The following is a 57,671-nucleotide window of genomic DNA, read 5'->3' on the forward strand; positions in this document are numbered from 1 at the left end:
TAAAAGGCCTGACTCCGGTTGAATATCGAAATCAGGCCTTACAAGCCGCTTAATAAAAGTGTCCAACTTTATGGGGTCACTTCATATAGCGGCTTTTCAATAATAATCATTTACAAAATTTAATTGCCTAATTCACTTATTTATTTGTTTTTATAGATTACCATGTAAAAATAAGTCTAAATTTATTAAATTAACAAAAGGAATTCAATCATGATAACAGGCAATTGTTTATGTGGAGAAGTTGTTTACCAGTTAAGTAGTGATATTAAAACTATTGTGTTTTGTCATTGCTCAAGATGTCGTAAGCAAACTGGAACAGCATTTAATGCATCTGCAATAATAAAAAAAACAGATTTAACATTCATTAGAGGTGAATCAAATATAAAAATTTATGCCAGTAATGGCGTTAATCGCCATTTTTGTTCAAATTGTGGATCGCATATTTTTTCAGTTCGAGATAATGATAGTAATACTTACCGTTTACGTATCGGACTTATTAATGAACCAATTATGACTGAAGATCGTATACACGTTTATACCGATTCAAAAGCAAACTGGGATAATATATGTGATGGATATACTCAATACCCTGACGCCATAAACTCGTCTGATTTTATCCCTAATAACAGTTAGGATGGTTCAATTTTAACTTAGCATTTTGGTGAAATTAAAAAGTTAATTGGTTAAATTGATGATATTTTGTCTATCCAGTCGAAAAACAGTTAAAAATCATTGACGGATCAAAATAGATTTATATAATACACTGCGTTTATTCAAAAAAACGCATCAAAGTCTCCTTAGCTCAGCTGGATAGAGCAACGGCCTTCTAAGCCGTAGGTCACAGGTTCGAATCCTGTAGGGGACGCCATTAACAAGCTCAAGAAAATTCAAAAACGTTCAAAAAACTTAGTGAATACAAGTCTAATCCTTAATTTACAGTTCATCTAAATTCAATAAGATTTAGCTAAATTCAAACTTTTATGTTATACATTATGTTATACGCTCACATATAACTTAAAAACGTATAACATGGGAAAGACAGTAAAACCACTTAATGATACTCTAATAAAATCTTCCAAGCCTAAAGAAGATGATTACACGCTATCCGACGGTAATGGACTATATTTGTTGATTAAAAAAAATGGCTCAAAGATATGGCGATTTAATTATATCAATCCAATATCCAATAAAAGAACTTTGGTTAGTTTTGGAAGTTATCCAGAAGTAACTTTACAGCTAGCAAGACAAAAGCGAGATGAATATCGTTCACTGGTCAGCCAAGGAGTAGATCCACAAGAGCAAAAGAAAATCAAAATAAAGCAAGCTATCAACGAGAATCAAAACACATTTCAAAAAGTTGCAGATAAATGGATTGAATTACAAACAACCAAGGGCTTTACTACTAAAACAATTAATACAATAAGAAATTCATTAAATAATTATATTTATCCAACATTGGGCGATGTACCTATAACACAACTCAAAGCTCAAGATTTCATTCCTATTCTCAGACCTTTAGAATGTGCAGGAAAATTAGAAACATTAAATCGAATCATACAACGCATTAATAAAGTAATGGATTATGCTTTTACTCAAGGCATTATTGATATTAATCCAGTAGCAAGAATGAATGCCATTTTTATGAATCCAGTGACACAGCACCGACCAGCATTACCACCCACAGAATTGCCAAGAGTAATGAAAGCTATTTCAATGGCAAATATTGAAATACAAACAAGATGTTTAATAGAATGGCAATTATTGACAATGACAAGACCATCAGAGGCTGTTAGTGCTTTATGGGAGGAAATAGACCTTGATAATAAACTATGGACGATACCAGCCGAAAAAATGAAGATGAGACGAGATCATATTATTCCGATAAGTAACCAAGCAATAAAAATACTTGAAATAATGAAACCTATTAGTGGACATTCTCTTTTTGTCTTTCCGACCTTAAACTTCCCTTATAATAAGCCGATGAATAAAGAAACGGTAAACAACGCGCTCAAACGCATGGGCTTTAAAGGTGAGCTTGTTGCTCATGGATTTAGATCAATAGCCTCTACAGCTTTAAATGAACAAGGTTTTGATTATGATTTGATTGAAGTCTCGCTTGCTCATGTGGATAAGAACACAGTTAGAGCTATTTATAACCGAGCAACCTATTTAGATAAACGTCGTGACATGATGCAATGGTGGGGTGACTTTGTAGAACAGGCAAGCCAAGGAAATGTATCACTGTCAGCAAAATAACCAGCGCAATTTTGCGCCCTTTGATTTTATTTAATTCTGCCATAGAACCAGATTTAAGCCAGTCAATTAGACTGGTTTTTTATTACCTATTATTTAATAAATACTTTATATATATTTTAATAACACTAACAACACTAATAACATAATATAATTGATTTATATATATTTTTTTAAGTGTTATTAAAAGAAAGCAATAACATATATAACATTAAAACATGTCATTAGGTCGGATTTCAAATCCGTGCTGATTATCAAGGTAATCATTTCAAAAGCAATCCCTTCCTTTGACTAGCTAAATTCCACTAAATAGTGGTATTTAATAAGCATGATTTATAACAGTAGTGATATAATGTTCAAAGATGTTCAAATCAGATGATAGAGTTTATTTATGGCATTACCAGAAAGAGAATATTATCCTTTGTTTAAAGTCGCTGAAATCATGAAGTGCGATATTGAGGATTTACTTCATTATGCTTCGATAGGCTTATTACAAATTTGCTTTCCAATTCCTTTAACAGAGATGTTCAGTAATAAAGTATGTGATAATGAAAGTGAATATGTTTTTCCTTCCGTTGTACGTGATGAAATTAGTAATATACCAGAGGGAGGGCAGGTTTATAGATTCAGAAATAACTATTTTTCTATGTATGAATTTGTATTAACTTCCGATAAAAGAAATGATTTAAAAATGTATGGATTGTTGGCCATCAATTATTTCGATATAGCTCATTTTTATGATTTCTATCTACGTACAGAATATGAAGCCGATTGTCTTTTTGTTTGTTCTGCAGATTTTCCTCGCGACAATGTTGAGCCTTTTGTATCGGAAGGATATAAACCGATAAATATTGAATTCAGTGACGAATATTGTATCGATTTACACAGATTAGTGATAACTAAATATGAATTAACATTATTGCAATTAGGAGGCAAAAAGTATATAGAATCAGAAGCTGAATATATTGATGATGAAAAAGAGCTTGAATATTTTTTAAAAAATAAAACTAACGATCTAAAAAATCCAAATCATTATATTAAATCTAATTTACAAATTGAATTTATTAGAAATTTGTTATTTTTGAAATATGGTGAAGATGCAATTAAAAATCCAAGAAATTTTATTGAAAAAAATAAAAGTCCATTGGTTAGAGATTTTGAGCTTAATGGATTGAAATATCCATCAGGAAAATCATTAGAAAAGTGGTTAAAAAAATAATTTCGGAATTTCCGAACTAATTTTGGAAACTTCCGAAAACTAAAAAATACCTATTTTACAATCCTCATAAGTTAAACACAAATGAACTTAATGAGGTAAGAAATGCAGTTTAATACTCCTAAATACTATTCCCTTGACGAACTGGCGTTAATCTTAGGCTGTGCTAAGAACACATTACGCTATGATCCCAACTTTCCAAAAGGTTTAAAAGTGGGTAAACGTCGTGTCGTTTACGATATGGCTGAGGTTAAAACCTACTTAGAAAGCAACCGAGTACAGTAGGAGGCTTTCATGACATATTCAATCACACCTGAACAACACAAAGCTATTAGAGATAAATACGGTATCCAATATGATCGTCTTGTTCGTGAAAATGAGAGATACAAAATTACTAGTATCGCCCGTTCAACAGCATGGCAACTTGAGAAAGACGGTAAATATCCATTAAGAAAATCTTTAGGTGCTAACTCATGCGGTTGGTCATTAGTGGAATTACTTCACTGGATCGATAATCCGCCAGTAGTTGAAAAAATTAATCAACCTACTAAACGCCGAGGATTTGCCAATGGGAGCTACTAAGATGATAACAAAAAGTAATGATATTGAATTAGTCCAAACTAAAGAGCCTCGTATTGATAGCCGTTTAGTGGCTAAAAAAATGGGAATTAAACATTTGAGTTTAATGTCTTTAGTTAATAAAAATAAAAGTGAGCTTCGGGAATTAGGCACGCTTCCATTTCAAATCGAAACGTGCAAACACCGAACGGGTGCAAATAAAAGTAAATATGTATTACTAAATGAAATCCAATTTGATTTTATATCTCGATTAATCAGAGGTAAGAATCATAAAGATATTGTTAGATTTAAATTAGATGTAACCAAAACCTTTGCAGCTAGTCGCAAACGTGAAGCCGTAAAACGTGAATCATTAGCCTATTACAATGAAAGCCGAAATTCATTATCAACCATGCAAGGAGTAGAGAAACATCACTATATAAACCTTGCTAGAGCTGAAAATAAAATGATTGGTTTATCTACTGGCGAGCGTCAAAAAGCTAATGAAATTCAATTAGGTATGTTGATTTGCTTACAGCAGATTGAAACCTCTGTTTTTAAAGAAATTGATTCGCCTACTGAGGCAATCAGAGAAGTAAACCGACGATTTAATGCGCTAGCTAATTTAATCAGTCCTAACAAAGGCGTTACTCATGTCCGATGATAAAAAAGGCAACTTGCCACAGCTGCCCATATTCAATCACTAAAATCAATTAATTAAGGTAATATCAATGTCAATAGAACTAATCAAAAGCATTGAACTTGTGCCAAAGCGTCACGCATTTAAAGCACGTTCTTATAATAACGCAGAGCTAAAAAATTGGGTAGATTTCGGAAGCGTTCGAAAGGATTTTAATTATTTATTCAATCTCATTTTACAAGCAGTTTTGACCCAACCAGAAAAAGATTCACCGTCTTTCTTGGCTTGTTGGTTAATTTGTTCAAGTAGATCATCTTCGAACCTTATAATTTTTCTTGTACTGTTAGAACGATCTGTTTTTTTCTTATCTTTTTTTTCTTGCATTGGTGCATACCTTTATGATAAATTAAATACTATTGGTATGCACCATTATAAAGGTGAGTACCATAAAAAGCAATCCCCCGAAGTGTTACCAGCACTATCGAGGGATCTAACCACAAACATTAAACGGAGTAATGCTATGGCTAATAGTAATGATACCCTACGCCCTAAAAATGGGCAACCTGACCTATCTAATTTAATTTCTGTTTTAAATCTCTATCAAGCAGATATTCCAACACACCATTTACTACAAGCTGAGAACCATTTTGAAGAACTACAGCAATCTATTCTATATGGAATAGGCGCGATTGGTAACCTGATGTTTTGGGCTAGTGAAAATGAGAGTTATTCCGAGCAGAACCTTAAAAGTGATATGCGCGATATTGGCTATTTACTAGCACAATTAAGGGATGTCGCTTGTTTCGCTTCAAATCAAATTAACCTACTTGATGCTACGCAAAACCATAAGGGAGGTAAATAGTATGTTGAAAACGAATCATCAAGAAAAGGGTAATCGTGAAACCAAACTATTTAAATTCTATGACCTATCAATGGCTCAAGTAGTCCAAATAACGGCAACAACCGAACGCCAAGCACGCAAGAGCCTAGGCAAATCATCCCTTATCTTTATTGCCAGAATTCGCTTATATCCAGTTATTGAAGACACTAGAAGCTTTGGAGGTTATCACTATGGGCAATAATAACTTTCAGATATTAAATAACATCGAAACAAAACTTATTCAAGTTCGGAGCATGGCTAAAATCGCTTTGGATAACACTAATTATAAGTGCGCAGGATATGACGAGCCTTTTATTAGTCAAGCAGATATGGGTAATTTGCTATGGGCTATAGTCGATTTAGCAGAGATGGCTTTTGATGACCTACAGGAATACCGCTTATCAGGAGGTAAAAACAATGAATAATGCTCATAACCACCGATTAATAAATAATATTGAAACCAAACTAGCACAAGCCCAAAGCATGATTAAGGTGATTTTGGATAATCACAATTATAAAGATGAGGGATTAGATGAGCCTTTTATTGATCATTGCGATACAAGTAATTTACTTTGGACCGCTGGTGACTTAATCGAAGATGCTTACAAGGAACTATTAAATATCGATTTCGAAGGAGGTAAAAACAATGGCTAATATCTCTTTAGATGCAGTATTAATGTGTGAATGTAATGAAGATACCAAATTAAGTAATGAGTTACGCTCATATGTGCTTTGGGCTATATCAGACTTAATAACTGATTCTAAGAAGCTATTTAGTAGTGAAACAGAATCTAAGAGGCAAAAAAATGAAAATAAATGAAATTACAACCGAAGCGGTGGGTAAATGGCAATCAATCTTTAATTCATTAGGCATTGAGGTGGGCAATGGCAAACATTGCCCCTGCCCTGTCTGTGGTGGTAAAGATAGATTCAGGTTTGATAATAAAAATGGGCGCGGTACTTATATCTGCAATCAATGCGGTAGCGGTGACGGCTTAGAACTTATAAAAAACTATTATCATTGTGATGCTAAAGAAGCTAGTAGTAAAGTAGCTGAATGCTTAAATTTAACCAATCATAACGCCACAAGCTCGGATTTCAAGTCCGACCTACAAGACAACATACCAGATAATCTGGTATGTAAAAAGGTTAAATATTTGCTATCTAAAGCAATATTAGGTCAATCGGATTACCTCACTGAAAAAGGGTTAACGTTCGACTTACCTTTGCTAGATGATGGGCGTATTTTTGCGCCTGTTATCAATATCAACGGTGAATATACAGGCGGACAATTTATCGAGCCAAACGGAAGCAAGCACTTAATGAAAGGCTCTAATAAGAAAGGCGCTTTTATATGGGTCAGCCCAAATTTGGGCAGACCTGACGAGGTAAAAAAAGAATTGCTCACAGCAACCGAGATTATTATTTGTGAGGGATTAGCCACAGGTATATCGATAGCGGTATTCCGCCATCGGTCAATGGTGATATCTGCTATTGATGCAGGTAATCTTATTCATGTGGCTAAAGCTATCCGTGAGGTTAATTCTACCGTAAATATTATTATTGCGGGTGATAATGATATAGGTAGTCATAGAAACACAGGTAAAGAAAAAGCGATAGAAGCGGCTACAGCGGTAAATGGTTATTACACAATCCCTGACACTGATTATAAATGTGATTGGGATGATTATAGGCAACAATTTGGACTTGAAAAAGTTAAGCAATATTTTGATAGCAATATCAAAAATTCACTTAAGGGAAGTTTTTTCGAAATTAAACTAAAATCTATACCCGACTTATCACAGATGCAAGCCAGTCAGAAAGCTGATGTACTCATAGAGCATTATGAGAATAATCTATCCTTAGATATGGTGACAAATGAGGTATATATCTATAAAGATAATGTTTGGCAAATGATTTCTGAAATGGATCTTAAACGTGAACTAGTCCAGTTGTTTCGACTATCAAATGCTCATTATTCAGAAAAAGGTATTAAATCGACCATTGATACAATGAAGCTTCAAATACCGTTAAAAAACGAACCAACGAGAAATTTAATAGGTTTTAAAAACGGTGTATTTGATCTTGATACTCGTACTTTTAAATCTCATTCAAAAAATCACTGGTTACAATCAATTAACAATGTCGATTTTATTGATAGTGTATCGAATGAAAATTTAGAGCATCATGCGCCTAATTTTTACCAATGGCTGTCACGTTCTGCTAAAAAAGACACTATCAAGATGGATGCTATAAAAGCAGCATTATATATGATATTGGCTAATCGTTATGACTGGCAATTATTTTTAGAAGTAACAGGCGCAGGTGGTAGTGGTAAAAGTGTCTTTGCTGATATTGCCACAATGTTAGCAGGTAAAAACAATACGGTATCTGCCAATATGGAATCACTTGAAAAGCCAAGAGAAAGATCTCTTATTGTTGGGCAGTCGTTAATTATTTTACCCGATCAAGCGAAATATATCGGTGAGGGTAACGGTATTAAGGCAATTACGGGTGGTGATGATGTGGCTATAGATGAAAAATATAAGAAACCTTATTCGACTAAAATACAAGGAGTGATACTTGCGATAAATAATAACCCAATGACATTTAGCAATGATGACGGGGGAATATCTAGGCGGAGGGTAATCTTTCACTTTGGCGAGCCAGTTCCTGCTAATGAACGCGACCCAATACTAAAAGATAAAATACGTGGTGAATTGTCTGTGATAATCCGTCATTTATTCAATTATTTTGAAGATGATAACAAAGCTAAATTACTGTTAATTGAGCAACAAAAATCATCTGAGGCAATTGAAGTTAAGCGATTAACCAATCCACTTATTGATTTTTGTAGTTATCTCTTTGCAACCGATAAACCTGACGGCATGATGATAGGAAAATACTCAACGCCAGTACAATTTAAGCGATTTCTATATCATGCCTATATTACATTTATCGAAAATAATAATCTAAAAAATCCGTTATCACTTAGAAACTTTGTTAATGCTCTACCTGCTGCAATGAAAGAGTATGGCTTGGAAGTAATTATAAGAGCAAGGCATGGAGAGGGACGTAGGACTAACTTACATCTTGATTATGACAAGTGTAATGACTGGTTCCCTGATGCTGCGTTGGGTGTTGATAACGAGCTACACAACCGATTTAACCAGAAATACAACAAACAATAAATAGGAGCCAATTATGCCAATTACATTACAAGATATTAGAGATCATAGAGATTATTATGAAATTACAAAATTTATTGAGGATATGAAAAATTCAGAATATCAAAAGTTTTTGGATAAAGGTGCTTTATTTTATGCTGATTCCCATGAATTTGTTCGGTATGTTCTATCTGATGAACCTATAGCAACAAATAAAGATCAACTTGATCTATTAATTAAGCATTTAAAAAATTATCGTGATTGTCTTGATAACGCGCACCCAACATTAAAAAGAGATTAAATAATTCTGTTTCTACGCTTTCGCGTTAATTTTACTTTACTTCGTAATATTTACTTTAATTATCAATTAATTAGACTGCTTATTGGGTTAATACAAACCTATCATTAGCGCAGATATGGCAGTCTAAAACCAAAGCGCAGCATCTTTCATAGTCTAATCGCTATTCCCACTTAAAGCCTTTCATATCTCGCTGTAAATAAATAATAAATAAAGGTAAATAATAAAGATATGAAAAAACTTATTGAATTACGTCAGTTAAAAGCAAGTAAAGTAAGTGAAATGCGATCAATTCTTGATAAAGTAGAGCAAGAAAAACGTAGTATGACACCAGAAGAAAAGACACAATTTGATACTATAAAAGCAAAAGTTGAAGAGTTGAATACTGAAATTTCTAACTATGAGACTTTAGCCAATGAAGAGCGAAGTTTAGCAGATAAAAGCAAACCAGTAGATAAAAAGCTTACTAATGAAGAATTACGCAACTATATCCGTACTGGTGAGGCTCGTTCATTGTCTACTGCTGTACCTGCTGATGGTGGTTATACAGTAATACCTGAATTAGACAAAGAAATTATGCGTCAGTTATCTGATGAATCAGAAATGCGTGCAATTTGTACCGTGAAAAAAATCGGCTCAAATGAATATAAAAAGTTGGTATCAGTTGGTGGTGCGATAGTTAATCACGGCGAAGAGGGAACTGCACGAACAGAAACCGCTACACCTAAACTTGAAGAAGTATCAATCAAGTTATATCCAATTTACGCTTATCCTAAGACTACTCAAGAAATTCTAGACTTTAGTGATTTAGATGTCCTAAGTTGGTTAACTGATGAAATTAAGGACACGTTTGTCGAAACTGAAGAATTAGACCTTATCAGTGGTAACGGTACTAAAAAAGCAAAAGGTTTCCTTGCTTATCCTCAAGCAGCTCAAGCTGACAAGGCTCGTCCATTTGGTACACTTGAGAAAATGACAACTAACGCAATTACGGCAGATAGTCTTATTGATTTATTATTTAAACTTAAAAAGAAATACCGTAAAAATGCTGTATGGGTTATGAACTCAAATACGGCAGCGACACTTCAAAAGCTTAAAAATGGTAATGGTGATTATATTTGGCGTGATGGTTTACAAGCTGGCGATCCTGATATGTTACTCGGTAAACCTGTTCATTATCTTGAAAATATGAACGATACCGGTGCAGTCGTAGCCGTTGGTGATTTTAAACGCGGTTACTACATTATAGACCATGAGACTGGTGTAAGAACTCGCCCAGATAACATCACAGAACCAGGATTCTATAAAGTCCATACTGATAAATATCTCGGTGGTGGTTTAGTCGATTCTAACGCTATCAAAATCTTAGAAGTATCTGCTGGTAAATAATAACAGGGCTATATGCCCTTTTGAGGTTGATATGGATAAGAAAAAATATGAAATCAGAAGTACCGAAGTCGTTAGGGACGATACTAAGCTGGTCGGTTATGTGGTGAAGTGGAATAGTCGTTCACAATTGATATGGGGTGAATTTTATGAGCAGTTCGCACCGAAAGCCTTTAGCCAATCATTGAGTAACAATCCTGATATTCGCGCTTTATTTGAACATGACCACAAAGCCCTATTAGGTCGAACTATCTCTAACACCTTAATTCTAGCAGAGGATGATATCGGCTTGAGATTTGAATTAACACCGCCAGACACTCAACTAGGGCGTGATTTGCTCGTTAGCGTGGATCGTGGTGATATTCGTGGTATGTCATTTGGTTTTATAGCCACATCTGAATCATGGGATTTTAATCAAGAGCCATGCCTTAGAACTGTTAATAGTGCCGAGATTTACGAGGTGACGGTCACGAGTATGCCGGCATATCAAGAAAGTGATATACAAATAGCCAAACGTTCAATGCTTGAAGCTAAAGCTAAATTTCAGCCTGATTTAAGCAAGGCATGGCTTGATCTGATGGAGTTATAAAAATGTGGCTATTTAATCGAAAAAAACCAGAACAGCGCAGTATGACTGTAGACGAGCTAATCTCTTATCTTGGCTTGCCTAATACCAATTCAGGTGAGTATGTTTCTCCTAATTCAGCAGAAGCATTACCTGCGGTTATGAATGCTGTGACAGTTATTAGTGAAGCAGTTGCCTCAATGCCTTGCTATCTTTACAAACTTAATAAAAAAGGTGAACGTGAACGAATCTCAGACCATCCCGTCGAATACTTACTCAACGAAATGCCAAACAGAAAGCAAACACCTTACCAGTTCAAAAGAACCATGATGCGCCACTGTTTATTGGGTGGTAATGCCTATGCGGTTATTCATTGGGGAAAAGATGGGCGACCGCAAGGGCTGGAAAGTTTTCCACCGTATGCCGTAACACCTAAACGGCTTGGCAATGGCAAATATGCTTACTCAATTGTTGATGAGGACGGCAATGTTACCAATTACTTACAAGATGAAATATTGCATTTGCGTTATGCGAGTGATGACGGTTTTCTCGGACGTTCTCCCGTTACTATTTGTCGAGAAGCGATAGGATTAGGACTTGCCCAGCAACGCCATGGCTCATCTATCATGAAAAACGGACTAATGGCAAGTGGTTATGTCTCTATGGCTGAATGGATGGATGATGCAAAAGGGAAAAAAGCCTTAAATGCATTAGAACGTTACAAAGGTGCAAAAAATGCAGGTAAAACACCAATACTTGAAGGAGGAATGAAATACGAGCAGTTAGGCATGAGCAATCAAGATGCCGAGTGGCTGCAAAGTAGACGGTTTACTATTGAGGACATAGCTCGAATATTTAACATTAGCCCGATGTTTCTACAAGAATATTCCCATAGTTCATATAGTAACTTTTCAGAAGCTACACGTTCATTTTTAACTTTAACGCTTAGACCATGGCTTACCAATTTTGAACAACAATTAAAAGACGCATTAATGATTGATATTAACAATGATAAAAGCCGTTATCTAATTGAGTTTGATACATCGGACTTGATGCGTACCAGTCCAATAGATCGCTTTAACAGCTATAACATAGCGATTAAATCAGGAGTAATGAATCCTAATGAAGCAAGATTAAGAGAGGGTTTATTACCTTATGAGGGCGGTGAAGAATTTAGCCAAGCGTGGAAGCAAACAGTAGAAGTTAAAAAGGATAATGCTGAATGATTATAGGGCGATTAAGACAGCGCATTATCTTACAGAAATTCGAGAGCTACCGAGATCCATTTGGTCAAATTATTAAAGGATGGAAAGATGTAGCAACTGTATGGGCAGAGGTTAAGGCGGTGACAGGTAAAGAGTTGATGCTATCACAGCAAGAAATGAGTAGTACTACTATGAGAGTTTATATTCGTTATCTTAATAATATTGATACTACTTGTCGAATTAAGTTACATAACACTTACACACAATATCTAAATATAAAAGCTGTATTGCCTGATGCTAAACAAACTTATTTAGAATTGTTATGTGAGGGAGGATTAAATGATGGCTAATATTACTCTACAAGAAGTAAAGTTACACTGCCGTATTGATGTCACTGATACTTTGGAAGATAGCCTACTTCAAATCTATATAGATGCTGCTCTTGAAGCCTGTCAAAAACATATCGGTAAATCATTTGAGGTACAGGAATTTACTCCAGCAATCAAAGCTGGATGTTTAATGTATATTGCTCACCTCTATGAAAATAGGGAAATGGTCACAAGTAGCATAGTAAATCAAGTACCATTAGCAATATCATCATTATGGAGCATCTACCGTGACCCAGCTATCTATTAGGTGAGCCATGCCAACACAGCCATTAAGAAGATGCACTTATCCCAATTGTCGCAATCGGGTTAAATCAGGGCTTTGTGATATTCATAGGTCAGAGAAAGGCAAACAGTACGATAAGTTAAGAGGCAATGCAGCACAACGAGGATATAACCATAGATGGCGAATATATCGATCTGAATATCTTAAACATAACCCATTATGCACGATGTGTAAGGATAAAGGATTATTAGTACCAGCCACAGTGATAGACCATATCAAGCCAGTTAAGAATGGACAAAGCGATCCTTTATTTTGGCGAGCAGATAATCATCAACCATTATGTCGATACTGTCACAGCTACAAGACAAGAGAGATTGATAAGCGAGGTTATGGAACATGATTAACATATTGATTAATAAGCAAAGCTTAAAATTGCGTTTTGTCACGTTTGCCAACTCAATTTTGAGGTAGCAAGAGGTAGGGGGATTAGTTCAAAGAAATTCAAAGAGGCAAAAGACCACCACCCTCCTCAAATTTTTATGCACAGTGATTTTTTAGAAAGTAGAGAGAAAACAATAATATGAAAGCACCTAAATATTTGGATAAATTGGCAAAGGAACAATGGAAACTTAGAGCGGACCAGTTAGCTAGTCGTGATGATATTCAGCCTGCCGATTGGACTAATTTAGAATTGTTTTGTGTTAATTATTCTATGTACCGTAAAGCAATGGAAGATATTGCAAAGCGTGGATTTTCAATTGTTAACTCACAAGGTACTGAAAGTCGCAATCCTGCACTTAGTGCAAAGTCAGAAGCTGAAAAAATCATGATTAAAATGGCTTCATTGCTTGGCTTTGATCCTGTAAGTCGTCGTAAGAATCCAGTTGAAGCGAATGAGGAAGATGAGCTTGACCGATTGGCATAATTACGCATTATCGGTTAAAAATGGTGATATTCCTGCTTGTAAACGCTTAAAACAGGCAGTAAACCGCTATTTTATTGATTTGGATAATCCTAATTATTATTTTGATAGTGAAATTGTCACTAAATTTGTTTCATTTTCAAAAGTCTGTCCACACGTTAAAGGTCATTTAAGAGCTAAACCTATTGTGCTTGAGCCGTGGCAGCAATTCTTATTTGCTAATCTGCTGGGATTTAAGCACATTAAAACAGGATTACGCAAATACCGTAGTGCTTATGTGCAAGTACCGAGAAAGAACGCAAAATCGACTACAGCAGCAATTCTTGCTAACTGGTTTTTAGTCATGGAAAAAGGTCAACAAGATATCTATACTGCAGCTGTTAGCCGTGATCAAGCTCGAATTGTGTTTGATGATGCTAGACAAATGGCGATACTTAGCAAGCCAATAAAGAAAAGAGTCACCATTCAACAACATAAAATCATTAATCCTAAAAGTAATAGTATATTAAGACCACTTGCCTCAAAAGCTTCAACGATAGAGGGAACTAATCCTAGTTTATCAATTGTAGATGAATATCACTTACACCCTGATAATGGCGTTTATTCAGCCCTTGAATTAGGAATGGGAGCAAGACCAGAAGGCATTTTATTTGCTATCACCACCGCTGGCAGTAATACCATATCAGCCTGTAAACAGCATTATGATTATTGTTGCCAGATTTTAGCAGGTGACGAAGTTAACGAATCGCAATTTGTGCTTATTTACGAATTGGACGATGAAAGTGAAATTGATAACCCTAATTTATGGATCAAAGCTAATCCTAACCTTGATATATCGGTTGATAGGGTCGCCTTAGAGGACACGATTAAGAAAGCCAGAGGTATACCCTCCCAGTGGGTCGAAATGCTCACTAAACGCTTCAATATTTGGTGTAATGGAGCTACGCCTTGGGTAAATACTGGTAGCTGGGTTGCGTGTAAGGCTGATTATGCAGAAGATGATTTAAAAGGTTTAGATTGCTATGCTGGATTAGATTTATCATCTACTAGTGATATTACTAGCGTCTGTTATTCGTTTCCGTTTGAAACCGAAGTAAGATTATTAACACGGCATTACATTCCTGAATATCAGCTTACTAACGTGGCTAACAAAAATAGAGAGGTCTACCGTAAATGGGTTAATCAAGGCTGGATTCGAGTAACTAAAGGCGATTGTATCGACTATGACCAAATTCGTGATGATATTTTAAAAGACAGTGAGCAATTTAATATTAAGTTAATTGGCTTTGATGTGTGGAACGCCACACAATTGAGAACGCAGTTACAAAATATCGGCTTAGACGTTGAGCCGTACCCACAAACATACGTACGTTATAGCCCAACATCAAAAACTGCTGAGGTATTTATTAGTCGTAAACGGATTAAACATAATGGCGATCCTGTTTTGGCTTGGGCTATAGGTAATGTAGTGATGGAAACAGATGCAAATGCCAACATCAAGCCCAATAAAAAGAAAGCAGCCAACAAGATAGACCCAGCTGTTGCTTTCCTCATGTCATTCGGTACCTACTTACTTGAATATGGCGAGATAGATACCAACCTACCAGATGAACAAAAACAAGTATTAGACAATTTTAAAGGAATTATTTTATAGATTCATTAGTAAATATAAAAATAATCATTTTACTTTACTATGTCATTAACAACATACAACACTATAATAACACAAGATTAATTTGTTGATTATTAACAATAAATTTTATTAGTGTTGTTAGTGTCATAAAATTACAAAAAAGAAGTTTTCTTTTAATCTTTCATTACTAATCAAGCGTTGAGTATATCAAGGCAATATCGTTTCATGTTATACACAATGTTATATTCTCATTAATTTTATTTTTAAATATTTTTATTTATCATTGCGTTATTCAATACATTCGGTTTCTGTAGGGGACGCCATTACAACGATGACCAACCCCGATTAAATACGATTAATCCCTTTCCTCATAAAGAAATTTAAAAAGTTAACACGATTGATAGTAACTGAAAACGAGTGACAACGACGGTATTCTTTAAGGTATTTTCATGACAAGCAACAAATAATACCGTAATTGTGTTAACTATAAAAACTATCGAAACAGCTAAAGATAAAACGTGTAAACTATCAGATTTTGAAAGCCTATATTTATACATTACTTCATGAAAACGACACCATTTCACTTTTATCAACACATTGATTAAACCTACTTAATTATATCTTAATGTTTCTAAGTTATATTTCAGTTTAATCAAAATTACCCAATATAAAATTCACAACTAACTTAGTTTGCTTAATTAATGTCAAAAATCTACTTTAAAAAGAAATTTCTTTTACTAAGTAAAAACACGTATTATTCATTGAAATTATGTAATGAAAATTATGATTTACTATCAACGATTGATCTTTGTATAAATCATTGATGATATTTAAAATTAACTTTGTTTGAATATTTGGAAATTTAACTTGGCAATATTGGTAGATTTTTAATTTTTTTGTTCAATAATTCTACCAATATAATATTTAGCAATAACATAAGTTATTTGGCATTAGCTATTTGAGCCTTTAGCATAGCTAGCCGACTTTGGCCTTGTTGCATTTTCTTTTCTGGTGATAGTTGGTTTGGTACATCTTGCCAATCTAAATCATCTTGAGGTAATTCTAATAAGAATCGACTTGGTTCGACATATACTGTTTCACCAAACTGTTTACGTTGACGACTAAATGAGAAAGTAAGTTCACGCTGTGCTCTTGTGATACCTACATATGCAAGACGACGCTCTTCTTCAATATTATCTTCATCGATACTGGTCTGATGAGGTAATAGCCCTTCTGACATGCCAATCAGATAAACATAAGGAAATTCCAAACCTTTTGAAGCATGTAATGTCATAAGCTGAACTTGATCGAGATCTTCTTCGTTTTCATTACGCTCTAACATATCACGAAGAGTAAATCTTGCTACAGCTTGTTCTAAGGTCATACTTTCATCAATATCATCGCCTTGTAACATGTCATTTAACCAACTAATTAGCTGTTCAACGTTACGCATTCGCATCTGACCAGCTGTTGGTGATGCTGACGTTTCATAGATCCAACTTTCGTAATGAATACCATGTAATAGTTCATGAATAGCGTCCATTGGCTCAGTGTGTGATTTTTCAATTAATGAATCAAACCAATGAATGAAAGTATGCAACGTTTCCATACGTTTGCTTGAAAGTAGTTCCGTTAGGCCCATATCATGGCTTGCTTGATATAAGCTCACGCCACGATGATTTGCCCACTCACCCAGTTTTTGAATGGTTACTGGACCGATTTCCCGCTTTGGAGTATTGATAATACGGATAAAGGCATTATCGTCATCAGGATTAGTCAATAAACGCAAATATGCCATAAGATCTTTAATTTCAATACGCGCAAAAAATGAAGTCCCCCCTGATATTCGATATGGGATGCGGTATTGCATGAGCATTTTCTCAATTAAGCGTGATTGATGATTACCTCGATATAATATGGCATATTGGCCATATTGACTATTGTTAGCAAAACGATGTCCAATTAAGTCGTTTACCACTTTTTCAGCTTCAGAATCTTCGTTATCTGCGGATATAATTTTTAATGTTTCACCATAACCCAGTTCTGAAAAGAGTTTCTTTTCAAAAATGTGTGGATTATTTTCAATTAAAATATTAGCAACTTTTAATATACGACCAGATGATCGGTAATTTTGTTCAAGTTTGATGACTTCTAAATTAGGAAAATCTTGATTAAGTAATACTAAATTTTGTGGGCGGGCTCCACGCCAAGAGTAGATAGATTGATCATCATCTCCAACTACCGTAAATTTAGCTCTATCGCCAACCAGTAATTTAATAAATTCATATTGGCTAGTGTTAGTATCTTGGTATTCGTCTACCAACAAATAACGGATTCGATTTTGCCATTTTTCGCGGACTTCTTCATTATTTTTTAACAACAATGTTGGCAATAAAATAAGATCATCAAAATCTAAAATGCTACACGCTTTCAACTGTTTTTCGTATAGTTGGTAGCAATGCGCAAAAAGCTTTTCTTTATTGGTTTGTGCGCGTGCCATAGCTAAGGTTGAATCAACAATATCATTTTTCCAGTTTGATATCATAGCGCGAAGTTGATTAATTAGATCTTTATCCCCTTCCAGCCATTGCTGGGTTAATTCTTTTAGTAATGCTGTTTGATCATGGTCATCAAATAATGAAAAATTGGATTTGATCCCCAAATGTTTATATTCTTTCCTAACAATATCAAGTCCCAAAGTATGGAACGTTGAAATTTTAAGTCCCCTAGCCTCTTGTTTAGTAATTGAATGAGCTATACGTTCTTTCATTTCACGCGCAGCTTTATTGGTAAAAGTAACTGCAACAATATGTCTTGGCAAATATTCTTTAACCCGAATTAAATAGGCAATTTTATTAATAATAACCCGAGTTTTGCCAGAGCCAGCACCCGCTAAAACAAGGCATGGACCTGAGACATATTCGACGGCTTGTTGTTGACTTGAATTTAAACGCACAGAGTATAAACCATTAAGAAAATTGGCGGCTAGTATATAACGATATGCTAGCCACGTGCAATTGTAACAAATTTGAAATAAATTTTATTGAATAAAGGCTAAAGCTTGTTCTACAACCTCAATGCCTGCACCTTTTTTATGAGCATTTTCGCTAAGATATCGACGCCACTGCCTTGCTCCTTTACAACCGGTAAAAATTCCCAGTGTATGGCGCATGATATGGTTTAGCTGTGCACCTTGGGTTAATTGTTGTTCAATATAAGGATAGAGTGCGCGGATAGCTGCTTTAGGTTTGATGATTGGTGAATCTGATCCAAAAATCTGTGAATCAATATGGGTTAGCAATAATGGATTTTGATATGCTTCTCGACCAACCATTACACCATCTACATGACACAGATGTTGTTTGATGTCGTCTATTGTTTTTATACCACCATTAATGGCAATAGTTAAATCTGGGTAATCTTGCTTAAGCTGATAAACACGCTCATAATTAAGTGGAGGTACTTCACGATTTTCTTTAGGACTTAAACCAGATAACCAAGCTTTGCGAGCATGAACAATGAAAGTATTAGTATAAGGCATTACTTTATCGATAAATCCACGCAAAAAATCATAACTATCGAAATCATCAATTCCAATTCGTGTTTTGACTGTGACGGGTATATCAACCTGATCTTGCATCTGCTCAATGCAATCTGCGACTAAATCAGCTTTCCCCATTAAACAAGCACCAAACATACCATTTTGTACACGATCGGATGGACAGCCTACATTTAAATTAATTTCGTTATATCCACGTTGTTGAGCCAACTTTGCACATTGTGCAAGTGCTTTAGGATCACTACCCCCTAATTGTAAACTAATTGGCTGTTCTTCTTGGTTGAAAGCTAAATAATCACCTTTGCCAAATAGTATTGCACCAGTTGTTACCATTTCGGTATACAAAAGCGTTTTTTTGGTTAGAATTCGATGAAAATAACGACAATGTTTATCAGTTAGATCCAGCATTGGCGCAACAGAGAAATGATTTAAATCAATTTTTTTTTGCAAACTTACCTCGACATTATAAGAAAAAGTGTTATTCTATCCGTCTTTTTTTTAAAACAAAGATTCATAGTATAAGGGAATTAACATGGATATCAATGAAACAAACATTATTTCAATTAACTCTACGGAATTATTAAGAAAACAAATGCGATTTATTGCGATTATGCAACAAATTTTTGGAGTCATAGCTGTTATAGGTGGTGCGATTAGTTGTTTAGGTATTATCACCGCAATTATCGGTGTTCCCGTTATTTTGGGGGGGATAAAACTGTTTAAATCAGGAAATTCATTTAGTCTGGCTGCGAATCTGCAAAAAGCGGATGACTTTGTTGAAGCCATCACCAATTTACATGGTTATTGGAAATTTCAATTAATCACTTTCATTTGTTCAATTATATTTTTTATTCTATATATTATAATTTTAATTGTATTTGTAGCTTCTTTCGCTCAACACTATCATTAAGTTCAGATTGTCCGCACTATAATTTATCTTTCTATGTTTTACTGAACTCAATAAAAAAGAAAAACCTCGCAACATTACGAGGTTTTTTATTTTACTGAAAAGATGGACGAAATTGCGACTAAAATAAAGTGTTAGATGATTATTGATTAGTCTCATCATCCGATTGTACGTTAATAGGATCTGATATTTCTTGTTTATTCATTTCTTCTAAAGATTTTGAATTTTCCAATGCTGAAACTTTAATATCTGTCACTCTACCCATTTTATCAAAATAAATGGAATACGTTCTTTGACTAATGCTTTCATGTTGTGGTTGTTGACGAAAAACATAATACCAAACGTTATCACCAAAAATAGAAGTTAACATCGGTGCACCCATGATAAAGACAACTTGATCTTTTGTTTGACCAACTTTTAATAAATCAATTGCTTCTGGTGTCACATAATTACCTTGATTGATGTCAGGTCGATACACCCAATTATCAACGACTGAACAACCAGTTAATAAAATACTAGTTAAAATTACAAGCGAGGTAAATTTACGAAACGGCATCTACACTTAACCTATTTTGAGAATATAATGGCGCCTATTATCGCTGATATTTTAGCTGAGTGCTAGCCAAATTAATAAATTCTTTCCCAATTGTGTAATAAAACAGTAATAACGCATTGATAATGTAAATTACTGCTTGACATTTATTTGCTTATCTACAAACTAATTAACTTATTTATAAATTCTATCCATTAACCATTAAAGGTAAAAAATGAAATTAGATACAATTGATCAAAAAGCAAGTTATGCTATAGGATTACAAATTGGGCAACAACTAAAAGACTCAGGTCTAAATAATTTAGATCTAAATGCATTAAAATTTGCAATGGAAGATGTATTATCAGGTAATCAACCTGCACTCCCTTTGCAAGAATTACATGATGCATTACGCCACGTACATGAACAAGCAACCAAAGAAAAGGCTAAACAGGCCGAAAAAATTGCGCAAGAAGGCAAAGATTTTCTTGCAGAAAATCTTAAAAAAGATGGCATTAAATCGACCGAATCTGGTTTACAGTATGAGATCATTACTGTTGGTGAAGGAGCACTACCAAAAGCAACTGATCGCGTACAAGTTCACTATACCGGTCAATTAATTGATGGTACTGTATTTGACAGTTCTGTTGAACGTGGTCAACCAGCTGAGTTTCCTGTTAACGGTGTGATACCTGGTTGGGTTGAAGCTTTACAACTTATGCCTGAAGGTTCTAAATGGCGTTTATATATTCCTCAAGAATTGGCTTATGGAGCACAAGGTGCTGGCGCATCAATCCCACCTTATAGTGCATTAATTTTTGATGTTGAATTATTGAAAGTTTTATAAGTAAAAATGGACGCGAAAGCGTCCATTTACATTTTAATTATGATTTGTTTTTGGTAAAAAATAAGAGCTAAATGCAGCGATAAACAATAAAATACTTGCTATACCAAAAGCAACAAGATGGGTATGTAGGTTATCATAAGCCCAACCGCCTAACCATGAACCAATCATAGCTCCGATTTGATGACCTAAATAAGTTAATCCAGAAAGTAATCCTACAATTTTTACACCATAAATATCTGCGGTAATCGCCCCTGAAGTGGACAAAGCACCAGCCCAAACTAATCCTCCTAACACTGCAATAGTAAATAGTTGCCATTCATTTGATGCTAAAACCAAAGCAATAAAACCGATGCCTCTAACTAAATAAACCATCACTAAAATATTTTTTCTTTGGACAATATCAGAAAGATACCCAAGTGCTAATGTACTAAAAATGGCGACAAAACCAATCATTCCAATTGCATTAGAACTCACCATTTCATTAAATCCATGGTCAATGAGCATTGGAACACCATGTGTTCCTAATAAATTCATACTAAAACCACAAGTAAAAAGACCAAAACTAAGTTGCCAAAATGGTATAGTTTTTAATACTTCGCTAAGTTTTATACTCGATTGTGGTTCTCGTGCAGTATCTTGATTAAACTCAATGATATCTTTGTGATGATCTTTCATTATAATAAGTGCAACTGGCACGGCTATAATCATAAAAAGAATAGAAAACCCAACTAAAGTAGTTTGCCAACCATATATAGGAATGAAAAAAGCAAACACTGGTAGCATTACCGCAATTCCAGCCATACTTCCTGATGATAAGATAAATAAGGCTAATCCTCTATGTTTGTAAAACCACTTTGTCACAATAGGTGTAAAACTGACTGAGCCAACAAACGATGTACCAAATGACAATGCAATGCCAAATGAAAAAAGAAAATTCCAATAATCACGAGACATCGCCGACCAAATCGTTGAAAGTATAATTATCAGGGTACCAAGCAATAGCACAAAGCGAGTACCATATTTACCAACCAAATAACCAGCTATTGGCATAGCAATACCAGAAAAAAGCATACCAATAGCGATAACACCAGAAAGAACACTGCGGCTAAAACCAAGATCGTTAGCTATAGGAAGGAAAAATACGCCCATGCTCATTCTAAGTCCGCTCGAAAGCAATGTTAAAATTGACGCAGCAACGACAATATTCCAACCAAAATACCATGAAAAACGCATACCCATTCCCGAAGATTTTTTATAGATAATTTACCAACTGTAATTTCATTTTAGTTTAACAATATGTATAAGTCATTTAATTTCCGTTATAATGCCACCAATTAACGACAATAGACAAAAGTGTAAGGAAAGTTATATGTCTACAAACATTATTCGTATCGCTATCGCTGGTGCCGGTGGCAAAATGGGACGACAACTTATTCAGTCTGTTGCGCAAATCGATGGCGTAACATTAGGAGCAGCATTTGAACGTGAAGGTTCCTCTCTTATTGGCTCTGATGCAGGCGAACTTGCTGGTATTGGTGTTTGTGGCATTAAAGTATCGGACAAACTCGACCAAGCTAAAGATAAATTTGACATACTCATTGATTTTACTCGACCCGAAGGCACATTGAATCACTTAGCTTTTTGTGTCGAAAATAAAAAAATGATGATAATTGGCACCACTGGTTTTGATGATGCAGGCAAACAAGCAATTGCTGATGCTGCAAAAAAAATCAGCATTGTTTTTGCGGCTAATTTTAGCGTTGGTGTAAACTTAGTGCTTAAGTTGCTTGAAAAAGCGACTAAAATTATGGGCGATTATAGTGATATCGAAATCATCGAAGCACATCATCGACACAAAGTCGATGCCCCATCAGGCACCGCTTTAGCTATGGGTGAAGCAATCGCTGATGCACTGAATTGTGATTTGAAAGATCGGGCGGTTTATTGTCGTGAAGGACATACTGGTGAACGTCCTAAAGGAGCTATCGGCTTTGCTACCATTCGCGCTGGAGATATTGTTGGCGAACACACGGCCATCTTTGCAGATATTGGTGAACGAGTTGAAATTAGTCATAAAGCTTCTAGCAGGATGACCTTTGCTAATGGTGCAGTGCGTGCTGCATTGTGGCTTGCAAAACAACCTATTGGTTTGTATGACATGCGTGATGTCCTTAATTTAAATAGCTTATAAATTCCTAAGATGTTAGATGAAGTTTGGATGCAGCATGCACTCATGTTAGCTAAAAAAGCTGAAGAAATTGGGGAAATTCCTGTTGGCGCGGTTATTGTTGACGAAAATAATAACATTATTGGTGAAGGTTTTAATCAATCAATTTTGACACATAACCCCACTGCTCATGCTGAAATGATAGCATTAGCAAACGCAGGTGAATATTTAAAAAATTATCGATTAATTAATACTACCCTTTATGTCACATTGGAGCCTTGCATCATGTGTGCAGGCGCCATTATTCACAGTCGTGTTAAACGTGTTGTCTATGGTGCAAGTGATTATAAAACAGGAGCTGCAGGTTCGTTAATTGATATTCTTGCACATCAGGGGATCAATCACTATGCAGAAGTAACTGGAGGCGTGTTAGCAAATGAATGTGGTAATATTTTAAGTGAATTTTTCAAAAAAAGGCGCTTACAAAAAAAAGCACTTAAAAAGTGCTGCCAAGAAGTTTGAGGTTAACTATACGTTTAAGTAAAAAAGCAAGTATTTTTTTATAGTTTAATAAAAAATTGCCTGCTTATTCTTTTTAGTCAGGAAAATTGCTAAAATCTAGTTCGATTTATTTAAAAAGTTATTTTGAGCACAATTAATGAAAAAACACACATTAGAAATGATGATATCCGAAGAAGATATCAAAAAACGCGTAATTGAGTTAGGTCTACAAATTAGTCAAGATTATAAAGATAGTCAAAACGAACTAGTTTTAGTTGGACTTTTACGAGGTTCATTTATTTTTATGGCCGATTTAAGTCGAGCAATCACCGTTGGTCATGAAGTCGATTTTATGACGGCATCAAGTTATGGCAATGCGGTTATTAGTAATCGTGATGTCAAAATTTTAAAGGATTTGGATGAAGATATCCGCGATAAAGATGTATTAATTGTTGAAGATATTATTGATACAGGTAATACACTAAGTAAAGTGATGGCAATCTTAAAATTACGTCACCCACGTAGCATTGAAATTTGTACTTTACTTGACAAACCGTCACGTCGAGAAGTAAATGTACCAGTGAAATACATCGGCTTTTCTATTCCAGATGAGTTTGTAGTTGGTTATGGTATTGACTATGCTCAGCACTATCGTCACTTACCTTATATTGGTCATGTAACATTACTTGACTCTTAATTAAGGGGTCGTTTTAAAATTTAAAACACATGCAAGCAAGAATAAATGATCGAGTTAACAGATATTACAAATACAGTAAATTTACAATTTGATATCGTCGGTTATGAGTTCCCTGACAGCAAAGATGATTGGTGTTTGCTAAAAGTCATTGTCCAACAAAGTGGTAATCGGTTTGAAAAAACCGATCCTGCTTTAGAAATCGCTGATCTACACACACTATACAATTGGTTTAATGATCTATCAAAAGGTCAATTACCAAGTAATGCTAAGTTATGGTTTACTGAGCCTTGCTTTTCACTTGCATTTATTTCTTACAAAAATCAAAAAGTAACAATTTCAATTACACTTAGTTGTGAGCTTGAACCAGATTTTTGTCTTGATGTCCCTTATGAGTTACAAAATAATTGGACAATCTTTTTTGAATTATCTAATTATAACTTAGCAATGATAGTAAAACATCTCAAACAATGGATTATAACGTTCCCTTATCGAACATGATATTTCATGAGAATTAACTTTATTTTACAAAGCATATCATAGACGATGAAACGGCAAATATGTTAAATTTACATACAATAACAAACCCATAATAACTTCCTAAACAATTTCAAAAAATCATCGAGGTGTTTGTGTCACGATTTTCCCGTTCATTATGTTTAGTTTTAATGATAACTACAGCATATTGTTATGCAGATATGCAGTTATCAATTAAAGGGTTATCGGGGGAACTTGCTAATAATGTAAATGCCCGAGTTTCATTAATTGAACAGAGTAAAATCAATAATTCACCCAATTTTAAACGTTATTTTGAAAGCGAAGCACAAAAAGCCCTTCGAGCGTTAGGATATTATTCTCCTAGTTTTGAATATTTTGAACAAGATCCTAAAGTATTAACTGTTAAAATTTCACCTGGCGAACCAATATTAATTGAACAACTTAACATAAATATTACGGGTGAAGGTGAACAAGATAAAGATTTTAATGAGTTACTTGAACATGACTTGCCTAAAAAAGGCGATATTTTAAATCATGGTAGTTACGAATCATTTAAAAAATCATTACTTAATTTATCTTTAGAAAAAGGATATTTTGATGCTAATATGCCTAAGCATCAGTTAGCCGTATCAAATTATGAACACCAAGCTTATTGGAACATTGATTTTAATACAGGCCAACGTTACAAATTTGGTAAAGTTAGTTTCCCAAATGTAAAAATCCGTAAAGACTATTTGGCTAATCTAGTACCATTTAAAGAAGGTGAAAAATATACGGCTGAACAGCTATCTGTATTAAACAGGCGTCTTAATTCAACTAATTGGTTTAATTCTGTTCTTGTTACGCCAGACTTTCCTCATCTAAGTGAGGATAAAACTCTCCCTATTGAAGTGACAACTTCACCACGTAAAAGAAATAGTATGGACTTAGGGTTAGGATACTCAACGGATAATGGCGTACATGGTAAGATCGGCTGGAGTAAACCTTGGATTAATAGTCGAGGGCAAAGTTTTCAAAGTAATTTATCTCTATCATCACCTGAACAAATGATAACCATGAGTTATAAAATACCTCTAAAACAATCACCTTTAGAACAATATTACACTATCCAAGGTGGTTATAAAAAAATCGACAATAATGACACCTATTCTCGTTCTTATACTTTTGGAGCGTTACGCAATTGGGATCGCTTTGAGGGATGGCAAACGGCAGTGGGGCTAAATATGCTACGGGATGATTTTACCCAAGGGGACTCAAGTTATAAAACATTCTTATACTATCCCTCGCTTAGTCTTTCACGCATCCGTAATGACGATAATATATTACCTATGTGGGGCGATTCCCAACGTTATTCAGTTGAAGCCGCAGCAGAATCATTAGGTTCTGATATTAATTTAGTTCGTTTCCAAGCACAACAAACTTGGATTCGTTCATTAAAAGAATCTCATCGATTTATTGTTAGGGGGAATTTTGGGATAATTCAAGCGAGTAATTTTGATAAAGTACCGCCTTCTTTCAGATTCTTTGCTGGTGGTGACCGAAGTATTCGTGGTTACAGTTACCAATCAATTTCGCCAGAGGATAAAAAAGGGAAACTTAAAGGTGCTTCTAAACTCATCACGGGTTCGGCTGAATATCAATATAATTTATCTGGCCCATGGTGGGGAGCAGTATTTGTTGATAGTGGCGAAGCCATAGATAAAGTTGATAAAGCTAAATTTTATACTGGTAGTGGATTTGGAATTAGATGGTCATCCCCTGTTGGCCCAATAAAATTAGATCTAGCAACCCCTTTAAACAAAAAAGATAAAGGCTCTGTTCACCTATATATTGGTTTAGGAAGCGAATTATAAAATGTCTGAAAATGCTAATCATGACGCAATTGCTGAAAATTCAAAATCAAAAGGAAAATGGAAAAAGCGCTGTATTGTCATACTGTCTATGTTCATCTTTCTAATTACATTTATCATTATGGTGATTTATACCAGTTTAGGTGTAAAACTCACCATGTTTGCATTAAATAAATATCTGCCAGAACTGAAAATTCAACAAGTTGAAGGATCGTTTCATAATTTACATATACAAGGACTTTCATTAGATTTAACTGGAGTCCATGTAAGCGTTGAAGATGCTTCTCTAGAGTTATCTGGTTCATGTTTAATACAGACCAAGATCTGTCTGAAAAACTTTGATGCAGATGGAGTAAACGTTCAGATTGATACCAAACAATTCGAATCTTCAGAAGATGATACTAAAGCAGATACAACAGAAGATGAAGAACGTTTTATTATTAAAACACCATTACCGATTGAATTAAATGCTACACAGCTTAACAAGGTCAAAGTGAACGTTGATGATATGCAATTCGGTATGTCAAGTTTTACTGGTAAAGCGATATGGGTTAATGAAAAAATTTACGTATACCCGGCTGTTGCCATGGATTTAAGTGCAATTTTTCCTGATAACACATCACCTCAAGGACAAAAAACAGAAAATAATTTACCTATTAATGAACAGATTAATCAATTATTTAATGAACCACTGATTAATTCTTTACCTCAAGTAAGTATTCCATTAGATATCAATGTGAGTAATCTAAGCGGAAATAATTGGTTATTACATATCGGAGGGGAAGATTTTCGATTTAATCAAGTTACCATTGAAACGGATATGATAAATAATCATATTATGGTAAAACAAGTTGATACCAATATACAGACGCCTTATCTAAATGGACATGCATCAGTTAATGGTGAGATCACACTTGGTGATGATTGGCCACTCGTTGCATTTATTAAAGCTGATACAAAAGAAAACCATTTAGAGGGACAATTTTCTGGTAAATTATTAGGTAAATTAACAACTCATACATCTGTTACAGGGTTAAATAAACTTAATATCGATGGTCATATCAATTTTATCGAAAAATATTTACCTGTTATGGCCAAATTAAATGGTAAACATATTCAATGGCCTCTTGAGGGCGTAGCTCAATATCAACTTAATGATTTTGATCTCGCTATTGATGGCAATGTAGAACAATATAATTTATCAACCAAAGGGTCTGTAACAGGTGAAAATTTACCAGCAACAATATTTGACATTGCTGGTAACGGTACCAACCAAGGAGCAACCTTTAAACGTGGAATCATCAAGTTACCCCAAGGTGAGATTGCTGCATCAGGAAATGTGAATTGGCAAAATTCACTGCAATGGAATACCAATGTGAAACTTAATCAAGTTGACCTAACAAAAGAGATACCTGAATACCCTATAAAATTAAATGGTCAACTCAATACAACGGGTAAATTAGCCGGTGAAACTTGGCAATTGAATGTTACCGATTTAGATTTAATAGGTAAAATCAAACACGCTGATTTTTCGGCTAACGGTAATTTACAAGTTGATTCTAAACGTAATTTATCCGCTAATGATCTAGCAATAATCTGGGATAAAAACCGAATAAATGTAGATGGTTCAACGGAAAAAGGAAATTTGAATGCAAAGCTTAATCTAGCATCTTTAGCATTATTGGTCGATGAAATGCAAGGATCAATTTTTGGTAACATCAAAATGGCAGGAACGAAATCAAATCCTATTATTGATACAAATTTAACTGTAGATGCTTTAAAGATGCCAAATATCTCAATATCTAAAGCAAATTTATCCGGTAAAATGCATTATCAAGACCAATTAAACTTACAACTAAAACTCATTGGACAGAATATTGAGATTTCCAACCAAATAATTAAAAAAGCAGACATTGATCTTGTTGGTAATGAAAGTAAGCATACTTTAAGTATTGATCTTGACGGTAATCCTGCATCTTTAAAAACATCATTAACGGGGAAAATTGATAAAGACCATACTAAATGGAGCGGCAATATATCTAATGCACTATTAAATTTAGGTAATAATAACCATTGGTCATTAACTCAACCTTTAACTTTAACTTATGATTTAAATCAACAAATCCCTACTATTGGAGCCCATTGTTGGCACAATAGCTCTTCAAGCATCTGCTTAGAAAAACCATTATCACCTATACCGAATACTCAATCCACAATAACCCTAAAAGATATTGATTTAGCTAGACTACCTATACCTAATGATGGCGAGACAAAACTTGCAGGTAGCATAAACGGTAAAGCAGAAATTAAATTTAGCAATAACAGCAAAACGCCTGCTATTAAAGCCAATCTAACCAGTAATAAAGTTTTTGTTCAGCAAATGATAGTAAATCAAGCCTTACCTATTCCATTTGATTTATTTAATATTAATGTAGAATTTAATGAACAACAGGCTAAATTAGATTGGCATTTTAGTCTAAAAGAGTTAGGAAAAATTAATGGAGATCTACTTATTACTGATCCAAACAATCAGAAAAAATTAAGTGGTCAGTTAATAATCGATAATTTGGCTTTGGCAATCCTTAACCCACTGTTAGATAAAAATGAATATACTAAAGGCGCTATTAATGGAGCGGTTAAATTTTCCGGTTCATTAATGGATCCTTATCTAACGGGCAATATCAATCTTAAACAAAGTGAAATAAAAACTAATCAATTACCTATCGACATTAAATCAGCAACGCTTGATATAAAATTGAATGGTAAATCTTCAACCTTACATGGGATTCTAACGACTCAATCAGGTAATGTTGATATTAACGGTAATGCAAGCTGGCAAAATTTAGATAAATGGCAGGCTAATTTAACGGTCAATGGTGCAGCAATGCAGGTATCGGTTCCACCAATGATTGTAATGAGCATTGTCCCTGATATCAAAATTAACGCAACTCAAGATGAGTTAACTCTATTAGGAAAAGTTAACATACCTAAAGGTAAGATTACTGTTGATTCACTGCCAGAATCAAGTGTCGATGTTTCACCTGATGAAGTGATGCTTGATAGAAATGGAAATCAAATAGAACCACAAAAATTTGGTATGAAAATCAATAGTCATCTTGAAATTAATATTGGGAATGATGTTTCTGTTGATGCATTTGGTTTAAAAGCTAAACTAAAAGGACATTTAGTTGCCACTCAGACGAATAAAGGTTTAGATCTGCATGGTGAAGTATTAATTCCTAGTGGACGGTTTAATGCGTATGGTCAAGACTTAGTTATTCGCAAAGGAGTGATTACTTTTTCCGGACCAAGCGATCGCGCTATACTTGATGTTGAAGCAATACGTAATCCAGATTCAATGGATAAAAGTAATATTACCGCAGGAATTCGGGTAACTGGCTCATCGGAAGATCCAAAAATAGACATCTTCTCAGACCCTGCAATGTCGCAGCAAGAAGCATTATCTTACCTAATCCGTGGACAAGGTCTTGATAACTCAGATCAGAGTGAAAACGACATGATGACAGCATTATTAGTCGGAATTGGTACTTCCAAAACAGGGAAATACATTGGTGATATCGGTAATATGTTTGGGATAAAAAACCTTACTTTAGATACTCAAGGTGCTGGTGACAGTTCAAAAGTGGTCGTGAGTGGCTATATTTTACCGCATCTACAACTTAAATATGGAGTCGGTATTTTCGATTCTTTGGCAACTTTTACATTACGCTATAGACTTATGCCAAGTCTCTATTTAGAAGCGACTTCAGGTTTAGCTCAAGCACTAGATGTAATTTATCAATTTGAGTTTTAAATTTACTAATCAAAGTTAATGTAAACGATAAAATTTATGGATATGGATGGATTTGAAAATAATGCATCTAAATGTTAAAAAATAAGGCAAAGGTTAGATTGATTAGTTTTTTATCTTAATTAAAATAGCCCTAAAAGCTAACTTTTAACATTCATAATTAGTTAAACCCCATTTTAGAATGGGGTTTAAATTTTTAAGTATTCATAAATTTTTCTTGAAAAGGGATGTACCCCATTCTCTGATTACGATGAACATCTTTAGCTTAACTACAATGTTCCGATTCAAGAATCATACTTTCTAATTGAGATTTTTCACTCCATTTTATGTTTTGTGGAAGAAACAAGATTATTCAGTCTTATTGCCGATTAACATTTCACGCTTTATACCAAATCCTTTATGTTTAAATACATTAAACCCAGCATTAAGCAGGTTACGACGTACAAACCCTGCAGCAGTAAAAGTTGCAAATGTACCCTTACGTGCCGTTAATGTATAACATTTTTTAAATAATGATTCTGACCACATATCAGGGTTTTTAGCTGGCGAAAATCCGTCAAAAAACCAAGCATTAATCAATATATTTTGTTTTCTTAGAAAATCGGGGAAATAACTAACATCATCATAAAAAATGGACAACGAGACATTATCGAAATGGTAAATGCTTTGAATTTCACTGAAATTGGTCTGCAGTTGCGATGCTAAGTTTTGTAAATCTTTATCTTTGGTTAATACATTATGATGAATTTGCTTTAATTCATCTGATGATAATGGAAATTTTTCAACACTAAAGAATTTAATTTTTTTAAGAACATGATTTGGATGTTGATCTCTAAAATGTAAAAATGTTTGCCATAAAATTAAAAAACTGAGACCTGAACCAAAACCGGTTTCGCCAACTATAAATGTCTCTTGCTCATGCTGTAAAAAACGTTGATATAAATCATTACTTTCAATAAACACGTAACGGGTTTCGTCAATTGCTCCTTCCGTATTAAAATACACATCATTAAAATAAGTTGAAATTGGGGTTTGATTTTCGTCCCAAGTAATCGTTGATTTAAGCATAAACATCCTATAGACGCGTGATTTTTACAAACTGTATATTAACGTTGATTACGTATATAATACGCCAAGTTAACTTATGAGGTAAATTATGGTTTTTATTTTTCGCTTAATTTTTGTCGTCATCACAGGAATTATTCTTTGTGTTTTTGGCGTGATTTTTTGTTTATTTAATCCAAGAAACCCCAAAAATGTAGCAAGATTCGCCCATTTATTTAGTTTGTTGTTCCAACCGGTATTTGGCGTTAAAGTCACTACACGCCCCTATTCTAAAATTAGTAATATGGGAAGCTGTGTTTATATTGCTAATCACCAGAATAATTTCGATTTGGTGGTTGCTGCTGATATTGTACAACCGAAAACTGTCACCGTTGGTAAAAAAAGTTTGGCTTGGATCCCATTTTTTGGGCAACTTTATTACCTTACAGGTAATATACTCATTGACCGCAACAATAAATCAAAAGCACGCGATACCATTGAACAAGTGGTTAGAGAAATTCAAAATCGTGGTATTTCTATTTGGATGTTTCCTGAAGGTACACGTAGCCGCGGTCGAGGACTGTTACCTTTTAAAATGGGTGCATTTAAAGCAGCAATAGCAGCCGGTGTACCCATTGTACCAATTTGTGTATCAGAGACGACTAATATTAAGTTAAATCGTATCAATAATGGGCATATGATTGTTGAAATGCTCGATCCAATTGAAACTAAAAACCTTCGCAAAGAAGATGCCAAAGCATTAATGGAACAGTGCTATGCACAAATGTCTAACAAAATAGCGGAAATCAATGCTGAAGTACAACAACTTAACAATCAAAAGTAATTTATGAGTAAACAAGATCGCAATTTTGATGATATCAGTGGCAAATTTGCACAAAATATTTATGGTACAACTAAAGGTCGAATTCGTGAAGCGGTAGTTTGGCAAGAACTTGAGAATATTTTAGCTAACTATCCTGCAAATAAACCCCTAAATATCCTTGATGCTGGTGGTGGACAAGGTCAAATCGCCTGTAGACTAGCTAAACTCGGCCACCATGTTACCATTTGTGATATTTCGCAACAAATGCTTGAACTAGCAAAACAAAAAGCGAGCGAGGAAAATATCGAAATCAATTGTCTTTGCTGCTCAATACAGCAACTTCATACTTTACTTGATGAACAGTTTGATATCGTTATTTGTCATGCCGTTTTAGAATGGGTTGCAGAGCCGATTGAATTAATTCAATCATTAAAAAAACATTTAAAGGTAAATGGCTATTTATCTTTGATGTTTTATAACTACCATGGACTGCTATTTAAAACAGTCACCTTGGGTAATTTTGGTTATACACAAGCTGGCCTTGCAAAACGTAAAAAAAAGACACTCTCCCCTGATTTTCCAAGAGAGCCTAAAGATGTCTATTATTGGCTGACCCAGTTAGATTTTAATATTTTACAAAAAATAGGCATTCGTATTTTCCACGACTATTTAGCGAATAAATCCAAGGCTGAAACGCACTTTGAACAGCTATTAGAGCTTGAAAAACAATACTGTCGTACTGAACCTTATCTTAATTTAGCAAGATATATTTTAGTCACAGCGAAAAAGAATTAATTGATAAACGATTAACAATATCAAAAGAGTTATAATCTATTTCATAGGTTATAACTTGTTTATTCTAAATATTGTATCTATCTAACGATGTTAATTTAAGTAATATACCTGACATGACAGAATCATTGTCAGATCAAATAACAATTAATTAACTGATCTTATTCGTATTTTGTCAACTATCAACCCAATGGATATGCAAGTAATGATGATATGATGTTATGAATTTTCAATGCGCACCAGCCTTGAAAATAAATCATCACTCGAAAAATTTGTCATAAATCGGTATTATAAGTGGATTCATTTTATTGGTTAAGGAATTTGATATGATCGTAGTAACTGGCGGTGCTGGATTTATTGGTAGTAATATTGTTAAGGGGTTAAATGACCAAGGACACAAAAATATTTTAGTGGTGGATGATTTAACCGACGGTACTAAATTTAGTAATTTAGTTGATTTAGATATCGCTGACTATATGGATAAAGACGAATTTATCTCATTAGTTGTAGCAGGTGAAGATATGGATATTGATGTTATTTTTCATCAAGGAGCTTGCTCATCGACCACCGAATGGGATGGCAAATTTATGATGGAAAACAACTATCAATATTCAAAAGACTTGTTAGATTGCTGTTTAGATCTTGATATTCCATTTTTATATGCATCTTCGGCTGCTACTTATGGTGGACGCAGTGATAATTTCATCGAAGATCGCGCTTATGAAAAACCGCTGAATGTTTATGGTTATTCTAAATTTCTGTTTGACCAATATGTTAGACAAGTATTACCTAAAGCTAAGTCACAAGTTTGTGGATTCCGTTATTTTAACGTCTATGGACCACGTGAATCACATAAAGGTAGTATGGCAAGTGTTGCATTTCATTTAAATGAACAAATTAACAAAGGTGAAAAACCGAAACTATTTACCGGTAGTGATAACTTCAAACGCGATTTTATTTATGTAAGTGACGTTGTTGATGTAAATTTATGGTTTTGGAAAAATAAAATTTCAGGTATTTTCAATTGTGGTACAGGTCAAGCAGAATCATTCCAAACCGTAGCTGATGCTGTCGTCAATTATCATAGAAAAGGGGAAATAGATTATATTCCGTTCCCTGATAACCTTAAAGGAAGATACCAAAGCTTTACTCAAGCTGATCTCACTAAATTTAGAGAAACTGGATGCCCAATTGAATTTAAAACTGTAACCGAAGGTACAACTGAATATATGAAATGGCTTAACGAACAATAGAAAGGAATTGATAAGATGAAAACACTCATTATTGGTCCTTCATGGGTTGGTGATATGATGATGTCACAAAGCCTATATCGTACTTTAAAGCAGCTTGATCCTCATAATGAAATTGATGTTATGGCCCCGGCTTGGAGTCGGGCTTTATTAAATAAAATGCCAGAAGTCAATCAGGCGCTTGAAATGCCAATCGGTCATGGTGAGTTTGCTTTCGCTAAACGTCGTCAAATAGGTAGATCATTACGAGCTAATCATTACGATCAAGCTATTGTTTTACCGAATTCATTTAAGTCTGCACTCATTCCATTTTTTGCCAAAATTCCTAAACGAACAGGCTGGAAAGGAGAACTGCGTTACGGATTATTAAATGATATTCGCACACTTGATAAAGCTGCGTTTCCTTTGATGGTTGAGCGCTATGTTGCGCTGGCTTATCCCAAAGATCAAATTCATTCTGCAAAAGATCTACCACAACCACTATTATGGCCAAAACTGAGTGTTGAGCAAAAAGAAATTGATGAGGCATTAGTCACTTTTGCGATTCCACAAGATGAACCATTAATTGGCTTTTGTCCTGGGGCAGAATTTGGACCCGCTAAACGTTGGCCAGATTATCATTATGCTACACTTGCCGATATGCTGGTTAAACAAAATGCTAGAATTATAATCTTTGGTTCAGCCAAAGATCGAGAAGTTGGCGATCAGATTATTGCTAAAATGGTGCAAAGTGATAAATGCATCAACTTAGCAGGTCAAACCAAGCTAGAACAAGCTATTGCTTTAATCGCAGCTTGTAAAGCCATTGTGACCAATGATTCAGGATTAATGCATGTTGCTGCTGCATTAGATAGACCATTAGTTGCATTATATGGTCCAAGTAGCCCAGAGTTTACCCCTCCATTATCGGATAAAGCAGAAGTTATCCGTTTAATCACTGGTTATCATCGTGTTCGTAAAGGTGATGCTGAACAAGGTTATCATCAAAGCTTGATTGATATTAAACCAGATAATGTATTTGAAACTTTGATGAATCTTATCATGCGTAGTAAAAAGAGTAATGGATAATGCGTGTCTTAGTCGTTAAAACTTCCTCAATGGGTGATGTGCTGCATACCCTACCAGCATTGACCGATGCAGCAAATAATATATCTGATATTACTTTTGATTGGGTAGTTGAAGAAAATTTTGCTCAAATACCTAGTTGGCACTATGCTGTAAATAATGTAATACCTGTTGCTATAAGACGTTGGCGCAAAAGTTGGTTTGCAAAAAATACTCGCCAAGAACGTCATGCGTTTATCCAAACCCTTAGGCAGCAAGAATATGATTGTATTATTGACGCGCAAGGACTTATTAAAAGCGCATTTCTTATAACTCGTAAAGCGCGCGGCATAAAGCATGGTTTGGATCGTCAAAGTATTAAAGAGCCTATTGCCAGTTGGTTTTATGATGTAAAACATGCTATTCCCAAGCAAATGCATGCCATTGAACGAGTTAGAATGTTGTTTGCTCAAAGCTTACAATACCCACTACCAGATTCAATGGGGGATTATGCTATTGCCCGCCATTTTCTATCGTCTCTACCTAGTGATAATCAACAGTATCTTGTTTTTTTACATGCTACAACTCGAGATGAAAAACACTGGACGGAAGAAGCATGGAGAAAATTAATTAAATTAACCGAAGCAACTGGATTAAAAATAAAATTACCTTGGGGAGCCGAGCACGAACAGCAAAGAGCGATTCGCCTTGCACAAGGTTTTAAGCATGTCGAAGTATTACCTAAACTATCACTGTCTGATGTTGCAACCATTATTGCTGGAGCAAAAGCAGTAGTTTCAGTTGATACAGGATTAAGCCATTTAACCGCTGCATTAGATCGCCCAAATATTACTCTATTTGGTGAAACCGACCCAAAATTAATTGGTGGTTATGGCAAAAATCAATTTAGTATAATTTCGCCTGAAAAAAGCATGCGCACTATTCAAGCCGAGCAAGTATACCAACAATTGGCTCAATTTTTATAACAACAAATCATAATTGCGAAAAATAACAGGAAGCCGTTTAATGAATAAATATTGTGAACTCATTCGTGAAAAGTATGCCCAAATTGGAAGTAATGAACTAGGTTACATTGAAGATGCCCTAGGAGCCGTAATGCTGGTTCTAAATGAAGTAGTCGATTGCGAGCAAGTTCCTCAAGAACTAAAAGATAAAGCTGCCTATGCAGCAGCTAATTTGTTGATTAGTGATTATGAGGTGAAATAGCGGTTGGTAGATTGATAATAAAACGGGTAGATCTATCATCAGACTCAACAAAAATCGTTCCTTTATGGGTTTGGATAATTGATTTTACGATTGCCAACCCTATTCCTGCACCCGAAGTACCATTACGATGACGTGATTCATCTACTCGATAGAAACGGTCAAAAAGGTGAGGTAAATGCCGGCTATCAATTTTTTCACCTGGATTGGCAATGATGATTTTGACTCTTTTTACTGAAGTTTGACTTAAAGTAATGGTAATTACTTCATTTTGAGGAGTATAACGAATGGCATTGGATAAAATATTACTTATCGCTCGACCTAACATCAGTTTATCGCCTTGAATATGTGAACAGTTACCCTCTAAATTAAATGTGATATTTTTCTCATCGGTGAGCGGTTCAAAATAGTCACACATCATGGTAAGCATACTAACCAAATCAATATCAATAAGATTTGGCACTAATTGATGATTATCAGCTTGAGCTAAAAAAAGCATATCTGAGATCATTTGCGACATTTTTTCATACTCTTCTAAATTGGAGTATAAAATCTCTCGATACTCTTCAGTGGATCGGGCATTATTTAACACAATTTGTGTTTGGGTTGTGAGATTAGTAATGGGCGTTCTCATTTCATGAGCAATATCAGCGGTAAAATTACGTTGCCGCTGAAAAACATCTTCCATACGATTAAGCATTTTATTGAACGCTCTCACCAAACTAATATATTTAGTTGGTACTGAGGAAGTTGGTATTCGATAATTTAGACGTTTAAGATTGATTTTTTCTATCTTCTTAATGAGCCGATTAATCGGTTTTTGAGTATAATAAATTGAGATAAATGAACCAATCAATGCTAAAACACAAGAAATGGCAATCAGCAATCCTAAACCGTTTCTTAATCGACTGATAAATTCAAGCTGTAAATCACGGCCAACAGCCACAATAGTGGTGTAATGTTTGTCATTTTCAACAATCACTCTTGATGCAGCAATTCGATAAGATGATTTATTCAGATTGGAGATGGTCGTACCGTGTTCAGTTATAATTTTTTCTAAATTAGCGGGTTTTAATGCAACAGCCAAGTTAGGCCCACGTGTACGATAAAGTACCTTACCTGATTCATCAATGATATAAACAAACAAGTGATGATGCCCGGTTAATATCAATAATAGATTTTGAAAAAGCTCATCACGATTATCATTAGGCGAAAAATAAATAAGTTCACGTTCTATTGATGAGATAACTGAATTTAATTCGGATACATTTTGCTGGATGGAAAATTTTTCAAAAGAACTTTCGATAAGATAACTAAAACAATAAAGGAGCCCACAAGTTAGTAGGCAAACAATTAGTGGTAAACGAAAAGAAATAACTTTAGTCCGCTTCATCCATTACATCCAATTTATATCCCATTCCACGCACAGTATGAATTAATTTAGGTTCAAATCCTGCATCAATTTTATTGCGCAATCGCCTAATCGCCACATCAATAACATTGGTATCACTATCAAAATTCATATCCCAAACTTGGGATGCAATCAGTGACCTCGGTAGAACTTCACCTGGATAACGTAAAAAATATTCTAATAACAGAAATTCTTTATTGGTTAAATCAATTCTTTTATCTGCTCGCGTTACTGTTCTTTTAGGTAAATCCATTACCAAATCAGCAATACTTAATTGATAATTATTGACTTGTGGAACATTGCGCCTAAGTAAAGATTTGACTCTTGCCAGTAATTCAGCAAAAGAAAACGGCTTAACTAAATAATCATCCGCACCTAAATTTAGTCCTTTAACTTTATCCTCTACACTGCCCATCGCAGTGAGTAACATAATTTGCGTGTCTTTTCCTGCTTCACGCAAAGATTGGACTATTTTCCAGCCAACGATATCTGGCAACATTACATCCAGAATAATTAAATCATAATCTTCTGTCATGGCTCTATGATAGCCATCTAAACCATTATCGGTTAAATCAACAATAAAACCTGATTCAACTAAACCCTGACGAAGATACTCACCTGTTTTATGTTCATCTTCAACAACTAACAATTTCATTTTGAGTATTTCCTTTGTTATTTTATATGATTATGGAAAATGTTTACTGCCGTAGTAGGATATATGAAAAAACCAAATGGTATCATGACATTTTAATGACTATATTGTAATAATTTGGTCATTAATTCGTTTGTTTAGCTTTGTTATAGTACTCACACAATGATTCATGAGGCTAGACATTATTGTTTCATTGTTTTATTTCCTTTCATCCATTCCTTGCAATTTAATGCAGCCCTAGTTTACCTAGGGTTTTTTTTTATCAAAAGCAATGTTGACAGTAGTCATTAGCCAAACAAGTACTAATTATTTTAGTATTTAGCCTAATTATTCTAACAAAATTAACCATCCTTGGATATGAATATATCTATTTTTTATGCAATACAACACCACTTTCAATATGATCGGTATAAGGAAACTGGTCAAACATAGCAAAATGCTTGATATTATGAGTTTCTATCAATTGCTGTAAATTATCCCGTAAAGAAAGAGGATTGCAGGATATATAAATAATAGTATTGTAACTTTTAAGAATATTAATTGTATCACTATCTATTCCGGCACGAGGAGGATCAACCAGTACAGTTTGGCACTGATAATCATCAAGATTGATATCCTTTAATCGATTAAATTCACGTTCTTTTTTTATAGCACTGGTAAACTCAGCTGCGGATAGACGGGCAATAATTAAATTATCAATCTCATTTACGGCAATATTATATTGTGCTGAATATACAGACGCTTTCGCTATTTCTGTCGCTAACACCTTACGAAAGTTTTGAGCCAAAGCGATAGAAAAATTACCGTTGCCACAATAAAATTCAAGTAGATCACCAGACAAACCTTTGGTAACTTCAATAGCCCACTCAAGCATTTTGATATTGACTGCGGCATTGGGTTGAGTAAAACTATTTTCAACTTGACGATAAATAAAGGTTTTATCCAATACTGGTAAGGCCTCATCAACATAATCGACATCAATCGCAATTTTTTGATTACTCGCCCGCCCAACGATATTAGCATCGATCCCCTGCTCGGCAAGTTGTTGCTTAAGTCTATTTGCCTCAGCAATCCAATCATCACCTAACTTTTTATGATACAAAAGCGTAATAAGTAATTGACCACTCAGTGTGGAAAAATAATCTATCTGAAACAATAAATGACGTAATAATTGGTTATGCTTAAGCAATGGTAAAATAGCTTTCATTGCTTGATTAATCAATTTTGTTGCAATCGGAAAATCATCAATTCGTGTGCGTTTTTTCGTTTTTTTATCATACATAATATGATAGATATCTTCACCATCATGCCATATTCTAAACTCAGCCCGCATACGGTAATGACTGATAGGAGAACTATAAACTTGCAATTCTGGAAGTGAGAAATCACTAAAAATTGTTTTTAAATGGGTTATTTTATTTTCAAGTTGAAGATTATATTTATCGTTCGAAAAAATTTCAGTCATATTCAGTAATGGGTGATTTTGTAAATGGTTAAAAGAAATATTGTCTATTATAAAATAACAACAAGATTATATTAAGTTATTAAGTAAATATTGAGTTTTAATCCCTTATTTTACCTAATATCGTAAAATTTAGTTTAATATCTTAACACAAAGGCAAAGTGTAATATAAATAAAGATTCCGTTACAAGCATTGATAAGAGTTGATGAATCAATCATTCTTTAACTTTTATACTTAAACGTATGCTTAACCTCAAACTTTTTTACAAAGTATTTAATTATTTTAATTGATATACTATAAAATGAACGAAATGAATATTGATGTCAGTTACTTACTACGTTTTATTGATTGTAGTTATAACGATTGCCGTTATAATGTGTCTCAAAATTTAAGATAGAATGATCAATATGACTGCAAAAACTTTTTCAGATTTAGAATTAGATGAGATTTTAATTCAAAATCTACAAACACAAAACATCCACACGCCAACAGTAATCCAAACTCAAACGATACCTGTCGCATTAGATGGCAAAGATATTTTAGGTTCAGCGCCAACGGGTACGGGTAAGACACTTGCTTTCTTAATTCCTGCTGTGCAACATTTATTGGATTTTCCACGTCGCAAACCGGGACCACCTCGTATTTTAGTTTTAACACCTACTCGAGAGCTAGCGATGCAAATAGCTGAGCAAGCTAAACGATTAACGCAATCCACTCATTTAAGCATAGCCACAATAACCGGAGGCGTTGCTTATATGAATCATGCTGAAGTATTCAGTAAAAATCAAGATATTGTGATTGCGACAACTGGACGGTTATTGCAATACATTAAAGAAGAAAATTTTGATTGTCGAGCTGTTGAAATGCTTATTTTAGATGAGGCAGACCGTATGTTAGATATGGGATTCTCTCAAGATGTCGAAACCATATCAGCAGAAACTCGCTGGCGCAAACAAACACTACTTTTTTCTGCAACGCTAGAGGGTGAAGGATTACATAATTTTGCTAATCGCATATTAAATGAACCTATTGAAATTAACGCCGATCCTTCACGCAAAGAACGTAAAAAGATTTTACAATTCTATTATCGTGCCGACAATTTAGAGCATAAAGTAGCCTTACTCATTCATTTATTAAAGCAAGAAGAATTGAAAAAGACGATCGTTTTTGTACGCAAGCGTGAACGGGTACATGAATTGGTTAGCTTATTACATCAGGCCGGAATCCATAGCTGTTATTTAGAAGGTGAAATGGTTCAAGCTAAACGTAACGAAGCAATTAAAAGAATGAACAACCATACCGTTAATGTACTGGTTGCAACCGATGTTGCAGCTCGTGGTATCGATATTGATGATATTACCCATGTTATTAATTTTGATGCACCTAAAACAGCCGACGTCTATTTGCATCGTATCGGTCGTACTGCCCGTGCTGGGAAAAAAGGGACCGCGATTATGTTGGTCGAAGCTCATGACAATGAATTGTTACAAAAAATTGAGCGTTACATCAAAGAACCAATAAAGTTACGAACCATTGATGAGTTACGCCCAAAAACGAAAGCGCCAAAACCGGCAACTAAGAAAAAACCTTCACAAAAAGCGAAATTGAAAAGTGCTACCAAAAAAGAAGATAACAAAAAGAAAAAAGTCAAACTGCGCCATCGCGATACTAAAAATAAAGGTAAACCGAAGAAATCAATAAATACTACCGAATGATAATTTATCAGTTAATAGTTTAAACTTATGATATCAATTGTTTATAACAACTTGGAGTGTAAGTTTAAATTGTTATAATGTTCCGCATATTAAAAAGCATTAAATAGTTAGGAGAACCATCATGACTTTAGTCACTCGTAAAGCCCCGGATTTTACATCAGCAGCAGTGTTAGGCTCAGGTGAAATCGTTGAAGATTTCAATTTAGCTAAACACATTAATGGTAAATATGCTGTTGTATTCTTTTGGCCAATGGATTTTACATTTGTATGTCCATCAGAAATCATCGCTTTCGATCATCGTTTAGAAGAATTTAAAAAACGTGGCGTTGAGATTATTGGGGTTTCTATGGATTCACAATATGTACATAATGCATGGCGTAATACTCCACAAGATAAAGGCGGTATTGGTGAAGTAAAATTCCCAATTGTTGCAGATATAAAACACTCTATTATGCAAGCCTACGGCGTTGAACACCCTGAAGCTGGTGTTGCTCTTCGCGCATCATTCTTTATTGATAAATCAGGTGTTGTACGTCATGAAACGATCAATGATTTACCAATTGGCCGTAATATTGACGAGATGATCCGTATTGTTGATGCTTTCCAATTCCATGAAGAACACGGTGAAGTTTGTCCTGCTCAATGGACTAAAGGTAAACAAGGTATGCAGGCTAACCCAAATGGTGTTGCTAGCTACCTAAAACAACATGGTAACGAAATTTAGTACACTGTTTTTCTCTTTTATTCATACATCCTTTTAGCTTACACTTTGCTTAACCGGAGTTCATCTCCGGTCTTTTTTTATTTAGAAAATCAAATAAACGAAACAAAAAACGCTTTTTTAACGCTATATCTGATTCTTTTAATTATCTCTTAAACTACATTGTAGCGTGTAATCCTACAATACCAATAATAATAAAAGTAAGTCCAAATAAGCGAGGAAGATTTTTTGGTTCATTAAAAATAAACATATTAGCCAACACAGCACCCGATGTACCCAGCCCAACCCATACAGGATAAACTATACTTAAATCCAGATATTGAAGTGAAAAATAAAATAAGGTAAACGAAACAAAAAAACCGCCCCAATACAGTGTTAACCGAAACACACTTTTTTGTTGCGAATAGAGCTTAAGGCCAATAGCGCCAATAACTTCAAAAATTGCAGCCGTTAAAATAAATAACCATCCCATATTGTAATCCAAATTTCAGTTAATCAACTATCTGCTCGTTTAAGTTGCACAACACCAATAATTATTAATGCAACGAAAAATATTTCAATAAGTTTGATTTCTTTACCAAACACGACCATATCAATAACGAGTGAACCAATCGCTCCGACACCAGAAAATATTGCATACACAGTACCTGTAGGAATTGTCTTGCATGCATTCGTTAAAAACGTAAAATCAACAATAATTATGAGTATAACAATAACCCAATGCCACCACTGACTGGCAGTAGTAAAACCAAATACCCAACACAGTTCAAAAAAGCAGGTCAGTATCACAAATGCCCACTCTTTATTCGCGCTAAACATAGTTACCCCGTTTTTATTACTATCTATTTTGTTAAAATCTATATTTTTAATGCAATCTATATGTTAGATATGCTGATTCTGCTATTTTGCCAATAAGCATCGACAAAACTATAGATGGTTCGCAAACAAAGCATTTGCCACCAAAAGAACTTAATATTATTTACAAAGAAACAACTTAATTGAATGCTAATTAGATTTTTAAAATTAGTATGATATTAAAATATCTATCGTTTCTAAAAACTTAAAAAATTTTATCCTTATTTATCAAATGTATAAGATATTTTATAATGAAGAAAGACAAAAAGCAAGAATAAAACTGTTATTATTCAATGTTTCACACTTTTACAGATAAAATTATAGTGAATAATGAGAACAATAAATAACTTAAAGCAGCTAAATAATCGCCAAGTTTAATCAATTTAATCGTTAGTTTGGCGATTTTATTTAATTGATTGAGCTAGAATGAAAGTTTAGTGCTTACAAAAAATGTCCGCCCTGGTTCATTATACGTTGCAGCTCCTGCACCCTTAACGGTTACGATACCATTTACTGGATTTTTTAAGGTTGTGGAATTACCCTCTCGGAATAAGCGCTTATTAAACACATTATCTATTCCAGCCGTTAACGTAACGTTTTTATTAAATTGATATTGCCCACTAAAATTTAAAATAGCATAAGGACTAAGTTGGTGAGTTGCACTATCCGTAGCTTTATTCCCAAGATAATCATATTTTTTCGGCTTTTGTTTACCAAACAAAGTGACCGTAGTTAACAACGACAATTTATCGGTTGTTTGCCAGTCTATTGATGAATTCAACGTATATTTTGGTATTATTGATAAATAATCGCCAGTCTTTTTATTTTTTGACTGCAACATCCAAGTTAGGTTATTTCGAAACTTGATTGTTGAAGTAACGGGAATCGTTAAGCTGCCTTCCAATCCCTCTACAACAGATTTGGGCACATTTTGCCATTGAAAAATATTTGAATTGCCAAATTTATTTTTTCCACCTTGCGCATGACCCACCACTTTTGTGCCAGAATCAATCTTATCATGATAATCATTACGGAAATAAGTTATGCCAGCAATTAATCCTTCATTATTATGAAACTCAAGCCCAATTTCTTTATTGACGCTTGTTTCCGCTTTTAAATTTTTGTTACCAATTAAATAACAACTGCCACCCGCACTATGACAACCTTGCCCACGACTATAAAGAAGATAGTTTGGGTTAGTTTGATATAAGTTAGGTGCTTTATAAGCTCTGGCAATACCAAGTTTTAAACTGAAATAGTCGCCCAATTCTTGGGATAAGTTCAAACTTGGACTCCAGTTACCACCTGATTTACTTTGATGATTATATCGTAATGTAGGGGTAAGCATGGTAGTTTGTGTCAGTTCAATGTTATCTTCGATAAACATCCCCCAAAGATTAGCTGATGAGTTTTCACTGCGCATTTTATCTTTGATCCAAGATATGCTTCCTCCCTCTTCAACGGATTGATTATTTGAGGTTGGATCTTTCATTTTTTGATGATTATACTCGCCACCAACAGTCATAGTTTGGGGTACCACCATAGTTAATGGGAAGTTGGTCTCATTATGTAAAGTAACATTATTATATTTAATGGTAGAAAAACTATCATTATCAAATCGACCTTCAGTTCCACCAGCTAAACCTTCATTTAAACGGGTATTATGTGTTTTTTCCAATTGAATATAAGATATTGTATTTAAGCCGTTGTCCCAATATGCTCGATGAGTTATTGAATAATTTTGACGAATCATTTTGTTAGTTTCATCATTATAAAAACGACTCACCAATTGATTAGGATTATTATTCTGTGTATCTCCGGCATAAATATTTCCTTGTCGGCTAATGCTCGTTTCAAATTCAATTGATTGTTTATCAGTGATATCCCACCGCAATAGACCATTGAGATCTTTATTGCGCACCCCTTCCCGTCCTGCACTGACCGAATTCGGATTAATTTGATGTTTTTTGTTGATATCCCACTCATCAGCATCGGTTTTATTGATATTGCCGTATAGACGCATACTTAGATTATCGGTTAATCCACCTGTTAATAAAAAGTTAGTCCTTTTTGTTGAACCTTCCTCACTGTGAGATGGTACATTAATATAACTATTTAAAGATCCATGCCACTCTTTAGCGGGTTGTTTCGTTATAATATTTACTACGCCTCCTGCTGCACCATCTCCATAACGAGCTGCTGCTGGACCACGAAGCACGTCAATTCTTTCAATAATATCTACAGGTATCCAATTCGTATCGCCTCTTGTGTCTCGCTCACCGCGCCAACCATATCGAACAGACATACGGCTTTTTACTGGTCTTCCATCAACTAAAATAAGCGTATTTTCAGGTCCCATTCCTCGAATATCAATTTGTCGATTATTACCTCGTTGACCACTTGTTGAATTACCCGTCAAACTGACACCTGGCATAGTACGAATAATTTCGGAAATATCGTTTTTGGGCGGCATTTTGCTCAGATCTTTTTGGCTGATAACCGAAACACCCAATGCTTGTTTAGCTTGCTCTGCTGCTGTCACAACCATCACATCATCTGAATCACTTGCCTTATGAGTTAATGAATTTTTGATATCAGCATTAGCATTATGACATGCAAGACTAACAAGTGTGGCAATAAAATAAGTCGATTTATATTTTGAACACATATATTATCCCTAATATTATTCTTCAATAATGATTATCATTATCAAGTGTCAGTAATATAAATCAAACTATCATATATTCAAGTTGATTAATAACTATTTGCTCAAATACTGGTTAATGAATGTTAAAATTTATTTGAATGCCATCTTGTAAAGCTATAATCGCTGCTGTTTTATGGGATTGTTGCGGATAAACTTTGTAACTTAAGTTTAAGTTATGAATCTTAGCTTGTTTTAATTGATCAAATAGATGTTTCGAATTATCCACCATTTTACGATTTTGCCGATGCTTTAATAAGAGATTCTGCTTTTCCTTGGGTAACTTGCGATCAAAAGGAAGTAAAGATTGTTCAGATCCCCCTACAGAGATAAGTAAATTGACGGGATTGATGAGTGGTGGCTGATTATCTAATAAGTATTTCGATAATACTTTAAACATATATCCATCGCTAAACCACATAGATGGACTCGATACCACATAGGTATTAAAAATCACTGGTTTTGTTAAAAAAATATATAAATTAAATAATCCACCGTATGAATGTCCAAAAATAGCTTGCTGTTTTAAATTAATCTTATAGCGTTTTTCCATTTCAGGTTTAAGTTCTTTTGTTAAAAAATCATAAAACGCATCTGCTCCACCATATTTACCAGATAAATTAATTTGATTATTCGGTAAGGTCTCAAAAACAAAATGATCTGGTTTAGGTAAAAAATCAAAATCACGACGTGTTTGATTGAGATAGTCAATTGCGACAATTATACCTTCTTGAAGAATGCAACGCTCACAAGCTTGGCTTTTAATAATGTCACTTGCTGTTAAAAAATAACTGTCACCATCAAGAAGATAAATAATTGGCCAACCACCTTTCGGTGTAGGTTTATTAGGAGTATAAATAGTAACTTTATAATCACCATTTGCCGTTGAATGAAATATTTCAGTCCGAGTATTAGGAACGACCACGTTATTTGTAGAAATGGATATTGATTGGCAACCTGTTATGATCAAGAGCATTATTATATATAAAAGAGTGAAACGTGGCATAGTTTATCCTAAACAATCAGAGCTTGCTGGAACAAATTAATGAATACATCTAACTTATTCAATAATAAACTTAATAAAATGATGCCACTGCCGAATGGTTAATTCGACAGTTTACATCCATATGTTTAGACTGAAAAAGTGTTACGATAAGCAACGATATCTTCAATTGTGACAACGGGTAAATGATGTTGTTTGGCAAATTCGACAACTTGTGGTGCCCTTGCCATCGATCCATCATCATTAGTTAACTCACAAATTACAGCGGCTGGTTTAAAACCTGCTAATGAAACCAAATCAACTGATGCTTCAGTATGCCCTCGGCGATTCAAAACACCTCCCTCTTTAGCCACTAATGGAAATACATGTCCAGGATGGTTTAAATCACTGGGTTTCGCATTATCAGCAACGGCGGCTTTTACAGTCGTCACTCTATCCGATGCAGATACTCCAGTAGTAACGCCTTTTGCGGCTTCAATTGTAATGGTAAAAGCAGTATGATTTTTACTGGTGTTATTGGTGACCATCATAGGCAATTCTAATTTGTCACAAAAAGATTGTGGCATACATAAACAAACGATACCACTTCCATATCGAATAGTTAGAGCCATTTGTTGAGTTGTAATTGTTTCTGCTGCCCAAATGATATCGCCTTCATTTTCGCGATCTTCATCATCTAAAACTAATACCCCAGATCCTGCCTTAATTGAAGCAATAGCTTTTTTTACTCGCTCAATTGGTGTTCCAAATTCATTTAAATTAAACTGATTCATGGTAGATACCTATCCTGTTTTATTAAGTTAATTATATTTATTCTTAATTAAAATAAACCTAATCCGAACTAATATTTCATGTAACTAATTGAGATAAGTTTACATATAAAATAATTGCCAAAAGCAAAGTTAAATTAGTTAAGTTATAAATATATTAAATACCAGAATCAGGGCAAGTGCTTGACCATAGTGATTTTGCTATAAAGCAAATATAGAAAAGATAAGCCACTCTCTTTCATCCAGACTTTAACTGTCGGCTTTGGAATCTCACCAAATCTGCTTGTCCTCAATAAAATTGAAATTTATTAAGCGCTCGTGGGCTATAACCACCGGTGGGGAATTACGCCCCGCCCTGAGAATTTTGTCAGCGAACTGACCGCCAACACTATAATATAAAATAGGAAAAAACACACGGATATTTTATAAAGTTAAAAAAATTGCCGCATCATGCGGCAATCTTTGATATAAATAAGGTAATTAGCTCATACGAATTTCACGTAAATGTCGTTTTTCAGCACGTCGCATCCAAAGCCATGAAATGAAACCAATAATACCCACAATTAACAATATAATCGTTGCTAACGCATTAACTTGTGGATCGACACCTAAACGTACTTTCGAAAATATAAGTTTCGGTAACGTCATTGCACCTGGTCCAGTCACAAAATTCGCGATAACCACATCATCAAGCGATAAGGTAAATGCCAATAACCAACCAGAAACAAGAGCCGGGGCAATCATAGGTAAGGTGATAATGAAAAATACCTTTAATGGATTTGCGCCCAAATCTAATGCAGCTTCTTCAATTGACTTATCCAACTCTCGTAATCTAGCACTAATAACAACGGTCACATAGGCAGTACAAAACGTTGCATGAGCCATCCAAATGGTCATTGCTCCTCGTTCCTTAGGCCAACCAAGCACTTGCCCCATTCCAACAAACAGTAATAATAATGCTAGACCTGTTATTACATCAGGCATAACAAGCGGTGCGGTTGTCATAAAAGAGAATAAATTAGAGCCACGGAATCGTTTAAAACGAATAATTGCAAAAGCAGCTAAAGTACCAAGTACGATTGCCAACGAAGCAGCCCCAGCAGCAATACTCAAGCTTAATCCTACCGCTTTAAGTAACGCTTGATTATGAACCAATTCAAAATACCATTTGGTCGAAAATTCAGCCCAAACTGTAACAAGTCTTGAACTATTGAACGAATAAATGATTAAAATAATCATAGGGATATATAAAAAGGATAAACACAATAAAATAATTAATCCTTTTAAACATCGAACTAATAGCGATATTGTTACAAGACCAGTCAAAATAAGGCTAAAGACCAAACATCCCACATATAAGTTAATACTGCCCAATAAAGCAAATCCTGATGCCGAAATTAAAATCGACAGCACTAATGAACCTAATAATGAGGAGATAAAAACAATCAATGCAGATCGCATAATTAATGGTAAATTGTTCATTTATTTACCTCCCATTTGTCGGTTCTGAAATTTATTAAAGTAGTAAATAGGCACGATTAATATCAATAACATCACGGTTGCAACAGCAGAAGCAGCTGGCCAATCATGATTATTAAAGAATTCAGCCCATAGTTGTGTACCAATCATTAAACTATCTGATGGGCCTAACAGTTCAGGTATTACATATTCCCCTACCGCAGGAATAAAGACCAACATTCCCCCAGCAATAACTCCGTTTTTAGTTAAAGGCACAATAATGTTAAAGAAAGTTTTAATTGGCTTACAACCTAAATCTAAAGCTGCTTCAATAAGCGTGTTATCGACTTTGCTTAACGAGGTATAAATTGGCAATACAACAAATGGTAGATAAGAATAGACAATACCAATGTAAACCGCTAAATAGGTTTTCATAATTATTAAAGGTTGATCAATAACCCCCAACCACATTAAGAAATTATTTAAAAGTCCATTAGGATTTAAAATACCAATCCAAGCATAAACACGAATTAAAAATGAAGTCCAAGAAGGCAAAATAATCAACAATAATAAAATATTTCGACTCGATGGTTTACACTGTGATATAGCCCAAGCTAACGGATAACCAATTAAAATGCATAACAGTGTTGAGATAGCTGCGACTTTTAATGATTGTAAATAAGAATCGATGTAGATAGTATCTTCAAATAAATTGAAATAATTACCAAAATTTAAAACAATATTAAGTAAACCATCTTCATAACTCAACAGATCAGTATAAGGAGGTACCGCGATAGCAGCTTCCGAAAAACTGATACGAAAAACAATCAAAAACGGCAATAAAAATAACAATAGCATCCATAAATAAGGAATCGCTATCACTAATAGACGCCCATACAATGTCATTAAGTCAGAATCATCTCGTTGTTGACGCATTTTTTTGAATGCAAAATAAATCGCAACTAAACCCAACCCTGCAGGTATATATAAAATACTGCCTGCTATAATTAAACGGTAAGCGAATTTAGAGGGTTTATAATGCACCAAATATGCACCTAAACAAGATAATAGTAGACTTAATACCATAGAGGTAAATAACGCATCTAAAAACAAATTATCAAATGCATTTGTCGTTACAAAACGTAAATAAACATTGAGTAACACCAATGCATTTAGAAACAAACCACAATAAATGGATCGCATCAATATATCCTCTTGTGTTTATTCAGTAAGTACAACGCAACTATCAATTTCCCAACTGAGATTAATGACATCGCCCCAAGTTGGCATACCTTTACGATAGCGATGTTCGTTTTGTAGTTGAGCAATAATAATTTGTCCACTTTCCAATTTAACGTGATAAATAGAGAGATCACCTAAATAGGCTATTTCAACCACTTCACCGGTTGCAAAATTGTAGCCTTCTTTTGGTATTTCATCACAAAGTTTAATTTTTTCTGGTCGTAAGGCAACCTGAATTGGAACACCTTCAACAGCAGGTGAATCATAATCCACTTTTAAAGGATGTTTAATCATAGGACAACTGATGATTAAGCCATCTTCTAATGTTTCTTGCAAAATACCGTCAAAGACATTGACTGAGCCAATAAATTCAGCACTATAACGACTATTTGGATGTTCATAGATTTCTTCAGGCTCACCAATTTGAACAAATTGTCCTTTATTCATAATTGCAATACGCCCTGCCATTGTCATGGCTTCTTCTTGATCATGAGTAACCATTACACATGTAGCGCCAACTTGCTCTAAAATACTCACGACTTCAAGCTGCATTCGATCACGCAGTTGTTTATCTAATGCCCCCATTGGTTCGTCCAACAATAGTAATTTAGGTCTTTTTGCTAAACTTCTTGCCAAAGCAACACGTTGTCTTTGACCACCTGATAATTGGTGTGGCTTGCGCTTACCAAATTGTTCCATATGCACAAGTGCTAACATTTCTTCAACACGATGCTTAATTTCACTCTTGTCTAATCTGTCTTGTTTTAGACCAAAAGCTATATTTTGCTCAACCGTCATGTGAGGAAAAAGAGCATACGATTGAAACATCATGTTAATAGGACGATTATAAGGAGGGACTTGTGATAAATCCTTACCATCGAGAATAATTTGTCCAGACGTTGGTTGTTCAAAACCAGCAAGCATCCGCAATAATGTTGATTTACCACTACCCGAAGCACCTAATAAAGCAAAAATTTCTCCGGTATAAATGGTTAAATTTACATCATCGACAGCATAATAATCATCATTGAAAACTTTCGTTAAATTTTTGATCTCCAATAGTGGAGTTATCATCTTTTTTTTAGGCTGTACCTGATTTGTTGTTTTATCGTTCACGCTTTTTTCCTCATAACAACAAGCCATAAAAAACGAGACGGAAAGATTATTGAATCTCCCCGTCTAGAATAAATAAGTCAATTATTTGACATTTTCAAACGGCTATTTGCCCGTTTTAAGTTTTGTCCATGTGCGAGTGATCACACGTTCAAGTTTTGGTTCTTTCACTGTTAAAGTGAATAGTTTTTCCATTACTTCCGGTCTTGGATAAACCGCAGGATCGTTCTTCACTTCTGGTTTAACAAACTGATCATTAGCAACTTTATTCGCACTTGCAAAGTTAACATCATTCGTCACTTGTGCAGCGATTTCTGGTTTTAAAATGAAGTTTAAAAACTCATGAGCTTCATCAGGATTTGCTGAATCTTTTGGAATAGCAAATGTATCAAAGAAAACTAACGCGCCTTCTTTCGGAATTTGATAACCAATGTGCACACCATTTTTTGCTTCATTAGCTCTATCACGAGCTTGTAAAATGTCTCCAGACCAACCTAAAATCACACAAATATCACCATTCGCTAAATCAGTAATATATTGAGATGAATGGAAATAACGGATATATGGTCTGACTTTCGACAACAACTCGTAAGTTGCACCCGTATAATCTTTTGCATCTGTACTGTTTGGATTTTTGCCTAAATATTGAAGAGCACTTGAAAAGATTTCAGTTGGAGCATCTAAAAATGCCACACCACAATCTTTAAGTTTTTCCATATTTTCAGGGTTAAAAACTAAATCCCAACTATCAACAGGAGCATTATCGCCTAGACGTTCTTTAACTTTATCAATGTTATAACCGATACCTGTAGTCATCCATACATAAGGGATCGCATACTTGTTATCTGGATCATGGTTAGCCATTAATTTCATTAAATTTGGATCAAGATTTTTCCAATTTGGCAATTTACTTTTATCTAACGGCAGATAAATATCAGCTTTAATTTGTCTTTCTAAAAAACTGTCCGATGGTGAAACGACATCGAAACCAGAATGGCCAGCCATTAGCTTACCTTCAAGAGCCTCATTAGAGTCATACACATCATAAACAAGTTTGATTCCAGTCGATTTTTCGAAATCACTGATAGTGCTATTACCAATTTGACCTGCCCAATTATAAAAATGCACAACGCGATCTTTAGCTATAGCAGATTGAGATAATGCTAGTGAAACACCAGCTATGATTGAAAGAATTGTTTTACGTTGAGTAAACATGCTCACCACTTCTCCTCTAGTTAGGGATATTACATGTTAGACACAAGCCCATTGTGAAAAAACAACGGACCCCCAAATTTTGCCATTATTCGTTATTGAATGATATGGCGAAACCGAGATAATCAGGCAATCACAAGTCATTAAAAAAGCTAATGAACATGTAGAGCTAACCTTGCATTACGAGGGATAAAATACATTTTTTTTTTGAGATGTCTACTTAAAAAATCAAATATCTTAAGTTTCAGGATTGAGTGACTATATTTTAATCAAACAATCCTTATTTCACCGATAATTAACAGTTAATTTTCTTTTTTTATTCAGCGCTCGCTTGGAGTAATTTAGAGCTTGGTTGCCAAACACGATATTTAACTGTTAAATCATTTGGTACATAAAATACAATTGGTAAACGACTATTATAATCTAATAATCCTAAATTATGATTCATAGTAACAAATTGATTTTTATTAGTGCCATTAGGGCAAGCCATAAGCGTTGAAATATCATTATTAGCTTTATCAACAACGTAGTAGTTGTAACCCCATCCTTTCAATTCTTCTTGCTTAACGATTCCACCTAAACTACGTGTATTACAATCAGCATTCATCTCTTTACCAATTAAAATTTCAACTCGTGCTTTATTTTCATCAGCTATTGAAGGAAGATGAATTGCATAGCGAGTATAGCCAACCATAGCATCCGGATAAGGTGCAGTATCATTTACATTTTGAACTGTATTGGTGAGTTTTGGAGTTGTAGAACATGCAGGTAACACTACACTCATTAACACCAATAATAATAATTTTCTCATTTTTGTTTCTCCATCAAAGATTTATCATTTACACTATCATATGATTTTTTAATGATAGTGCGTATAATAACATTATTTAGATTAAAAAAAATGGGGCACAAATGCCAGCAGAAAAAAATACCTATGATTTATTAAAGTTAATTTTAAACTTATTACTGATTGCATTACTAATCATTATTACCTATCGTGTTGTTGAAGCTTTCTTATTTGGTTTTTTCTGGGCTGTTATGGTAGTGATAGCGACATGGCCTTTAATGATAAAAATCCAGAAAAAAATGTTTAATAAACGCTGGTTATCATTAACAATAATGGCATTAATTTTAGCACTTGTCTGTATTATTCCATTTCTTTTGATCATCAGTAGTGTCGCACAAAATGGCCACCATCTCATTGAATGGGCTAAATCTTTATCACATCATGAATTACCTACATTTGATTGGCTGGAGAGTATCCCGACTTTTGGACCAGAACTTCATCAAAGTTGGCTAAATATCATTAAAACGGATGGTTCTGATCTGGTCTCCAGTATTCAACCTTACATTGGAACGCTAATAGGTTGGTTGTTATCACAGGTAACCAACATCAGTATATTCATCTTTCATGCTGGTGTCATGATCATTTTCAGTTTATTACTTTTTCTTAAAGGTGAAATGATTACCAAATACGTTTATTTATTTGCTAATCGCTTATCTAAACAATATGGCGCTATTACCGTGACACTAGCAGGACAATCCATTCGTGCAGTAGCGCTTGGCGTAGTAGTAACGGCAATCACTCTAGCTCTAATTGGTGGGATCAGTTTTATTGTAACTAAAATGCCACTAGCGGGCGTTTTAACACTGGTGTTATTTATCTGCTGTGTTGCACAAATCGGCCCTGTCATTGTCATGCTCGGTTGTATCATTTGGCAATTTTGGAATGGTCATACTCTCTATGGCATTATATTAATTGTTGTCGCAATTATTTTAACAACGCTTGATAGTGTAATGCGTGCATATTTAATAAAAAAAGGGGCTGATTTACCATTTTTGCTGATTTTATTTGGGGTAATCGGTGGACTACTTAGCTTTGGTTTGATGGGATTATTTATTGGTCCAGTGGTATTGGCATTGACGTATAAAATCATTCAAACATGGATTAATGAACAATCTTAAAAAATAATATTGATGTACAAAATTGAATAAGAAAAATTATATAAACAACATTGACTCAGGACTATGAAATAAGGAGTGTTATTTTCTGGCTTAAAGTGTGTTATTCTACAATTTGAACCAGTTACAATAATATATGAATCATGAGAATACCTTTTATTAAATATAATCATCAAAAGCATCTTAATGAATTAGCAAAAATCCAGCAAAATGCAGATCAATATAGTATTTTGTACGATCCTAAAGCATATAGACAAGCTTTACTTGAAAAAATCAAAAATGCCCAATTTCGAATTTATATTGTAGCACTCTATTTAGAACAAGACGAAGCTGGACAAGAAATACTCAATGCTCTTTACCAAGCAAAAAAAATTAATCCTAATTTAGATATTAAAATCTTTGTAGATTGGCATCGTGCACAACGCGGTCGAATCGGAGAAGACAAAACGCACACCAATGCACGTTTTTATCACCAAATGAAATTACAGCATCCTGGTGTTGATGTTCCAGTATATGGTGTTCCAATTAATCGTCGTGAAGTGCTTGGGGTTTTACATCTTAAAGGATTTATTATTGATGATACAGTTATATACAGTGGTGCTAGCCTGAATAATGTATACCTGCATAAACTCGATCATTATCGTTATGACAGATATCATCTTATTACCAATAGATTACTTGCACAAAGCATGATTGATTATATCGATAACAACTTTTTACCTTTTGACGCTTTACAACGTTTAGATGTTGCAGAACATAAATCACGCAAGCAAATTAAAAGTGAAATTAAAGTTTTACGTCAACATCTTTCTGAAGCCAATTATCAATATACCAATAATGCAAATAATAATGAGTTATCCGTATCACCGATTGCAGGCTTAGGTCGAAATAATTCATTAAATAAAACCATTCACCATTTAATTAATTCAGCGCAACAAAAAGTGACTTTATGTACGCCCTACTTTAATCTGCCAAATATCTTAGTTCGTGACATCATTCGTTTGCTTAGAAAAGGCAAACAAGTTGAAATTATTATTGGTGATAAAGAAGCGAATGACTTTTATATTCCTGAAGATAAGCCGTTTAATATTTCCGGTGGCTTACCTTATTTGTATGAAATTTATTTAAGAAACTTTATTGAACGATTGCAGTCATATGTTGATAAAGAACAGTTAATTATTAGATTATGGAAAGATAATGATCAAACCTATCATTTAAAAGGGGTTTGGATTGACAATGAATGGATGTTAGTTACTGGAAACAATCTTAATCCAAGAGCATGGCGTTTAGACCTAGAAAATGGTATTTTGATTCATGATCCTAAACAAGAATTACAGACACAAATCACCCACGAGCTTGAGACAATACGCCAAAAAACGACATTAATTACACACTTTCAACAGATTCAAGCGAGTCAATTTTATCCGAAGCGTGTTCATAAATTAATAAAGAGATTAAGCAGAATCCGCGTAGATAAAGTAATTAAACGTTTGTTATAACCCTTTAAAATGAGTAAATTAGATATAATGGATTTATATAAGTTAAACTTGAAATCATTATATTAATGTTAAAATAAAATGCTCTAATACCTTTATCTCTGTATTAGAGCAATGTTTTAATCAACCATCCATAAAAATGAATGCACCAATCAAACTCTCTTAACTTAGACATCAGATTTATAACATTATTATTTGCTAATGACCCGTTGTTATTGACTACATAAATTTTTATTAACTTATTTTTCTTTGTTAATTTAACAAGCATTAATCGTTTTAGTAACCCATTTATTATTGAATATTTAGGATGTTTCGCTTTTTTATACTAAAACGTATAGTTAACCTCAAACTTTTTTACAGCCTATTATTTAATCTGATTTTGTTGTAAATTGAGTACCGTTCGAGCATTTGATGCACTGGTTGCAATAATGTCTATAACACCAGAGCGAAGCGCGCCTAAAATCGCTGTTGCTTTAGTATTTTCAGAAGCTATGGCAATAACACACGGGATATTACGAAGTTCATCAATGCTAAGACCAATTACTCGATCATTCATAGCCGTATCAACAGGATCCCCATTGATATCAAAAAAACCATAACCCGCAATATCGCCTACCACGCCTTGCTTCAAAGTTGCATGAGTTATCTCTTGGGGAGTAAACCACCCCAATTGCACCATGTAACTATTTTCGTTCATATCACCAATACCGACTAACGCAATATCTGCTTTGGCTGCTCGTTCTAATGTATCTTTGATGACTCTATTTTGAATAAAAGCTTCTTTAAGCTCTCGATTTTCAACATAGGCTGGCGCATAAAGCGTTTCACTGCTCGCATTAAATTTTCTAGCTAAACTTCGGCTAATATGATCGGCATCAATAATTTCTCCAACCCTTTGGGTACCACCAATTCCGCAAATAAATTTACACTGTTTCTCAGGAAAAACACCCACATGACTTGCAATCGCTGCAACATTACGACCTTGTCCAACCGCCACTGTCACACCTTTTTTTAAA

Annotated in this window: 58 protein-coding genes, 1 tRNA gene, 1 pseudogene and 1 riboswitch (1 of these 61 running past the window's edge); of the genes and pseudogenes, 40 read left to right on the forward strand and 20 right to left on the reverse strand. The window is 34.4% G+C overall.

What is annotated here, in order from left to right; genetic code table 11:
- The first annotated feature begins 210 nt into the window (after positions 1-210).
- The 7 genes from H3T96_RS06270 (at position 211) to H3T96_RS06300 (ending at position 4,691) form a co-directional block, all read left to right on the forward strand.
- On the forward strand, positions 211-633 hold the full coding sequence (locus tag H3T96_RS06270; RefSeq protein ID WP_086327641.1) for a GFA family protein: 423 nt from the start codon (positions 211-213) through the stop codon (positions 631-633).
- Between the two features lie 158 nt (positions 634-791).
- Positions 792-868, forward strand: a tRNA-Arg gene (locus tag H3T96_RS06275).
- 161 nt (positions 869-1,029) lie between these two features.
- A complete protein-coding gene (locus tag H3T96_RS06280; protein ID WP_086328890.1) occupies positions 1,030-2,256 on the forward strand; it encodes an integrase domain-containing protein in 1,227 nt (408 codons plus the stop codon).
- Between the two features lie 388 nt (positions 2,257-2,644).
- On the forward strand, positions 2,645-3,472 hold the full coding sequence (locus H3T96_RS06285) for a hypothetical protein (RefSeq protein WP_144091951.1): 828 nt from the start codon (positions 2,645-2,647) through the stop codon (positions 3,470-3,472).
- A gap of 102 nt (positions 3,473-3,574) precedes the next feature.
- Entirely contained in the window at positions 3,575-3,754 is a 180-nt protein-coding gene (locus H3T96_RS06290; protein ID WP_034884280.1) for an AlpA family transcriptional regulator, read from the forward strand.
- Positions 3,755-3,763: 9 nt separating this feature from the next.
- Positions 3,764-4,051: an AlpA family transcriptional regulator gene (locus H3T96_RS06295; protein WP_034884279.1), complete on the forward strand. Its 288-nt coding sequence runs from the start codon at positions 3,764-3,766 to the stop codon at positions 4,049-4,051.
- A complete protein-coding gene (locus H3T96_RS06300; RefSeq protein ID WP_144091950.1) occupies positions 4,038-4,691 on the forward strand; it encodes a Rha family transcriptional regulator in 654 nt (217 codons plus the stop codon). Before H3T96_RS06295 ends, H3T96_RS06300 begins: the two co-directional genes overlap by 14 nt.
- 192 nt (positions 4,692-4,883) lie before the next feature.
- Here H3T96_RS06300 and H3T96_RS15030 read toward each other — a convergent pair whose 3' ends face one another.
- On the reverse strand, positions 4,884-5,051 hold the full coding sequence (locus tag H3T96_RS15030; protein ID WP_065639105.1) for a YlcI/YnfO family protein: 168 nt from the start codon (positions 5,049-5,051) through the stop codon (positions 4,884-4,886).
- Positions 5,052-5,187: 136 nt separating this feature from the next.
- On the opposite strand from H3T96_RS15030, the gene H3T96_RS15035 reads away from it, so the two are divergent.
- The 15 genes from H3T96_RS15035 to H3T96_RS06380 all read left to right on the forward strand — a co-directional run bounded on the left by H3T96_RS15035 (position 5,188) and on the right by H3T96_RS06380 (position 15,356).
- A complete protein-coding gene (locus H3T96_RS15035) occupies positions 5,188-5,529 on the forward strand; it encodes a hypothetical protein (RefSeq protein WP_065652954.1) in 342 nt (113 codons plus the stop codon).
- A gap of 1 nt (position 5,530) precedes the next feature.
- A complete protein-coding gene (locus tag H3T96_RS06315; protein WP_181415361.1) occupies positions 5,531-5,749 on the forward strand; it encodes a host cell division inhibitor Icd-like protein in 219 nt (72 codons plus the stop codon).
- Positions 5,739-5,972, forward strand: coding sequence for a hypothetical protein (locus H3T96_RS06320; RefSeq protein WP_144091949.1), 234 nt, complete (start codon positions 5,739-5,741; stop codon positions 5,970-5,972). The genes H3T96_RS06315 and H3T96_RS06320 overlap by 11 nt, the downstream gene beginning before the upstream one ends.
- A complete protein-coding gene (locus tag H3T96_RS06325; protein ID WP_144091948.1) occupies positions 5,965-6,201 on the forward strand; it encodes a hypothetical protein in 237 nt (78 codons plus the stop codon). Before H3T96_RS06320 ends, H3T96_RS06325 begins: the two co-directional genes overlap by 8 nt.
- A complete protein-coding gene (locus tag H3T96_RS06330; protein WP_186279250.1) occupies positions 6,194-6,367 on the forward strand; it encodes a hypothetical protein in 174 nt (57 codons plus the stop codon). Before H3T96_RS06325 ends, H3T96_RS06330 begins: the two co-directional genes overlap by 8 nt.
- The gene (locus H3T96_RS06335) at positions 6,354-8,738 is read left to right on the forward strand and encodes a primase-helicase zinc-binding domain-containing protein (protein ID WP_144091947.1); all 2,385 of its coding nucleotides are present in this window, start codon (positions 6,354-6,356) and stop codon (positions 8,736-8,738) included. The genes H3T96_RS06330 and H3T96_RS06335 overlap by 14 nt, the downstream gene beginning before the upstream one ends.
- A gap of 13 nt (positions 8,739-8,751) precedes the next feature.
- Positions 8,752-9,015: a hypothetical protein gene (locus tag H3T96_RS06340; RefSeq protein ID WP_144091946.1), complete on the forward strand. Its 264-nt coding sequence runs from the start codon at positions 8,752-8,754 to the stop codon at positions 9,013-9,015.
- Between the two features lie 228 nt (positions 9,016-9,243).
- Positions 9,244-10,401 carry a phage major capsid protein gene (locus tag H3T96_RS06345; protein WP_144091945.1) on the forward strand — a complete coding sequence of 386 codons (1,158 nt, stop codon included), beginning with the start codon at positions 9,244-9,246 and terminating at the stop codon, positions 10,399-10,401.
- Between the two features lie 31 nt (positions 10,402-10,432).
- Positions 10,433-10,987: an HK97 family phage prohead protease gene (locus H3T96_RS06350; protein ID WP_144091944.1), complete on the forward strand. Its 555-nt coding sequence runs from the start codon at positions 10,433-10,435 to the stop codon at positions 10,985-10,987.
- A gap of 2 nt (positions 10,988-10,989) precedes the next feature.
- Positions 10,990-12,189 carry a phage portal protein gene (locus H3T96_RS06355; protein ID WP_144091943.1) on the forward strand — a complete coding sequence of 400 codons (1,200 nt, stop codon included), beginning with the start codon at positions 10,990-10,992 and terminating at the stop codon, positions 12,187-12,189.
- Entirely contained in the window at positions 12,186-12,518 is a 333-nt protein-coding gene (locus H3T96_RS06360) for a phage head closure protein (protein ID WP_144091942.1), read from the forward strand. The genes H3T96_RS06355 and H3T96_RS06360 overlap by 4 nt, the downstream gene beginning before the upstream one ends.
- Positions 12,508-12,804, forward strand: a complete 297-nt coding sequence (locus H3T96_RS06365) for a head-tail connector protein (protein ID WP_086328875.1) — start codon at positions 12,508-12,510, stop codon at positions 12,802-12,804. The genes H3T96_RS06360 and H3T96_RS06365 overlap by 11 nt, the downstream gene beginning before the upstream one ends.
- Positions 12,805-12,811: 7 nt before the next feature.
- The gene (locus H3T96_RS06370) at positions 12,812-13,180 is read left to right on the forward strand and encodes an HNH endonuclease signature motif containing protein (RefSeq protein WP_144091941.1); all 369 of its coding nucleotides are present in this window, start codon (positions 12,812-12,814) and stop codon (positions 13,178-13,180) included.
- A 180-nt stretch (positions 13,181-13,360) separates the two neighbouring features.
- Positions 13,361-13,705, forward strand: coding sequence for a phage terminase small subunit P27 family (locus H3T96_RS06375; protein ID WP_025315442.1), 345 nt, complete (start codon positions 13,361-13,363; stop codon positions 13,703-13,705).
- The gene (locus H3T96_RS06380) at positions 13,689-15,356 is read left to right on the forward strand and encodes a terminase large subunit (protein WP_144091940.1); all 1,668 of its coding nucleotides are present in this window, start codon (positions 13,689-13,691) and stop codon (positions 15,354-15,356) included. The genes H3T96_RS06375 and H3T96_RS06380 overlap by 17 nt, the downstream gene beginning before the upstream one ends.
- 919 nt (positions 15,357-16,275) lie before the next feature.
- Here H3T96_RS06380 and rep read toward each other — a convergent pair.
- Both rep and dusA read right to left on the reverse strand, forming a co-directional pair.
- Positions 16,276-18,291, reverse strand: a complete 2,016-nt coding sequence (gene rep, locus H3T96_RS06385) for a DNA helicase Rep (protein ID WP_144091939.1) — start codon at positions 18,289-18,291, stop codon at positions 16,276-16,278.
- 84 nt (positions 18,292-18,375) lie between these two features.
- Entirely contained in the window at positions 18,376-19,344 is a 969-nt protein-coding gene (dusA, locus tag H3T96_RS06390) for a tRNA dihydrouridine(20/20a) synthase DusA (protein ID WP_232356430.1), read from the reverse strand.
- Positions 19,345-19,426: 82 nt separating this feature from the next.
- Between dusA and H3T96_RS06395 the strand changes: the two genes are divergently transcribed.
- On the forward strand, positions 19,427-19,804 hold the full coding sequence (locus H3T96_RS06395) for a DUF5362 family protein (RefSeq protein WP_086327569.1): 378 nt from the start codon (positions 19,427-19,429) through the stop codon (positions 19,802-19,804).
- Between the two features lie 139 nt (positions 19,805-19,943).
- Here the strand turns inward: H3T96_RS06395 and bamE are convergent, their stop codons facing one another.
- On the reverse strand, positions 19,944-20,357 hold the full coding sequence (gene bamE, locus H3T96_RS06400; RefSeq protein WP_086327169.1) for an outer membrane protein assembly factor BamE: 414 nt from the start codon (positions 20,355-20,357) through the stop codon (positions 19,944-19,946).
- 211 nt (positions 20,358-20,568) lie between these two features.
- Here bamE and H3T96_RS06405 point away from each other — a divergent pair, with 211 nt between their 5' ends.
- Positions 20,569-21,180: an FKBP-type peptidyl-prolyl cis-trans isomerase gene (locus H3T96_RS06405; protein WP_144091938.1), complete on the forward strand. Its 612-nt coding sequence runs from the start codon at positions 20,569-20,571 to the stop codon at positions 21,178-21,180.
- Between the two features lie 33 nt (positions 21,181-21,213).
- Here the strand turns inward: H3T96_RS06405 and H3T96_RS06410 are convergent, their stop codons facing one another.
- Positions 21,214-22,413, reverse strand: coding sequence for an MFS transporter (locus H3T96_RS06410; RefSeq protein WP_198248617.1), 1,200 nt, complete (start codon positions 22,411-22,413; stop codon positions 21,214-21,216).
- Positions 22,414-22,549: 136 nt separating this feature from the next.
- On the opposite strand from H3T96_RS06410, the gene dapB reads away from it, so the two are divergent.
- The 6 genes from dapB to H3T96_RS06440 all read left to right on the forward strand — a co-directional run bounded on the left by dapB (position 22,550) and on the right by H3T96_RS06440 (position 30,704).
- A complete protein-coding gene (gene dapB / locus H3T96_RS06415) occupies positions 22,550-23,371 on the forward strand; it encodes a 4-hydroxy-tetrahydrodipicolinate reductase (RefSeq protein WP_144091936.1) in 822 nt (273 codons plus the stop codon).
- A gap of 9 nt (positions 23,372-23,380) precedes the next feature.
- Entirely contained in the window at positions 23,381-23,869 is a 489-nt protein-coding gene (tadA, locus tag H3T96_RS06420; RefSeq protein ID WP_039127190.1) for a tRNA adenosine(34) deaminase TadA, read from the forward strand.
- 136 nt (positions 23,870-24,005) lie between these two features.
- The gene (hpt, locus tag H3T96_RS06425) at positions 24,006-24,545 is read left to right on the forward strand and encodes a hypoxanthine phosphoribosyltransferase (RefSeq protein WP_086327173.1); all 540 of its coding nucleotides are present in this window, start codon (positions 24,006-24,008) and stop codon (positions 24,543-24,545) included.
- 45 nt (positions 24,546-24,590) lie between these two features.
- Positions 24,591-25,043 carry a hypothetical protein gene (locus tag H3T96_RS06430; RefSeq protein WP_144091935.1) on the forward strand — a complete coding sequence of 151 codons (453 nt, stop codon included), beginning with the start codon at positions 24,591-24,593 and terminating at the stop codon, positions 25,041-25,043.
- A 131-nt stretch (positions 25,044-25,174) separates the two neighbouring features.
- On the forward strand, positions 25,175-26,893 hold the full coding sequence (locus tag H3T96_RS06435; protein WP_144091934.1) for an autotransporter assembly complex family protein: 1,719 nt from the start codon (positions 25,175-25,177) through the stop codon (positions 26,891-26,893).
- Between the two features lies 1 nt (position 26,894).
- A complete protein-coding gene (locus H3T96_RS06440) occupies positions 26,895-30,704 on the forward strand; it encodes a translocation/assembly module TamB domain-containing protein (RefSeq protein ID WP_144091933.1) in 3,810 nt (1,269 codons plus the stop codon).
- Positions 30,705-31,049: 345 nt separating this feature from the next.
- Here the strand turns inward: H3T96_RS06440 and mnmD are convergent, their stop codons facing one another.
- Positions 31,050-31,769 carry a tRNA (5-methylaminomethyl-2-thiouridine)(34)-methyltransferase MnmD gene (gene mnmD / locus H3T96_RS06445; RefSeq protein WP_186279249.1) on the reverse strand — a complete coding sequence of 240 codons (720 nt, stop codon included), beginning with the start codon at positions 31,767-31,769 and terminating at the stop codon, positions 31,050-31,052.
- 88 nt (positions 31,770-31,857) lie between these two features.
- Between mnmD and H3T96_RS06450 the strand changes: the two genes are divergently transcribed.
- The 6 genes from H3T96_RS06450 to H3T96_RS06475 all read left to right on the forward strand — a co-directional run bounded on the left by H3T96_RS06450 (position 31,858) and on the right by H3T96_RS06475 (position 36,881).
- Positions 31,858-32,589 (forward strand): 1-acylglycerol-3-phosphate O-acyltransferase, encoded by a 732-nt coding sequence (locus H3T96_RS06450; RefSeq protein ID WP_039127171.1) that lies wholly within the window; start codon positions 31,858-31,860, stop codon positions 32,587-32,589.
- Between the two features lie 3 nt (positions 32,590-32,592).
- Positions 32,593-33,363, forward strand: a complete 771-nt coding sequence (locus tag H3T96_RS06455) for a methyltransferase domain-containing protein (protein ID WP_039127169.1) — start codon at positions 32,593-32,595, stop codon at positions 33,361-33,363.
- Between the two features lie 323 nt (positions 33,364-33,686).
- Positions 33,687-34,613, forward strand: a complete 927-nt coding sequence (gene rfaD, locus H3T96_RS06460; RefSeq protein ID WP_039127166.1) for an ADP-glyceromanno-heptose 6-epimerase — start codon at positions 33,687-33,689, stop codon at positions 34,611-34,613.
- A 15-nt stretch (positions 34,614-34,628) separates the two neighbouring features.
- The gene (rfaF, locus tag H3T96_RS06465) at positions 34,629-35,678 is read left to right on the forward strand and encodes an ADP-heptose--LPS heptosyltransferase RfaF (RefSeq protein ID WP_039127165.1); all 1,050 of its coding nucleotides are present in this window, start codon (positions 34,629-34,631) and stop codon (positions 35,676-35,678) included.
- On the forward strand, positions 35,678-36,640 hold the full coding sequence (gene rfaC, locus H3T96_RS06470) for a lipopolysaccharide heptosyltransferase RfaC (protein ID WP_144091931.1): 963 nt from the start codon (positions 35,678-35,680) through the stop codon (positions 36,638-36,640). Before rfaF ends, rfaC begins: the two co-directional genes overlap by 1 nt.
- 40 nt (positions 36,641-36,680) lie before the next feature.
- The gene (locus tag H3T96_RS06475) at positions 36,681-36,881 is read left to right on the forward strand and encodes a YaeP family protein (protein ID WP_025315221.1); all 201 of its coding nucleotides are present in this window, start codon (positions 36,681-36,683) and stop codon (positions 36,879-36,881) included.
- Here H3T96_RS06475 and H3T96_RS06480 read toward each other — a convergent pair.
- The 3 genes from H3T96_RS06480 to trmA all read right to left on the reverse strand — a co-directional run bounded on the left by H3T96_RS06480 (position 36,859) and on the right by trmA (position 40,406).
- Complete coding sequence (locus H3T96_RS06480) at positions 36,859-38,271, reverse strand: heavy metal sensor histidine kinase (protein ID WP_039127158.1); 1,413 nt, start codon at positions 38,269-38,271, stop codon at positions 36,859-36,861. The two genes, H3T96_RS06475 and H3T96_RS06480, sit on opposite strands and share 23 nt — an antisense overlap.
- A complete protein-coding gene (locus H3T96_RS06485) occupies positions 38,258-38,944 on the reverse strand; it encodes a heavy metal response regulator transcription factor (protein WP_086351432.1) in 687 nt (228 codons plus the stop codon). The genes H3T96_RS06480 and H3T96_RS06485 overlap by 14 nt, the downstream gene beginning before the upstream one ends.
- Before the next feature lie 364 nt (positions 38,945-39,308).
- Positions 39,309-40,406, reverse strand: a complete 1,098-nt coding sequence (gene trmA, locus H3T96_RS06490) for a tRNA (uridine(54)-C5)-methyltransferase TrmA (RefSeq protein WP_144091930.1) — start codon at positions 40,404-40,406, stop codon at positions 39,309-39,311.
- A 405-nt stretch (positions 40,407-40,811) separates the two neighbouring features.
- Here trmA and srmB point away from each other — a divergent pair, with 405 nt between their 5' ends.
- Together srmB and H3T96_RS06500 are read left to right on the forward strand one after the other, a co-directional pair.
- Complete coding sequence (srmB, locus tag H3T96_RS06495) at positions 40,812-42,119, forward strand: ATP-dependent RNA helicase SrmB (RefSeq protein WP_039127203.1); 1,308 nt, start codon at positions 40,812-40,814, stop codon at positions 42,117-42,119.
- Between the two features lie 121 nt (positions 42,120-42,240).
- Positions 42,241-42,843 carry a peroxiredoxin C gene (locus H3T96_RS06500; protein WP_039127151.1) on the forward strand — a complete coding sequence of 201 codons (603 nt, stop codon included), beginning with the start codon at positions 42,241-42,243 and terminating at the stop codon, positions 42,841-42,843.
- A gap of 154 nt (positions 42,844-42,997) precedes the next feature.
- Here H3T96_RS06500 and H3T96_RS06505 read toward each other — a convergent pair whose 3' ends face one another.
- The 10 genes and pseudogenes from H3T96_RS06505 to eco all read right to left on the reverse strand — a co-directional run bounded on the left by H3T96_RS06505 (position 42,998) and on the right by eco (position 54,008).
- Entirely contained in the window at positions 42,998-43,312 is a 315-nt protein-coding gene (locus tag H3T96_RS06505; RefSeq protein ID WP_039127148.1) for a multidrug efflux SMR transporter, read from the reverse strand.
- 23 nt (positions 43,313-43,335) lie between these two features.
- Complete coding sequence (locus tag H3T96_RS06510; RefSeq protein WP_039127145.1) at positions 43,336-43,659, reverse strand: multidrug efflux SMR transporter; 324 nt, start codon at positions 43,657-43,659, stop codon at positions 43,336-43,338.
- A gap of 457 nt (positions 43,660-44,116) precedes the next feature.
- Positions 44,117-46,363 carry a TonB-dependent siderophore receptor gene (locus H3T96_RS06515; protein ID WP_144091929.1) on the reverse strand — a complete coding sequence of 749 codons (2,247 nt, stop codon included), beginning with the start codon at positions 46,361-46,363 and terminating at the stop codon, positions 44,117-44,119.
- A gap of 112 nt (positions 46,364-46,475) precedes the next feature.
- Complete coding sequence (locus H3T96_RS06520; protein ID WP_144091928.1) at positions 46,476-47,405, reverse strand: alpha/beta hydrolase; 930 nt, start codon at positions 47,403-47,405, stop codon at positions 46,476-46,478.
- Positions 47,406-47,530: 125 nt separating this feature from the next.
- Complete coding sequence (gene ribB, locus H3T96_RS06525; protein WP_144091927.1) at positions 47,531-48,175, reverse strand: 3,4-dihydroxy-2-butanone-4-phosphate synthase; 645 nt, start codon at positions 48,173-48,175, stop codon at positions 47,531-47,533.
- A 223-nt stretch (positions 48,176-48,398) separates the two neighbouring features.
- Positions 48,399-48,539: riboswitch (FMN riboswitch) on the reverse strand.
- Positions 48,540-48,652: 113 nt separating this feature from the next.
- Positions 48,653-49,411 (reverse strand): ABC transporter permease subunit, encoded by a 759-nt coding sequence (locus H3T96_RS06530; RefSeq protein ID WP_086318584.1) that lies wholly within the window; start codon positions 49,409-49,411, stop codon positions 48,653-48,655.
- 243 nt (positions 49,412-49,654) lie between these two features.
- Positions 49,655-50,527, reverse strand: a pseudogene (potH, locus tag H3T96_RS06535) (putrescine ABC transporter permease PotH); the annotation flags it as partial.
- A gap of 324 nt (positions 50,528-50,851) precedes the next feature.
- Positions 50,852-51,988 carry a putrescine ABC transporter ATP-binding subunit PotG gene (potG, locus tag H3T96_RS06540; protein ID WP_039127140.1) on the reverse strand — a complete coding sequence of 379 codons (1,137 nt, stop codon included), beginning with the start codon at positions 51,986-51,988 and terminating at the stop codon, positions 50,852-50,854.
- Between the two features lie 102 nt (positions 51,989-52,090).
- Positions 52,091-53,200, reverse strand: coding sequence for an extracellular solute-binding protein (locus H3T96_RS06545; RefSeq protein WP_039127137.1), 1,110 nt, complete (start codon positions 53,198-53,200; stop codon positions 52,091-52,093).
- A 313-nt stretch (positions 53,201-53,513) separates the two neighbouring features.
- Positions 53,514-54,008: a serine protease inhibitor ecotin gene (gene eco, locus H3T96_RS06550; RefSeq protein ID WP_039127134.1), complete on the reverse strand. Its 495-nt coding sequence runs from the start codon at positions 54,006-54,008 to the stop codon at positions 53,514-53,516.
- Between the two features lie 101 nt (positions 54,009-54,109).
- On the opposite strand from eco, the gene ydiK reads away from it, so the two are divergent.
- Positions 54,110-55,162: an AI-2E family transporter YdiK gene (ydiK, locus tag H3T96_RS06555; protein ID WP_086351430.1), complete on the forward strand. Its 1,053-nt coding sequence runs from the start codon at positions 54,110-54,112 to the stop codon at positions 55,160-55,162.
- 140 nt (positions 55,163-55,302) lie between these two features.
- Positions 55,303-56,658 carry a CDP-diacylglycerol--serine O-phosphatidyltransferase gene (gene pssA, locus H3T96_RS06560; protein ID WP_144091926.1) on the forward strand — a complete coding sequence of 452 codons (1,356 nt, stop codon included), beginning with the start codon at positions 55,303-55,305 and terminating at the stop codon, positions 56,656-56,658.
- Between the two features lie 361 nt (positions 56,659-57,019).
- Here pssA and H3T96_RS06565 read toward each other — a convergent pair whose 3' ends face one another.
- Positions 57,020-57,671, reverse strand: the 3' portion of a protein-coding gene (locus tag H3T96_RS06565) for a sugar-binding transcriptional regulator (protein ID WP_065737256.1). 323 nt of this gene lie beyond the right edge of the window; only the last 652 of its 975 coding nucleotides appear in the window; its start codon lies beyond the right edge, outside the window — the gene reads right to left on this strand; its stop codon occupies positions 57,020-57,022.

Source organism: Gilliamella sp. W8136 (assembly GCF_016101285.1).
GTDB lineage: Bacteria > Pseudomonadota > Gammaproteobacteria > Enterobacterales > Orbaceae > Gilliamella > Gilliamella apicola_N.

Bases quoted from the DNA above. Each gene is read 5' to 3' on its own strand.
- H3T96_RS06270 (WP_086327641.1), top strand. From the start codon at position 211: ATGATAACAGGCAATTGTTTATGTGGAGAAGTTGTTTACCAGTTAAGT.
- H3T96_RS06280 (WP_086328890.1), top strand. From the start codon at position 1,030: ATGGGAAAGACAGTAAAACCACTTAATGATACTCTAATAAAATCTTCC.
- H3T96_RS06285 (WP_144091951.1), top strand. From the start codon at position 2,645: ATGGCATTACCAGAAAGAGAATATTATCCTTTGTTTAAAGTCGCTGAA.
- H3T96_RS06290 (WP_034884280.1), top strand. From the start codon at position 3,575: ATGCAGTTTAATACTCCTAAATACTATTCCCTTGACGAACTGGCGTTA.
- H3T96_RS06295 (WP_034884279.1), top strand. From the start codon at position 3,764: ATGACATATTCAATCACACCTGAACAACACAAAGCTATTAGAGATAAA.
- H3T96_RS06300 (WP_144091950.1), top strand. From the start codon at position 4,038: ATGGGAGCTACTAAGATGATAACAAAAAGTAATGATATTGAATTAGTC.
- H3T96_RS15030 (WP_065639105.1), bottom strand. From the start codon at position 5,051: ATGCAAGAAAAAAAAGATAAGAAAAAAACAGATCGTTCTAACAGTACA.
- H3T96_RS15035 (WP_065652954.1), top strand. From the start codon at position 5,188: ATGGCTAATAGTAATGATACCCTACGCCCTAAAAATGGGCAACCTGAC.
- H3T96_RS06315 (WP_181415361.1), top strand. From the start codon at position 5,531: ATGTTGAAAACGAATCATCAAGAAAAGGGTAATCGTGAAACCAAACTA.
- H3T96_RS06320 (WP_144091949.1), top strand. From the start codon at position 5,739: ATGGGCAATAATAACTTTCAGATATTAAATAACATCGAAACAAAACTT.
- H3T96_RS06325 (WP_144091948.1), top strand. From the start codon at position 5,965: ATGAATAATGCTCATAACCACCGATTAATAAATAATATTGAAACCAAA.
- H3T96_RS06330 (WP_186279250.1), top strand. From the start codon at position 6,194: ATGGCTAATATCTCTTTAGATGCAGTATTAATGTGTGAATGTAATGAA.
- H3T96_RS06335 (WP_144091947.1), top strand. From the start codon at position 6,354: ATGAAAATAAATGAAATTACAACCGAAGCGGTGGGTAAATGGCAATCA.
- H3T96_RS06340 (WP_144091946.1), top strand. From the start codon at position 8,752: ATGCCAATTACATTACAAGATATTAGAGATCATAGAGATTATTATGAA.
- H3T96_RS06345 (WP_144091945.1), top strand. From the start codon at position 9,244: ATGAAAAAACTTATTGAATTACGTCAGTTAAAAGCAAGTAAAGTAAGT.
- H3T96_RS06350 (WP_144091944.1), top strand. From the start codon at position 10,433: ATGGATAAGAAAAAATATGAAATCAGAAGTACCGAAGTCGTTAGGGAC.
- H3T96_RS06355 (WP_144091943.1), top strand. From the start codon at position 10,990: ATGTGGCTATTTAATCGAAAAAAACCAGAACAGCGCAGTATGACTGTA.
- H3T96_RS06360 (WP_144091942.1), top strand. From the start codon at position 12,186: ATGATTATAGGGCGATTAAGACAGCGCATTATCTTACAGAAATTCGAG.
- H3T96_RS06365 (WP_086328875.1), top strand. From the start codon at position 12,508: ATGATGGCTAATATTACTCTACAAGAAGTAAAGTTACACTGCCGTATT.
- H3T96_RS06370 (WP_144091941.1), top strand. From the start codon at position 12,812: ATGCCAACACAGCCATTAAGAAGATGCACTTATCCCAATTGTCGCAAT.
- H3T96_RS06375 (WP_025315442.1), top strand. From the start codon at position 13,361: ATGAAAGCACCTAAATATTTGGATAAATTGGCAAAGGAACAATGGAAA.
- H3T96_RS06395 (WP_086327569.1), top strand. From the start codon at position 19,427: ATGGATATCAATGAAACAAACATTATTTCAATTAACTCTACGGAATTA.
- bamE (WP_086327169.1), bottom strand. From the start codon at position 20,357: ATGCCGTTTCGTAAATTTACCTCGCTTGTAATTTTAACTAGTATTTTA.
- H3T96_RS06405 (WP_144091938.1), top strand. From the start codon at position 20,569: ATGAAATTAGATACAATTGATCAAAAAGCAAGTTATGCTATAGGATTA.
- H3T96_RS06410 (WP_198248617.1), bottom strand. From the start codon at position 22,413: ATGCGTTTTTCATGGTATTTTGGTTGGAATATTGTCGTTGCTGCGTCA.
- dapB (WP_144091936.1), top strand. From the start codon at position 22,550: ATGTCTACAAACATTATTCGTATCGCTATCGCTGGTGCCGGTGGCAAA.
- tadA (WP_039127190.1), top strand. From the start codon at position 23,381: ATGTTAGATGAAGTTTGGATGCAGCATGCACTCATGTTAGCTAAAAAA.
- hpt (WP_086327173.1), top strand. From the start codon at position 24,006: ATGAAAAAACACACATTAGAAATGATGATATCCGAAGAAGATATCAAA.
- H3T96_RS06430 (WP_144091935.1), top strand. From the start codon at position 24,591: ATGATCGAGTTAACAGATATTACAAATACAGTAAATTTACAATTTGAT.
- H3T96_RS06440 (WP_144091933.1), top strand. From the start codon at position 26,895: ATGTCTGAAAATGCTAATCATGACGCAATTGCTGAAAATTCAAAATCA.
- mnmD (WP_186279249.1), bottom strand. From the start codon at position 31,769: ATGCTTAAATCAACGATTACTTGGGACGAAAATCAAACCCCAATTTCA.
- H3T96_RS06450 (WP_039127171.1), top strand. From the start codon at position 31,858: ATGGTTTTTATTTTTCGCTTAATTTTTGTCGTCATCACAGGAATTATT.
- H3T96_RS06455 (WP_039127169.1), top strand. From the start codon at position 32,593: ATGAGTAAACAAGATCGCAATTTTGATGATATCAGTGGCAAATTTGCA.
- rfaD (WP_039127166.1), top strand. From the start codon at position 33,687: ATGATCGTAGTAACTGGCGGTGCTGGATTTATTGGTAGTAATATTGTT.
- rfaF (WP_039127165.1), top strand. From the start codon at position 34,629: ATGAAAACACTCATTATTGGTCCTTCATGGGTTGGTGATATGATGATG.
- rfaC (WP_144091931.1), top strand. From the start codon at position 35,678: ATGCGTGTCTTAGTCGTTAAAACTTCCTCAATGGGTGATGTGCTGCAT.
- H3T96_RS06475 (WP_025315221.1), top strand. From the start codon at position 36,681: ATGAATAAATATTGTGAACTCATTCGTGAAAAGTATGCCCAAATTGGA.
- H3T96_RS06480 (WP_039127158.1), bottom strand. From the start codon at position 38,271: ATGAAGCGGACTAAAGTTATTTCTTTTCGTTTACCACTAATTGTTTGC.
- H3T96_RS06485 (WP_086351432.1), bottom strand. From the start codon at position 38,944: ATGAAATTGTTAGTTGTTGAAGATGAACATAAAACAGGTGAGTATCTT.
- trmA (WP_144091930.1), bottom strand. From the start codon at position 40,406: ATGACTGAAATTTTTTCGAACGATAAATATAATCTTCAACTTGAAAAT.
- srmB (WP_039127203.1), top strand. From the start codon at position 40,812: ATGACTGCAAAAACTTTTTCAGATTTAGAATTAGATGAGATTTTAATT.
- H3T96_RS06500 (WP_039127151.1), top strand. From the start codon at position 42,241: ATGACTTTAGTCACTCGTAAAGCCCCGGATTTTACATCAGCAGCAGTG.
- H3T96_RS06505 (WP_039127148.1), bottom strand. From the start codon at position 43,312: ATGGGATGGTTATTTATTTTAACGGCTGCAATTTTTGAAGTTATTGGC.
- H3T96_RS06510 (WP_039127145.1), bottom strand. From the start codon at position 43,659: ATGTTTAGCGCGAATAAAGAGTGGGCATTTGTGATACTGACCTGCTTT.
- H3T96_RS06515 (WP_144091929.1), bottom strand. From the start codon at position 46,363: ATGTGTTCAAAATATAAATCGACTTATTTTATTGCCACACTTGTTAGT.
- H3T96_RS06520 (WP_144091928.1), bottom strand. From the start codon at position 47,405: ATGCCACGTTTCACTCTTTTATATATAATAATGCTCTTGATCATAACA.
- ribB (WP_144091927.1), bottom strand. From the start codon at position 48,175: ATGAATCAGTTTAATTTAAATGAATTTGGAACACCAATTGAGCGAGTA.
- H3T96_RS06530 (WP_086318584.1), bottom strand. From the start codon at position 49,411: ATGATTATTTTAATCATTTATTCGTTCAATAGTTCAAGACTTGTTACA.
- H3T96_RS06545 (WP_039127137.1), bottom strand. From the start codon at position 53,200: ATGTTTACTCAACGTAAAACAATTCTTTCAATCATAGCTGGTGTTTCA.
- eco (WP_039127134.1), bottom strand. From the start codon at position 54,008: ATGAGAAAATTATTATTATTGGTGTTAATGAGTGTAGTGTTACCTGCA.
- ydiK (WP_086351430.1), top strand. From the start codon at position 54,110: ATGCCAGCAGAAAAAAATACCTATGATTTATTAAAGTTAATTTTAAAC.
- pssA (WP_144091926.1), top strand. From the start codon at position 55,303: ATGAGAATACCTTTTATTAAATATAATCATCAAAAGCATCTTAATGAA.